Raw genomic sequence first — 56,242 nt, forward strand, 5'->3', positions numbered from 1 at the left:
AGAAGCCGCCGAGGGCGAGGCCGCCGAGCAGTGCGGAGGTCCAGGATCCGGCGTGTTCGGGGAGCAGGGAAACGGTTCCCAGGAGCAGCGCCGCCGCGGCGGCCAGGGGCAGGGTCAGCGGGTCGGGCAGCCGGTGGACGCGGCGGTCGACGACGGCGAGGAGCACGGCGACCGGGGCGAGCAGCAGCCAGACCGCGAGTTCGGGCCTGAGCCCGGCGCCGGCCGCCAGCGCGGCGCAGGCGAGTGCGGTGACGACAGGGGCGAGGATGCCGGGGGCGTAGCGGCCGGTGTCCGGAACCGGGGAGCCGGTCGCCTCCGCAGCCGCGCCACGGCCCCCGTCGCCCTCACGGCCGCCCTCGCCGTCGTGGCCCCCGTCACGCTCGCCGTCGTGATCGCCCGGTGCCACCGGCCGGGAGAGCGGGACGACCGCCACGGCGCAGGCCGTGCACCGCGTCGAACCGAGCCAGCCGCGGGCGGGCCCGGTGAGCGGGTGCCCCGAGGGGCAGGTGTCGTGCCAGGGCTCCTCCGGCTCGACGGAGAACCGGTACGCGGCACGCGGGATCAGCAGCCCGGTGGCGGCGCCCCACAGGGCGGCGACGGCGATCAGCGTTGCGTCCACACCAGGACCTTAATCGGGCGGCACGACAAGGGGCTTGGGCCCTGGGGCCCACTGGCGGCCGTTCGGGACCCACGATCCGGCGCCGGGGGCTACGGTCGGTGCCCATGAGGAAATGGCGCGATGGCGACGCAATGCTCACGGTCGGCGCGGACACCGGGGAGCGTGAGGTTCCGCTGCGGATAGCGGCCTCCTACCGGGCCCGTACCCGGGGGCTGCTCGGGCGGGACGGGATCGACGGGGCGCTGATGCTCACGCCCTGCGGGAGTGTGCACACCTTCCGGATGCGGTTCACCATCGATGTGGCGTACCTGGACCGGAAGTTCAACGTGCTGGCGGTCCGCACGATGAAGCCCGGCCGGCTCGGGCTGCCGCGGCTGCGTGCCCGGCATGTGATGGAGTCGGAGGCCGGGGCGATGGAGCGCTGGGGGCTGCGGCCGGGCGCACGGGTCGAGGTCCACGTGACGGCCGGGAGTGACGCGTAGCCGCCTCCCCCGCATCGCGGCAGCCGCGGGGCACGGTGTGACGAGGGGCGGCGGTCGCCGCGCGACGGGGCCGCCGCCGTCAGCGGCACGACGCCCCGGTACCGCGGGCGAGGTCGGGGAACTCCGCGCGGGCTTCGCTCATCGCGGCGCCCGGCCCGTCACCCGCGCGTCCACGGGCGGGAGCGGGTGTATGTGGCCCATCAGGTCTGGCGTGACGCGTGCCCGCGCGCCTACGGGCGGGAGCGGGTCACAAACGCGCGTGGCGGGTGCCGAGCCCGCGGCCGACCAGCGGGCCGACGGTGCGGATCAGCTTCAGCTGGGTGGAGCGCAGGACCCGCACGGTGAGGTCGTCGGGCCAGCCGGTCGTCGTGGCCCACCCGTATCCGGAGCCGACCACCTCACTGGCGAAGGCGAGTTCGGTGGCCAGCAGCGCACGCGCCCAGTCCATCGGCTCCAGGGCCTGCCGCGCGGCCAGCGCACCGCGGATCCGGATGCCCCGGTGGTACAGGTCCTCGGTGCCGGCGAAGCCCATGGCGACGGCGAATTCCTCCGTGCAGCGGGCCGGACCGGTCCATTCGAGCAGGCCCTGCTGGAGAAGCTGGGACTCCTCCTCGGTCAGCGTGAGCTGCTCCGCCGTCTGCACGTGTTGCCGTCACCTTCTGGTAGCTGTCCGGCCCGGCACCATGGGGGAGCGCCGGGCCGGACCCTGATCCGTTACCAAGGTGACGCTAACCGCCCAGGTCGCGGGCGTCTTGGGCCCCAGGACCCACTGGCCGGCGGGCTCCGTGAGCGGGGCGGCGCGCCGGGTCAGACGCTGAGCACCGCGTTCCCGAACACCCGCCACGGGGAGTGCCCCACCGAGTCCAGGACCGCCAACTGCGGGTGCCCGGCGGCGATTTCCTCGCGTACGGCGACGACGTCGGGCCACTCGTCGAGATACGCCGCGCCGTCGATGACGACGCCGTCCCAGTCGGTGGCGGCCGTCGTGCCCCGCCGGTCGACGACGAAGCCGATGCACAGGACGGATGCCCGCCCGATGGTCCGCCGTATGGCGCTCACGACCCTGTCCTGCTCGACCGGCGGCAGTTCGCCCAGGCCGAACTCGACGGCCACCGCCCCGCTCCTGGCGCGGCGGATGCGTACGAGAACGTCCATGGAGCCGCCGACCCAGAGCCGGAACCCGATCTCGGCGAGCCTTTGCAGTCCGGCAATGGACAGCAACTGCTCCCGGGTGACGGGGGAACGGGCCCCGGCCGACACCGAGTCCTGGCTGACCAGGACGGTGCGCCCGGTTGCCGGATGGGCCAGGCGCAGCCCTTCCGCTTCGAGGTCGCCCAGGAGTGTCTGAGCGTCCAGCCGGGTCCAGCCCAGGTGGTACGAGTAGAAGAAGCCGGCACTCATCGACGCCTCACCCCATCACAGCGTGAACATGAATATTCGCGTGCGCAAATTCGACAGTAGGGGTCGATGCCCGGTCGGACAAGTACCACCGGAGATCGATTTGCCTATGGGTATGGCCCGGAGGTGGTCGTGCGGACATCCGGACACAGAGCTGGACAGCGGCGGTGTCGTGGTCGGCGACCACCGGCAGGTACGAGCGTATTGAGCCGCGGCGGTTCCGGCGTGGGCCCACGGGCCCAAGAGCGGCCCCCATCGGAACCTTCGCCCCCGTCATGCCGAACCGGCGCGCCCCTCCGCCCGGTACGCCCCCGTTCAGGGCACGGGAGTTGGGCCCGGCTTTGGGACCGGGGGCCCGCGCCACCGCCGATTTCCGGCCGTACGCTCACGGTCAACAGGCAACACACGTGTGGCCGGAGAGAGGTTGAACCGTGAGTGGTGGCGGCGGCTGGGGGGACAGGAGCGCGGGCCACATATCGGCGGGACACCGCGGTCCGGACGGGTCCGGCACCCTGTATCAGCGGGAACAGAGCGGCTGGTTCTTCGCGTTGACGCGGAGCTGGGCCACGGGTGCGCTGGTCTATATCGCCGCCGGGTTCATGACCAACCGGGTGCTGGTCGAGCTGCTGGGCAGCGAAGCACGCCTGGAGTCGTTCGGCTGGCGCCTCGCCCTCATGCACGTACCGAGCCTCGTCGTCACCCTGCTGACGGTTCTGGCCGCGGCCCGCATCCTCCCCGACGAGCACCGCGAGAACCGGATCGTCTATCTCCTCGGTGCCCTGGCGGTCCCGCTGGCCGGCCTCGTGTACGGCTTCGCCGTCTCGTGGAACGTCGTGGACATCGAGGGTGTCCTGATGCCGGTCGTCTCCCTGGCCACGGGCGCGGCGGCGGGTGTCGCCGTCGACCGGCTGCTGGAGGAGCGCGCCACCCAGCCCCCTCCCCCGCCGCAGTACTCGTACAACTGGCGGGACGGCGGGGCCACCGCCATGGAGTACCTCGGGGTGGTCGTCCTCGTCGTCACGCTGATCGGCGCGATGGCGATGGCCGGGGTCGGCGGGAGGATCGGCGAACGCATCCGGTGCGCGATCAGCTCGCTCGCCGGTGGTGGCGGCTCCTGCTCCACGGGCGGCGGGGAGCCCGAGGCGAAGCCGAAGACCGACGCCGACTACGAGCCCAAGATGTGCCAGGTCTCCAGCATCTCGGACACGGCCGGCGGCAAGGTCAAGATCGGCTGGTTCGAGTGGGGCGAGGAGTACGGCTTCCAGCAGAAGGTCTCCCGCGCCAACTCCGATGTGAACGGTGACGGCAAGGTCGACGAGAACGACAAGCAGGTCACCATGACGTTCACCGACGCTGCCTCGGCGGGCGCCACCGCCAGCACCCCGGGCGTGAAGCTCGGCAGCCTCGGCAAGGCGGACATCGACATCGGCGGCGGCATCAAGATCACCAACGGTGACACCTGGATCTTCAAGAGCGAGGAAGAGGCTCAGAAGATGCGGGACGACATCGAGGAAATGAAGATGTGGGAGACCGCCACCAAGCACAGCGGCGGGTACGGCGGCGGCTGGTACTCCGGTATGAAGTGGGCCGAGAAGAAGGAAGACATCGAGAAGAAGATCGGCGACAAGAAGATCTCCTACTCGACCGTCGGACTCAACGCGTACGCGGACGGCGGCCTCTCCATCAAGTCGGGCGACGAGACGGAGCTCGGTGCCAAGCTGGGCGGCAAGGCCAAGTTCTCCCCCGAGGTCACCATCACCAAGGACGACGTGAACGGGAACGAGTCGTCCACGTACACCGCCAAGCTCGAACTCGAAGGCAAGGTCAGCGGAAACGCGGGGCCGCTGAAGGGCACGCTGGGCGGCAAGGAGAACCACACCGGCGCCATCACCGTCACCCGCGACCAGAAGACCGGGAAGATCGTCCGGATCGACATGACCCAGACCGTGGACAAGGGCTCCACGTCCGGCAAGGTCGAGGTCGGCGGCGACAACGGCGAGAAGGGCAAGGACAAGCGCGGCGGCAAGGGCAGCGTCGGCGACTCCTCGGGCGACTCCGGCATCGACGTCCAGACGAACTCGATCATCTTCGGCAAGGACACCGACAAGGCCACCGAGGACAAGCGGGCCATCGCCGAGCAGTGGCTGGACGGCTCGGGCAACAACACCGCCCCGTTCGAGTACATGTTCGGCGACCGCGCCATGGACAAGCGGCCCGAGGGAAGCGACCCCTTCGAGCAGATGATGTTCGAGGACGGCCTGTCCAGCACGATGCGCTACCTCGGCGAGACGGACGCCCAGGAGTTCGGCTTCGAGGTCTCCCTCGGGATGAGCCTCGGCTTCTCCCTCTCCGACGAGCACAAGAAGGAGACGCTGACGGACGCGCGGTTCCTCGGAGCCCCGCAGGGCGACAATCGCACGTATCTTCCGTACAGCTACTGCGCGAAGTGAGCACGGCGGACCGACCGCACGACGAAGAGGCGATGAGACCACCGATGACGGCCACGAACACGTCCCCGTTGAAGAAGTCCCGGCCGTTCGGCGCGGCGACAGCGGCCGCCGCGGCCGTCATCGCCCTGACCACCCTGCTCACCGGCTGCGGCAGCGACGACGCCGCGTCGGTCCCGGACGGCTGGGGCACGCTGGACACCAAGGCGCTCTCCGTCGGTTACCCCAAGAACAAGGGGTACGCCGAGCAGCCCGCGGACCGGCGCAGCAAGAGCAACGCCGCCGTGGCGCTCAAGCAGGAGTCCGGGGTGCGCACCGGCATGGTCTCGGTCCAGCTGAACTTCGCCACCGGCGTCAGCACCGCGGGCGAGGCGGCGGCCGCGGCGGGCGCCGGCCTGGGCCTCGGCTCCACCCGCAAGGCGACCGAGGACATCCGGCTCGTCGGCGCGGAGAGCGCCCGTGAGGCCCGCAGGATCGACTACGAGTTCACCGCGGACGGCAAGGAGGACACCCCGACGGTCGGAACCCCGATGACGGGCGTCGTGGTCGCGGGCGTCGACTCCAAGGGAGTGCCGTTCGCCGTCCGGATCAACGCGGTGAAGGACCAGTTGAGCACCGGAGACCTGGACGCATTCGTCAAGTCCATCACCGTCAAGTAGCGCCGCCGGGCACGCCTCCCATGGACTTCCTGCCCGGCGGCACCGCCACCTTCCTGCTCCTGTTCGGCCTGTTCCTGGCCGCGTTCGCGGCCCGCTCGGCCCTGCGGACGGCCCAGGTGCTCCGCCTGATCCGGCACGGCCTCCTCGCCGGGGGCCGCTGCGCGCAACGTCGCACGGCCGACCGCGGCCCGGACACGGAGCGCGGCTACGCGACGGAGTACGTGTTCGCCTTCCGAACCCCGCAGGGCCACGAGGTCGAGTTCACCGACGCCTCCCCCACCCTGTCCGGAATCGGCCCCGGGGCGCCGGTCCGGGTCCGCTACGACCCGTCGGACCCGGCGCGCCGCGCCACGGTAGCGGGCCCGGGAACCTGGTGGCCTCTGCTGAAGCCGGCCCTGTTCACCCTCGTACTCACCCTGTTCGCGGCGGGCCTGCTGCTGGGGTTCGCGGCGACGGGTGGATGGACCTGACGGCACCGGCACCTCGGGTACGGGGCGGAGTCGGCCGGTACGTGTACGCCACGGCGCCTCGGTACCTGTACGGCCACGGGGGCGCGGTACGTGTGCGGCGACGGAGCCGAAGGGGCGGCCGAAACGGCGAGGGCCCGGCACCGCGACCCTGGGGTTCCAGTGGTCGCGGTGCCGGGCCCCGCGCACGTCGCGCGTTGCGGTGGGGGTCAGGAAGCGCTGCCGCGCGGGAAGGAGACCTCCACGCGCCGGTTCTTCTTCCTGCCCTCTTCGTCGCTGTTGCTGGCGATCGGGTACTGCTCGCCGTATCCGCGGATCTCGAACGAGATCGTGGCCCCGAGCTCCTTCGACAGGACCCCGTGTACGGCGTCGGCGCGCTGCTTGGAGAGCACGTCGCCGTGGGCCGAGGAGCCGAGGTCGTCGGTGAAGCCGAAGACACGGACCTTGGTCGCGTTCTGCTTCTTGATCTCCGCCGCGATGGCGGCGATACGCGAGTTGGCCGCCGGACTCAGCTTCGCGCTGTCCTTGCCGAAGAGCACTTCGGCCTGGAGCGCGAACTTGATGTTGGCGTTGCTGTCCTCACGGCGCTCCTCGCCGCCCATGTCCTCGACCACCTGCACGATGTCGAGAACCTTGCCGGGCGCCAGCGTCCCGCCCTCCGGCATCTTGAGGTCGGGGTCGTTGGCGTCGAGCTGCACCGGGGGCTGGGACGTCGCCTCCGTCCCCGGCGGCACACTGGGACCGTCGTCACTGAACGCGGTGGACGCGCCGAACACCGTGGTTCCGGCCAGGAGCAGGCCCACCACCAGGACGCGCCCGGCGTGACGCCCTGACGCGGACCGTCGCATGGTCGTCATATCGGCGCTCACCCAGAGATCTTCAGCGACGTGGTGGCGAAGGTGGGCAGGGAGAAGTCCACCTCGGTCGTCGTCTCCGGGGGTGCCGGGAACTGCATGAAGATCGGAGCCGACTCCCCCGGTGACAACGGGGCGATCGCCGTGGTGCACAGGCACCGCGCGTCCGTGTCCCTGAGAACGTAGTAGCGCTTCTTGCCGACCTTGTCGACCAAGGTGGCACCGGCCACCGAGTTCGGATTCTTCGCGACGACCGAACTCTCCTGCCCTCCCCAGCTTGCGCTGTTACGGGTCCCGTCGCCGCCGTTCGTGATCTCCGCCTGCACGGTGACGAAACCGCCCGCATCGCGCGTGACCTGCTGGACGACGAGTTTGAGCCCGCCTTCCCCTCGCGCCTCGGCCAGCTTGGCATTCGGGTCCACGTTTTCCCCGGCAGCGGTGTCTTCCTGCTGCTTTCCCTTGCCCTCCGCAGAGGGCGTGGCCGGGGTGGAGGGCGAAGAGCCTCCGCCCTGCGCCTCTCCACCGCTGTCCTCACCGCAACCGGTGAGAGCAAGGGCGATGGTCGCCGTCATCGCGACGGCGGCCATCATCCTTCTGGCCGTCGTGGTACGCCGAATACTCATGGTCCGATTCCTCTACTCGTCGTTCGCTGTCACTTGTCGACCAACCGCACGTCAAAGAGAATCTTGCTGATCTCGGACCAGGGCCGATTGACACCAAACGGCTCGATCTTGACCACCCCGGCTTTGCCGCACGAGAAGACGTACAGATCCTGGGTACCGTCGTCGTTGAAGTCGAAGGACTGCCAGTCACAGCGGAACTCGATGACGGCCGTGGCCTTGGCCTTGGCGAAGGTGCGCTTCGTACCCGGGATGACCGACGAGTCCACCGCTTTGCGACCCTTGACCTCGACGGTGATTCTGCCGAACCTGGGGACGATTTCGGGCGGTTCGCATGCCACGACATCCGCGTCATTGTCCGATGCGAAGCTCTGGGCCGCGCCGCACGGCACGGGGAAGGGAGCCGCCAAAAATGTGTCGAGCATTTTCTCGGGGAGCGAGGCCATGAACCCCCCGTAGAAATCCGCGCGGGCGGCTTGAGCCGCGGCGAGCGCGGCGGAGTCCGCCGCGCCCTGGGATCCATTGCGCAAGGCCGATGCCTTGCCGACAGCGAAGAAGGCGAACACGAGGAAGAGCAGGCCCGCCACCATCACGATGTAGATGGGGAAGGCCTGCCCTCGGTCCGACCGGTGGTGTCCGGTCACTTCGACGTGATGGAGGTGACCAGTCCGTCGATCCGAGTCGAGATCTTCCCGCCGATGCCCGAGGCCGCGATCGCCCCGATGATCGCCACGACCACCAGGATGATGCCCAGGTACTCGAACGCCGTCTGACCCCGGTCCTTCGCCGCGTAGCGCTTCTGGATGCTGCTGACGGCGGTGTTGGCCCAGCCGTTGACGCGGATGGCGGTCTTCAGGGTGATGTCCGACATGGTGTTCCCCTCCTGATTCGGCCGACCGATTGCCGGCCGACTCGCACGTTCCTGGCATGTCGCGCCCGACTCCGGCTTCCTCCTGGCCGGTGCCGCTTGCGACATGAGAAACATAGAGGGGAGCTCCCTGCTCACCAGAGGGTCCCAGGGCCCATTCCCGGGCCCAAAGCGCGCTCTGGGCCCCCGCGTTGCCGTCCCGCTCAGCCATGGCCGCCCGCCCCTCGCGAGCCGCTGCCCGTCGCAGGTGCCGTGCCCAGCCAGCGGGCGATCGCCTCGCTGCGGCTGCCGCTGTGAAGTTTCGTGAAGATGCGGTTGATGTGGTTCTTCACGGTCTTCTCGCTGATGAAGCAGGTGGCGGCGATCTGCTGGTTGCTCATTCCGGACGCAATCAGCTCCATGACCTCCACCTCCCTCGAACTCAGCCCGTGGTGTTGCCTGTTGAGAGCCGCGCCGGGCCCCCTGGTCATGGAAGACTGTCCCACAACAGGTTGCAGTTGCGAAAGACCTTCCGGTTCTCGGACCTGTCGTGGCGCCACCGTGAGTGGTGGCGATGCTGTGAAGCCGGGCTGCGCCTCGTAGCCGGGGGGCGGGTACGGCACGCCGACGGTCAGGGCGGTGCCCAGGCCCTCCGGGAGCGTTCCGCGCCCGGGGTCCACGCCGTTGCGCATATGGGCGAGCAGGGCGTTCGCGGCGGTGGCCGTGAAGTTGGCCCGGCCGTGCTTCGTGTCGCGTACCGCCTGGACCAGCTGGTCCGCCGTGAACTCGCCGTGCACCAGATAGCCGCCCGCGCCCAGGCGCAGGGCCTCGTGGACGATCTCGCTCTCACGGCTGTAGGTCAGCATCATCACGGGCGCGATCCGCACCAGGTGCGGCAGGGCCGAGATGCCGTCGACCCCGGGCATCCGGACGTCCAGCAGGACGACGTCCGGGCGGTGCCGCAGGGCCAGCTCGTAGGCCTGGCGGCCGTCCGCCGCCTCCGCGACGACCTCGATGTCGGCGCGGCCGGAGAGCAGTACGCCCAGGCCGGCCCGGACCACGGGGTTGTCGTCCGCCACCACCACCCTGAGCTGGGCGGGGGCCTGGGGACCGGGTGTCGTCGGGAAGGGGACGGGCAGGACCTCGGGTGCCGCGGTCTGCTGAGGAACGGGGAACCCTGAGGAGCTGTGTTCCGTGGTGCGCGGTGCGATGTGCGGCGAGGTGTGCGGGGAGGCATGGTTCTGTGCCACCCAGTTCTGACTCGACGCGCGGGGGACGTCGTCCGGCATTCTGCGACCTCCTCTCAGGAGCTACGGGTGGGGGGTGGATGGAGGGACGGTAGGGGTGGTGCCAAGAGCGGCGAGGGGTATTTCCAGGCGCACCTCGGTGCCCTGGGAAGCCTCTCCCCTGCCGATCCGGATGCGGGCGCCGATGGAAGCGGCGCGTTCGACCATGCCGACGAGGCCGAAGTGTCCGGCCCGGCGGAGGGAGTCGAGGGTGGTGCCCGCGGGCAGGCCGCGTCCGTCGTCGTAGACGCTGACGCGCAGGACGTCGCCCTTCACGCCCGCGAGAACGATCAGGTAGGTGGGGCCCGCGTGGCGGTGGGCGTTCTCCATGGCTTCGGAGGCGACCGTGAGCAGCTGCCGGGCGACCGCCTGCGGGACGGGCGGTACGGGGATGTGCTCCTGGATCCGGCGGAAGGTCGCGGCGAGGCCGTGGCGGTCGCTGAAGTCGGCCGCGCGGGCGCGGAGTTCGTCGACGACGTCCACGCCGCCGTCCAGGCCGGACTCGCGGCGGAGGTCGGTGAGCAGTTCGCGGGACTCGGCCGCGGCCCGGCGGGCGGCACGGGCGACGAGTTCGGCCTGTCGCCTGACGGTGGGCGGGTCCATCCGGTCGGCGGATCCGGCGAGGCCGTCGGCGGCCAGGGCGAGACCGTGCAGGGTCTTGGCGACGGAGTCGTGCATCTCGCGGGCGAGGCGGGTGCGCTCCCCTTCGACGGCCTCGTTCACAGCGAGGCGGGCGCGGGTCTCGGTCAGGGCCTGGCTGGCTGTGCCGAAGCGCAGCAGCAGATTGCGCAGGGTGACGCCGACGGCCCCGGCGATCACGCAGAAGCCGGGAAGCAGGAGGTTGGTCGCGTCGCCGCCTTCGAGCTTCGGGACGGTGTTGTAGACGCCGAAGACGATGACGACCTGGACGGCGGCGAAGACCGCGGCTCCCCGCCAGCCGTAGACGAGGCCGGCGAGGAGCGGGGTGCAGACGGTGACGTAGGCGAGCGTGGACTCGGGGGTGGCGGTGATCAGCAGCAGTGCGCCGAAGAACACGTCGATCCCGAGCAGCCAGGGGTGGCGCAGGAGGCGCGGGCCGAAGCGTTCCCAGTCGCGGAACAGGAGGTAGCTGCCCATGAACGTGATGAGGATCGCCGCCCCGATGAACCAGGTGGCGAGGCCGCGCGCGGTGTGGCTGATGGCGAACGGGGTGGCTATGGCGATCATCGCCAGCCGGAAGCCGAAGACCTGACGGCACATCGCCTGCAGGGCGTTGACCTGGATGGCGAGCGCGGGGCGCGCCTGCGGGTCGGTGGCGGCCATGGTCATGTCCGCGGTGAGTCCGTGCTGGATACCGCTGAGCTGAAACGTCATGGGCCTGCCACCTCCCGTCTGTCCCCGTGATCGCCGTCGTCGGTCATCGTCAGCCGCCCGTCAGCGCGCCGAAGTCGACGTTGGCGCCGTAGACGAAGCCCACGGTCAGCAGGAGGAGCGTGCCGGGCAGAAGAAAGGAGGTGACGGCGAAGGTCGCCTTCGGCACCGCTTTCGCCGCCTTGCGGCGGGCGTTCTGGGCGTCGGTGCGGCGCATGTCGTTGGCGATCTGGATCAGCGTCTCGACGATCGGGGCACCGAGCTCCTCGCCCTGCTGGAGCGTGGTGACGAACATCGCGACCTGTTCCGAGTCGTTGCGCCTGCGCAGTTCGTCGAATGCCTGGCGACGGCTGACACCCATGTCCATCTGACGCAGGGTGATGCGGAGTTCGTCGGCCCAGGGGCCTTCGTACTTCTCGGCGACGCGGGCGAGCGCCTGGCGGAAGCCGAGACCCGCCGAGACGACGACGGCCAGGACGTCGAGGAAGTCGGGAAGGGTGCGCTCGATGTGTTCGCGGCGGACCCGGATGGCGGACCAGATGCCCGCCTCCACCCAGAAGAGACCGAAGGCGATCATGAAGATGGCGAGGAAGAGCTGCCCCCGCAGGAGCATCGAGAACGCACCGAGGACGCCGAGCGCCCCGTAGACGGCGCGCCGGGCGGCGTACCGGTCGATGGTGAGACCGCCGGGGTTACCGGCCAGGTCGATCTGACGGCGCTTCTTGGTGACCGCCTTGGGTCCCATCATCCGCAGCACCATGGGGGCCCAGCGGATGCCGAGCCGGTCGACGCCGGAGCCCACCGCGCTGGTGCGGGTGGCGCCGGATTCCAGGGCGATGGCGAGGTCGCCGGGCAGTTTGGCATCGGCCCGGTACATCCGGATGCCGTGGATGGCTCCGTACACCGCGAGTCCGACGACGAGCGGGAGCAACAAGTCCATGTCTGGTTCTTCTCTCAGGCCGTCAGACGTCGATACGGGACAGGCGCCGGATCACGATGAATCCGATCGCGTACAGGACGATGGAGATGACGACGGCGATCTGGCCGATGAGGGCTCCGGTCATCCGGTCGAGGGCGCCGGGCATCACGGCGTTCATCAGCAGCATGGCGCCGATCCCGAAGCCGGGTACGGCGTACGCGGTGACGGTGACCTGGGACAGCTGGGTCTTGACCTCGCGCCGGGTCTCCTTGCGTTCCTCCAGGGTCTCGGTGAGGTTGCGCAGGGAGCTGACGACCGTACCGCCGGCCCGGTTGGAGAGGACCAGTGTGGTCACCAGGACGACGAGTTCGCGTGAGGGCAGCCGGTCGGTCACCTCGCTGAGCGCGTCCTCCAGGGGTTCACCGACGGCGAGGCGGCGGGCGACGCGGGCCAGCTCCTCCCCGGCCGGGTTCTCCAGTTCGTCGGCGGCCATGGACAGCGCGGTCCGCAGGGCCAGGCCCGCCTGGGTGGCGTTGGCGAGGATGCGGGACAGCTCGGGGAGCTGGTTGATGAAGCGTTCGGTGCGCTTGACCCGCTGCCAGTTCAGGAAGGCGTTGGTGCCCCACAGGCCGATCAGGGCGGCCACCGGGCCGAAGAACGCGGCAAGCATCGAGGAGGCGATCATCCACAGCCCGGCCATCGCCAGGAGCGCGTACACGAAGAACTCGCCCGGTGTGAGCTCCATGCCGGTCGCGCCGAGCTTCAGTTCCAGCTTCCGGCCCAGAGCGGTTTTGCGCAGCTTGCGGTCGAGCGTGCGGAACCGGCGACGACGGCCCGTCTCGGGAAGGTGACCGACGTGGGAGAGCCGGTCGACCAGTTCGTCGCGGTCGGCCTTGCCGCCGGAGTAGGCGTGCAGGCCCATGACGCCGAGCACGCCGCACAGCAGGGTGACGCCGATCGTGATCAGGGGGAGATTCACATTGTCCATGGCTCGGTACCTAATTGGCCTCTCGGGTGGCGAGCTGTTCGGCGGATGCGGCGACACCGAACGCCTGGGGGATGGGCTGGCTGGCCATGTAGAGGCGGTCGGCGATCCGGCGGGGCAGGGGGAGGTACTGGAAGTCCCCGAGGATCCGCCCTTCGGCATCCATCGGCCGGGCGTTGAACTTGGCCACGGTGACGATGCGGTACGGGTCCCGGCCGTGCGAGTCCAGGGCCGCGATCTCGGTGACCTTTCGCGTTCCGTCGGCGTGCCGGGTCAGCTGGACGATGACGTCGACGGCGCTGTTGATCTGGTCGTGCAGCGCCTCGAAAGGGATCTTGATCTCCGACATGGAGGCCAGGGTCTGCAGACGCATCAGCGCGTCCTCGGCGTTGTTGGCGTGGACGGTGGCGAGCGATCCGTCGTGACCGGTGGACATCGCCTGGAGCATGTCAAGCGATTCGCCGCCTCGGACCTCACCGACGACGATGCGGTCGGGGCGCATACGCAGGGAGTTGCGCACCAGGTCGCGGATGGTGATCTGGCCCTTGCCCTCCACGTTCGCCGGTCGGGACTCCAGCCGGATCACATGGCTCTGCTGGAGCTGGAGTTCGGCGGAGTCCTCGATCGTCACGATGCGCTCGCTGTTCGGGATCAGCCCGGACAGCGCGTTGAGCAGCGTCGTCTTTCCGGTGCCGGTGGCGCCGGAGACGATGATGTTGAGCTTGGCCTGTACGAGACCGGCGAGCAGGATCAGCATCTGCTCGTCCAGCGAGCCGAAGCCGATCATCTCCTGGAGGGTGAAGGACCTCGGGAACCGCCGGATGGTGAGCGTCGCGCCGGTCAGGGACAGCGGCGGGATGATCACGTTGACACGCTCACCGCTGGGCAGTCGCGCGTCGACCATGGGGTTCGACTCGTCCACCCGGCGGTTGACGGTCGACACGATGCGCTCGATGGTCTGCATCAGCTGCTCGTGCGAGCCGAAGCGCATCGGAAGCTGTTCGACCTTGCCGCTGCGCTCCACGAAGATCTGGTCCGGCCCGTTCACCATGATCTCGGTGATGGAGGCGTCTTCGAGGAGCGGTTCCAGGATGCCGAGTCCGAGGGCCTCGTCGACCACGCGGCGGATCAGCTGCGAGCGCTCCATGGTCGAGAGGACCGGACCCTCGCGGCTGATGATGTGCCCGAGGACGCGCTCCAGGCGGGCCCGCCGCTCGGCGGCGGCCAGCGAGGACATCTCCGCGAGGTCGATCTCCTCCAGCAGCTTGGCCCGGTAGGTGGCCACCATGTGGCCGTCCTCCCGTGCCCCGCCTTGCTCCTCCGGGGCGGTCATGCGTGCCCGCAGGCTCATGTGCGTAACTCCTCGGTCTCACTGTCCGGTCGAACCTGCGGGTGGTCGGTCCCGCAGGCGGTCGTTCCCTCGGGGGCGAGCGGGCGGGGGGCCCGGCTCGCGGACGCTAGCCGCGGGGCATGGTGGAACTCCGTTCGGCCTTGCCCCACTTGCCCTTCATCCCTGGAACCACGTTGGGGACCTCGATCTTGATGGTGACCGTCACATCGCCGGCGCCTTCGCTCTCGTCGTACGTGAAACCGTCCTCCGCGAGCCAGTCGCTCATCGCGTCCCTGGCGGCCGTACGGGCGTTGCCCGTGGGGAAGTCCTTGGACGCCGTCCTGGCCGCCGCACGGGCCGCCGTACCGGCCTGAGCGGTCGTGTACGCGGCGAGGCCGGCCTGGATGGCGAGGAGGGCGACGAGGAGGAGGAGTGGGAGGAAGCCCAGGTACTCGATGGCGACCTGGCCCCGGTCGGCACGGCGGGGGCAGGGCCGACGGCTGTCGGTGTTCCTGCCACCGGAGTGCTTCACACGTGTGGTTACGGTCATCGCTCAGCCCTCCAGCGCCGAGCCGGCGTGGCCCGTGATCTTCACGTCCAGGTCGAACAGGCCCGGAACCAGGACAGGGACCTTGAGTTTGACGTCGGCCTTGTACAGCTCACGGCTGGACCTGCACGTGATCTTGACGCTGTCCTTCCAGGCATCCGGCAGGTGCGCCTTCGCCCCCTTCTTGCACGCCCGGCTCTGTGCGTACTCCGCACCGCTGCCCTTGCGTGCGCCCACGTCCGCCGCGTTCCCCGCGAGGCTCCAGGTGTAACCGATCAGCGCGCACTCCCAGAGCACGAGCATGATCAGGATGATGAACGGGGTCATCCCCAGGAACTCGATCGCGGTCTGCCCGCGGTCGCGGTCACGGCCTCGCACGAAACGGCCGTGTACGAAACGGCCGCGTACGCGGAAGCGGTGGGCGGCCGTGCGCCTCAGGCCGCTCCGTGAGCGCGTGAGCCCGTCCGGGGAGCGCGTGAGCCCGTCCCGGGAGCTGTGGGCGTCACGCCTCCCCCGTATCTCGGTGTCCGGTGCCCGGTTGGTAGTCATCGGTCAACGTGTCCCCTCGGTCTTCCCGTGGCCCTGGTCGTCCCCGTCGCGCCGTCGGCGCGGCCGTCCGATCGAGCCACGGTCGTTTTTGAATGCGACGCCGCTCTTCTTCTTGCTCGCGCTGACCTTGACGATGCCCAGTTCTCCGGCGAGTCCCCAGAGTGCTTGCTTGACGGTGCTCTTGGCATCCAGTTCGTGCAGGCGACCGGCGTCCACCGATGCCTGGAGTTCCTTGAAGTTCGCGGGCACCGCCGCGTTCGCCACCTGGGTTCCGGTGATCTTCTGGATCAGGGGTGGCTGGATCTCGGTGTTGCGGGTGAAGCGGTTGACGAGGGTGATGGTCTCCTCCGCCTTGCGGATCTGGAGCCGTTCCCACATCCGTACGATGCGCTTGGCGCCGCGCACCGCGATGACGTCCGGGGTCGTCACCAGCAGGGCCACGTCCGCCATCTCGATGGCCGCCGCGTTGGCCCCGTTCATCTGGCCGCCGCAGTCGATGACCACGATCTCGTAGCGGGTGCGCAGCGCGCTGACGATCTGGCGGGCGGACCGGTCGCTGACCTCCTCGCCCCGTTCCCCCTCGCCGGGTGCCAGCAGCAGGGCCAGGCCCGTCGAGTGGGAGAACACCGCGTCGGCCAGGACCCGCGGCGAGATCTCCGTGATCAGCGCCAGGTCGACGAGCGAACGCCGGAACTGCACATCGAGGTACGAGGCGACATCACCGGTCTGGAGGTCCATGTCGACCAGGGCCACCGTGTTGCCGGACGCCTGGGCCGCCAGGGCGAGTTGGATCGCCGTGACGGTGGCGCCCACCCCGCCCTTGGCGCCGGTCACGGTCAGGACCATGCCCCCGGGACCGGTGAACACGTCATTGCTCGCCGTGAGGTGGCGCCGGACGCCGGCCGACCACTGGGACGCGGCCTGGACCCGGTTGGCCAGTTCCTCGTAGCTCAGCGGCAGCGTGACGAGCCCGCGGGCTCCGGAGTCCATGGCGTCGGCGAACAGGCCGGGGTTGGCATCCGCGGTGATCAGGACGACCCCGACGGACGGGAACCGCATCGACACTTCCCGGATGAGCTCCAGGGCCGGTACCGGGCCGATCCGCTCATGGACCAGCACGACCTCGGGCAGCTCGTCGAGGGACTCGCCCGCGAGCCTGGCCAGGGTGTCGATCAGCTGGGTCGAGTCGCCGACCGGCGCGGCCGGTTCCGCGTCGGGCAGCTGGCTGAGCAGTGTGGTGACCGATCTGGCCGCGTCGAGGTCACCGACGGCCGGGAGGATTCTGGTGGTCATCCCATCCTCACTTGTCCTTGTCGAGCGTGTAGGTGCGGTCCCCCGGGCGGATGGTGCCGTCGCTGCCGGGCGCGACGAGGGCGAGCCGCACGTGCTCCGCGAAGGACTCGGCGTAGGCCACACGCTGGGTGTCCAGCGTGTTCAGGGCGAAGGTGATCGGCACGGCCTCGGTGCTCTGGGTGCTCCGCTGGTCCCCGCGGGGCTCCAGAGCGGTCAGCTTGCCCACGTCCAGCACCTTGGCGTTGGAGACGATGACCTTGGACTGGGAGACGTCGTCCTGGTCCTCACCGGCGAACGTGGCGTAGATGTTGACGGTGGCACCGGGCGTGATCTTGCCCGCGACACCGGTCGCCGCGTCGATCATGATGGCGATCTCCTGCTCACCGGCACGGAGTTCGGGCTTGCGGGCCATCATGTCCGACTGGAGCAGCGAGCCCTTGCGGAGCTGGGTGACGGCGATCTTCGATTCGACTTCCCGCAGGTTGGTCACGGCGTTCTCCGAGAGCCAGCGCTTGGGCATCTTGATCTTCTCGAACTGACCGTCGTTCAGGGCCGTATAGGGGGCCACGTCGGATTTCAGCTGATAGGCGGTCACCTCGGGGCCGACCTTCGAGTTGACGTCGCTGATCACCGAGAGCACGCCGGCGAAAGCACCGAAGGCACACAGGACCGACAGGAGCAGGAGTATCACGCCGCGGCGCTGGCGGGAGTTCATGGGCCGGACAACCTCGTTCGAATCGGATGCGTGGGGCAGCGGACAGAGAGGGATGCGCGGAAAGCGGAAGGACGAGTGCGGACGCGAAGTGCGGTGTTGCAGGAGCACAACGCGCGTAGTGCGGTGATTCGGCGTACGAAGTGCGAGGTTCGCGGAGATGACGGTGAGCCGGGGGGACGGGCGGGTGCGGGAGCGGGAAGTGGAGCGGTGCGAGCCGGTCAGTGCTCACTGGTGCGGGTGGAGCTGGGTGAGCCGGAGGAGACTCGGTGAAGCGGGTGAGCCGGAGGAGGCTCGGTGGTACGGGGTGGTGCTCGGTGAGCCGGAGGAGGCTCGGTGGTACGGGGTGGTGCTCGGTGAGCCGGAGGAGGCTCGGCGGTACGGGGCGGTACGGGGCGGTGCTCGGTGGTGCGGGTGGTGCTCGGTCGTACGGGTCGTACTTGGTGGTGCGGGTACTACGCGTGGTTCAGGTGGTGCGGGTGAAGCTCAGTGGTGCGGGGTGACGGGCGGCGCTATGACACGGCCGGCACCTTCACCTCGTGGGGCAGGACACCGGTGGAGTGTGTGCGGTTCTCCGAGGCGGCGAGCGGGGAGGAACAGAAGCCGCAACGATCGCCGATGAGTTCCATTTCGCACCAGTGACACTTTTCCCTCCGTACGGAGGAGATCAGTTGATACAGGACGGAGATGTCCGGGAGGTAAGCCGCGAACTCCACCAGCTTTCCCGTACCCCACCAGCGGGAGGATTCGCTGGGAAGGCTCGCGTCATGAATGGCCTGGACCTTCCAGGCGGGTGCCAGGGTCTCCTGGACCCAGTCCGACTGCGACTGCCCCTTGGCCACCAAAAGATGCGTACCGAATTCCGGTCCGGCCAGAGGTTCCGCCTGCGGCCCGACCTTGATGAGCTGGGACTCGGGCCCTGCGAGCGCGGCGAACTGCGAGCCGGGCACCCAGGACTTCGCGTGGCTCTTCAGGCTGACGGGGAACCGGTCCAGCTTGGCCACCGAGTGCAGCAGCGCACCCGCGTAGATGTAGTGCGACAGCAGCCGGGCGGCGGAGGCGACCACCCCGGGACTGAGGTCGCTCACGGACAGCTGGCGCAACTGGCGTACCAGTACGGCGACTCCGAGCGGCGGCAGGTCCACCTTGACCAGCGCGATCCGGTCGCTCTCCAGGATCGAACGGATGCCGTGCAGCCGTCGTTCATGGGCGGGTTGGATGCTGGACGGATACAACACGATCACATACCCGTGCTGTTCGAGCAGCAGATGCGTGTCACCGATCGCGAGCTCCATGGTCTGGGCCTCGGGGGCCTGGAGCAGCGCCGCGGTCGGTGTCTGCTGATCGGTGGGCGGCAGCACCAGATCTGCGCTTGTCACTGCTATTGCGGTCGGCACGCTCTTCCCCGTTCAGCTCCGGCCGTCGTGGTGTCGTCGGCCGCAATCGCTCCTGCCCGGTGCTCCTGCTCCAGCACTTTAGCCACGTCTTACCAGGCAGAGAACACTTATCGGGGACCGATACGACAACATACGAACACCGCCCGACCGACGCCCAGGTACTAAATAGGACGAAATCGAGACTGGTTAACTCCTGTACCACTGCGGAGGGTTACGGCAGCGGCCTGCAGTCGACGGCCCGTCACTTCATCGGCGCACGTCAGGACGGCCCCGGGGGTCGTTCCGGTTCATTTCGACTGCGCAGGTTCGTCACGGTCCGAAGATCTCGCGCGAAGTCACCCGCGAGGGGACAACAGGGTGGCCACAGCGACATCTTCGCGTAAAGAAATGGCGGTCCGGGGGCCGCACGAAGGACCCCTCGAAGGGGTTGTCGAACACCCGTCGGAGGTACCCATCACTGCCAGAGGTCTTGACAACTTGATTGGTCTGGACCAGTTTATCGGCCAGCGGTGGCCACCGTTCCTCGGCTCCACATTCCCCGTACACCCCCTGTACGTCCCGCACCCCCGCACGGCACCCGCCGGCCCCCACCGGCACCCCCCGCATATCCCCGACTCCCCCCGGAGGCAGCAGTGGAACGCTCCGTAGGCAGCAGGCGCAGAAGGCGTCACACCCGGCCCGTACTCGGCGGCGCCATGGCCGTCGTCGCGGCCGGGGCCCTGACCGTCACCGGACTCGTCAGCAGCGCCCAGGCGGCCGACGTCAACGTCGCCAAGAACGCAGGATTCGAGTCCGGGCTCGCCAACTGGACCTGTAGCGGAGGAACCGGCACCACCGTCTCCTCCCCCGTGCACGGCGGTACGTCCGCGCTCAAGGCCACCCCGGCCGGCCAGGACAACGCCAAGTGCTCCCAGACGGTGGCCGTCAAGCCCAACTCCACGTACACGCTCAGCTCCTGGGTCCAGGGCGGATACGCCTACCTCGGCGCCGGCGGCACCGGCACGACGGACGTCTCCACCTGGTCGCCAGGCTCCACCGGCTGGACCCAGCTCTCCACCAGCTTCAAGACCGGCGCCTCCACCACCTCGGTGACCGTCTACACCCACGGCTGGTACGGGCAGGCTTCCTACCTCGTCGACGACATCTCGGTGACCGGCCCCGACGGGGGCGGCGGCACCGACCCCGGCCCGTCGATCCCCGCCTCGCCCGCCGGTCTCGCCGCGGGCACGGCGACGTCCTCCTCGGTGGCCCTCTCCTGGAACGCCGTCTCCGGCGCCACCGGGTACACCGTGTACAAGGACGGCGCGAAGGCCACCACGTCCACCGGGGCCTCGGCGACCCTCACCGGCCTGGCCGCCGACACGGCGTACCAGTTCTCGGTGAGCGCCACCAACGCCGCCGGTGAGTCGGTCAAGTCCGCCGCGATCAGCGCCCGTACGGCGAAGGAGAACACGGGGCCCGGCCCGGTGACCTCGGTGCCCAAGCACGCGGTGACCGGCTACTGGCAGAACTTCAACAACGGCGCCACCGTCCAGAAGCTCAGCGACGTCCCCGCCAACTACGACATCATCGCGGTCTCCTTCGCGGATGCCACGACGACGCCGGGCGCTGTCACCTTCAACCTGGACTCCGCCGGACTGAACGGCTACACGGTCGCCCAGTTCAAGGCCGACATCAAGGCCAAGCAGGCCGCCGGGAAGAACGTCATCATCTCGGTCGGCGGCGAGAAGGGCTCCGTCGCGGTCAACAGCGACGCCTCCGCCACGGCCTTCGCGAACTCGGTCTACGCGCTCATCCAGGAGTACGGCTTCAACGGGGTCGACATCGACCTGGAGAACGGCCTCAACTCCACGTACATGACGAAGGCGCTGCGCTCGCTGTCCTCGAAGGCGGGCTCCGGCCTCGTCATCACGATGGCGCCGCAGACCATCGACATGCAGTCGACGTCCGGTGAGTACTTCAAGACGGCGCTCAACATCAAGGACATCCTGACCGTCGTCAACATGCAGTACTACAACAGCGGTTCGATGCTGGGCTGCGACGGCAAGGTCTACTCGCAGGGCTCGGTGGACTTCCTCACCGCGCTCGCCTGCATCCAGCTGGAGGGCGGCCTCGACGCCTCGCAGGTCGGCCTCGGTGTCCCCGCCTCCACCCGGGGCGCGGGCAGCGGCTACGTCGCCCCGTCCGTCGTGAACGCGGCCCTGGACTGCCTGACCAAGGGCACCGGCTGCGGCTCCTTCAAGCCGGCCAAGACCTACCCGGCACTGCGCGGCGCGATGACCTGGTCCACGAACTGGGACGCCACGGCGGGCAACGCCTGGTCCAACGCGGTCGGCCCGCACGTCCACGGCCTGCCGTAACCCCCGGACTCCGCGAGGTCGTCCCGACTCCCCGAGGTCATCCCTGACCAGCAGCGCCGCCGCTCCCCCGGCGGCGCTGCTGCATGTTCCGGGCCGGGCGTTCCGGGGGCGGGCCGAGCGTTTCCGGGTGGGACCGGCCGCTTCCGGGCCGAGCGATCCCGGGCCGAGCGTTTCCGGGCCGGACGTCCGGCCGGTCCGAACACGAGCCCGTTCCGGCCCGGCCCGGCCCGGTCCGGACGAGAGGCCCTAGATCACCAGGCTGAGCAGCGCCGCGACCGCGAAGCCCGCCACCGACAGGACCGTCTCCAGGACCGTCCAGGACTTCAGGGTGTCGCGCTCGGAGATGCCGAAGTACTTGGCGACCATCCAGAAGCCGCCGTCGTTGACGTGCGAGGCGAAGATCGAGCCGGCGGAGATCGCCATGATGATGAGCGCGAGGTGGGCCTGGGACATGTCCTGGCCCTCGACCAGCGGGACGACGATGCCCGCCGTGGTGACGATCGCGACCGTCGCCGAACCCTGGGCGACGCGCAGCGCCACGGAGATCAGCCAGGCGAGCAGGATGACCGGCAGGCCGACGTCGTTGAAGGTGTCGGCGAGGGCGTCCGCGATGCCGCTGCCCTTGAGGACGGCGCCGAAGATGCCGCCCGCACCGACGACGAGCAGGATGTTGCCGACCGGCTTGAGCGAGGACGTGGAGACCGATTCCAGGGACTTGCGGGACCAGCCGCGCCGGATGCCCAGCAGGTAGTACGCCAGGAGCAGCGCGATCGTCAGGGCGACGAAGGGGTTGCCGAAGAACTCGATGACCGAGCGGAGCGTGGAGGGGTCCAGGGCGATGGAGGAGAACGTCGCGGCGAGGATCAGGATCAGCGGGGTACCGATGATCGCGAGGACCGTGCCGAGCGCGACGGGCTGCTCGCGCGGGGTGGCCCCGGCGGCCCGCTGCTCGGCGGCGACGGCCGCCTTGGCCTCCTCGGCGGCCTCGACCATGTCCTGCGGGACCGCGACGAAGATCCGCTTGCCGATCCAGGCGGCGTAGCCCCACGCGGCGAGCACGGACGGGATGCCGACGACGGCGCCCATCAGGATGACCCAGCCCAGGGAGACGTTGAAGAGACCGGCGGCGGCCACCGGGCCGGGGTGCGGCGGCAGGAACGCGTGGGTCATCGACAGTCCGGCGAGCAGCGGCATCGCGTACAGCAGGATCGATTTGCCGGAGCGCTTGGCGGCGGCGTACACGATCGGCGCCAGCACGAAGATGCCGACGTCGAAGAAGACCGGGATACCGAAGATGAGGCCGGTGAGGCCCATGGCGAGCGGGGCCCGCTTCTCGCCGAAGAGGTTCAGCAGGCGGGTGCTCAGCACCTCTGCCCCGCCGGAGACTTCGAGGATCGCGCCGAGCATCGTACCGAGTCCGATGATGATCGCGACATGGCCGAGGATGCCGCCCATGCCCGATTCGATGACCGAGACGGCGGCGGATTTCTGGACGGTGCCGAAGAGTTCGGTGACGGAGAGACCGGCACCCAGGCCGACGGCTATGGAGACGGCGAGCAGCGCGACGAACGGCTGGAGCCGGGCCTTGATGATCAGGAAGAGGAGGAGGGCGATGCCGAGGGCGGCGACGGTCAGCAGACCGGCGGTGCCGTCGATCAGGAGGAGCAGTCCACCGGTGTGGGGTGGTGTCTCGACCGGCGGTGGGGTGGCGGCGAGCAGCATGGCGACTCCGTGGGAGCGAGGGGGGGTTCGGGGCAGGGGGGAGCGCGGCACGGCGCCACCGCGGTGCGGGGCGCCGTGCCGGGCGGCGTGCTGGAGCGGTACTGCGGGTGGGGCAAGTCGATCAGCCGAGGACCGCGAGGGCGTCGATCTCGATGAGCAGGCCCTTGGGGAGGCCGACGTAGACCGTCGTACGGGCCGAGGCGGGCGCCTTGAGGCCCTGCTCCTCGAAGTACGCGTTGTAGATCTCGTTCATCTCGGCGAAGTGGGCGACGTCCGTGAGGTACACGCGCGTCATCATCACGTCGTCCCAGGTGGCGCCGCCCTCTTCGAGGATGGCCTTGACGTTGGCGAAGGTCTGGAGGGTCTGCTCGCGCAGCGTCGGACCGACCACCGTGGCGGGCTTGCCCTCCTCGGCGGGCAGGAAGCCGACCTGGCCGGCGACCTGGAGGATGTTGCCCTTCTTCACGCCGTGCGAGAACTTCGCGGGCGGGGCGGCGTGGGTGCTGGGCGTGAGGGAGATCTTCTCGGTCATGACTGATCAGGCTTTCTTGTGTGGGGTGGTGCCGGAGTACTCCCGGCTGATGGCGTCGGCGGTGCGGCGCACCAGCGGGAGCAGGGTGAGGAGTTCCTCGGCCGTGACGACCACATTGGGCGCCGACACGGACATCGCCGCGACGACCCGGCCGTCCGCGCCGCGGATCGGAGCGCCGATGCAGTTGATGGACTCCTCGTGGCCACCGAGGTCGGTGGCCCAGCCCTGTTCGCGGACGACGGCGAGCTCCTTGAGGAACGCACCGGCGTGGGGGACGGAACGGGACGTGTACATGGGGTAGTCGAGCGTCTCGGCGATCGCGCGCCGCTCGGGCTCGGTCAGGTCGGCGAGCAGCAGCTTGGCGACGGCCGCGACGGTGATCGCGACGGGCTTGCCGATCCGTGAGTACATCCGGACCGGGTAGCGGCTCTCGACCTTGTCGATGTAGAGGACCTCGTGTTCCTCGTACACCGCGAGATGGACGGTGTGCCCGCACCGGTCGTTGAGGTCGACGAGGTGGGGGTGGGCGATCTCCCGTACGTCGAGGTTCTCGACGGCTTCCTGGGCGAGCGCGAAGAGCCGGGCGCCGAGGCGGTAGCGCTGGTCCTGCTGGCGGTAGACGAGCCCGTGCTCGTGGAGCGTACGGAGCAGGCGCAGCGCCGTGGACTTGTGGACGCCGAGCCGCTCGGCGACCTGGCCGAGGTCGGCGGGGCCCTGGGCGAGCAGCGGCAGGATGCTCAGCGCCCGGTCGACGGTCTGGCTCATGTCGTACGTACCTCCTGATCGTCCCCCGTCCACCCGGGGCCGAGACGAAGTCTCCCCCAGGCGTCGTCGTCGAGGGCGGCGAGGCGGTCGGCGCGGTCGCGGGGCGGCGGGTCGGTGAGGTCCCCGGGGACGGTGAGGACGGCGGCGGCCATCAGGTGGCCGTGCCGGACGCGGTCGCGCACGGGCAGGTCGCGCAGGGTCGCGGAGAGGAATCCGGCGGCGAAGGCGTCACCGGCCCCGACGGGGGCGACGACATCGACGCGGAGGGCGGGGACGTCGGTGACGGTGTCCGTCCGCTCTCCGGCGTTGGCCGCCCTGACCGTGTCGGCCGCGTCGGCTGTGTCGGCCGGGGTGCCGGGTCCGGAGAAGGGTCCCGAGAAGACCGTCGCCCCGTCCGCGCCGCGCTTGATCACCAGTACCGCCGGTTCCGGCAGGGCCGCGCGGATGGCCTCGGCGCCCTTCAGCCCCCAGGCCTCCTCCGCCTCGTCCTCCCCGACGAAGACCAGGTCGGAGCGCCGGGCGAGGTCGAGCAGGACGCCCGGCCCGGCCTCGCTGCCCCGCCACAGACCCGGTCGGTGGTTCACGTCGAAGGAGATCAGCGGGCGGTCGGGCCGGGGTGCGGTCAGATCGTGGAGCAGGGCCAGGCAGTCCGCCGAGAGCGCCGCCGTGATGCCGGACAGATGCAGGACGCGGCCCGCGAACAGCTTCTCGTACGGGACGTTGTGCGGGGACATCGCGGAGGCGGCGGAACCGGCCCGGTAGTACGCCACTTCGTGGGTGTCGGTGGCCCGGTCCGTGGCCGTGCGGAAGTAGATGCCGGTGGGGCGGTCCGGGTCGCGGCGGACGGCGGAGGTGTCGACCCCGTACGCGGCGATGGCGCCGACGAGATGGTCGCCGAAGCCGTCGGCGCCGACCCGGCCGACCCAGGCCGCCCGGTGTCCGGCGGCGGCGAGCGCGCAGGCGACGTTGGACTCGGCGCCGCCGATCCCGCGGCCGAAGGAGGGGACATCGGCGAGGCGGCCGGGCCGGGAGGGCAGGAACGTCACCATGGACTCGCCCAGACACACGACCTCGGTGGTCGTGGCGGCGCTGGGCGTCCCTGCTGCGGGTCCGGGCACTCTGGGCTCCTCGCTGATCGGGCGTGCGGCGCCGGTTCTCACCATTGACCCGGCATCGGCTCGGATGTTAGACAGCATTGAGCGATATGCGCAATGGGTGTTGCATATGGTGCAACGAACACTTCGAGGAGTCTCCCTTGGCAGCCGACCGCCCCACCCGTCACACCGTGTCCGATCTTGCCGGGGAACGCGTCGATCACCGCTTCAAGTCGCTGCCGCCCGACGCGGAGGGCCTGACCGTCGGCGCCCTGGCCGCCGAGCGCCGCAACCTCTTCACCGGTGGCTTCACCACCCCGGTGCTCGCCCTGTCCGCCGAGTCGGTCGAGCACAACCTCGCCCTCCTGGAGACGTACGCCGAGCGCCACGGCCTCCTGTTCGCCCCGCACGGCAAGACGTCCATGTCGCCGCAGCTCTTCGCCGACCAGCTGGAGCGCGGCGCGTGGGGCATCACCGCGGCCGTCCCGCACCAGGCGCGGGTCTACCGGGCGTACGGAATCCAGCGGATCTTCCTGGCCAACGAGGTCGTCGACGCGGTGGCGCTGCACTGGCTGGCCGGTGAGCTGGCGGCCGACCCGGAGTTCCGCTTCGTCTGTTACGTCGACTCGGTGCGCGGCGTCGAGCTGATGGACGAGGCCCTGAGCGCCGCGGGCGCCGTGCGCCCGGTCGATGTCGTCGTGGAGCTGGGCGCGGGCGAGGGCGCGCGCACCGGCGCCCGGACCGGGGCGGACTGCGCGGCGGTCGCCGACGCGGTGGCCGCCACCGGGACCCTGCGCCTGGTGGGCGTCGCCGGGTACGAGGGCGAGGTGCCCGAGGCGTCACCTGAGCGCGTACGGGAGTGGCTGCGGCGGCTCGTCGCGCTGGCGGGCGACTTCGACCGGGCGGGCCGTTTCACCGGCTGCGACGAGATCATGATCAGCGCGGGGGGCAGCGCCTGGTTCGACGCGGTGGCGGACGTCTTCGCCGAGATCCCCGAACTGAGCGTGCCCGTACTGAAGTTGCTCCGCTCGGGCGCCTATGTCTCGCACGACGACGGCCACTACAAGCGCCTCACCCCCTTCAACCGGGTCCCCGGGGAGGGCGCGCTACAGCCCGCCTTCCGGATCTGGGCACAGGTCGTGTCCCGCCCGACCGGCGAACAGGCGTTCCTCAACGCGGGCAAGCGCGACGCGGCGTACGACCTCGACCTGCCCGAAGCGCAGGTCGTCCGCTCCGGCCGGGACGGCTCGGTACGGCCCGCGACGGGCATCACCGTCACCGGCCTCTCCGACCAGCACACCTGGGTACGTACGGAGCCGGGGGCGGAGCTGGAGGTGGGCGACTGGGTCGGGATGGGCCTGTCGCACCCGTGCACCAGCTTCGACAAGTGGCAGCTGATTCCGCTGGTCACGGCGGACGGCACGGTCACGGACTACATCCGCACGTTCTTCTGAGCCCACCCGGGGCGCTCTCCCTACGGGGGGGCGCCCCCTCGGACAAGGCCCCCGCCCCCAGGCGGGCCCAGCCCGCCGGGCCCGCCTGCCCGTCCCGCCCGTCCTGCCCGTCCCGCCCGTCCCGCCCGTCCCCGAAAGGTGACACCCCCATGGACCTGGTCATCCGCGACGCGCTGGTCGTCGACGGCACCGCCGCCCCCGCCCACCGCGCCGACGTAGCCGTCGACGGCGGCCGGATCACCGAGATCCACGCCGAGGGCGCCCCCGGCCCGCGCCCCACCGCCACCCGCACCCTCGACGCCGACGGTCTCGCCCTCTCCCCCGGCTTCATCGACATGCACGCCCACAGCGACCTGGCACTGCTGCGGGACCCGGACCACAGCGCGAAGGCGGCGCAGGGCGTCACCCTCGAAGTGCTGGGCCAGGACGGCCTGTCGTACGCCCCCGTCGACGACCGCACGCTCGCCGAGGTACGTCGCTCCATCAGTGGGTGGAACGGCGGGGCCCCCGAGGACACGGGCGTCGACTTCGACTGGCGCACGGTCGGCGGCTATCTGGACCGGCTCGACAACAACTTCGGCGGCCAGGGCATCGCGGTCAACGCCGCCTACCTCGTCCCGCAGGGCACGGTCCGGATGTACGCCGTGGGGTGGGACGACCGGCCCGCCACCGAGGCCGAGCTGAACCGGATGAGGGAGCTGGTCGCCCAGGGCATGGCCGAGGGCGCGGTCGGCATGTCCTCGGGGCTGACGTACACCCCCGGGATGTACGCGGACGACGCCGAACTCACCGAGCTGTGCCGGGTGGTGGCCCGGTACGACGGCTACTACTGCCCGCACCACCGCTCGTACGGCGCGGGCGCGCTGGCGGCGTACGAGGAGATGGTGCAGCTCACCCGTAACGCGGGCTGCGCCCTCCATCTCGCCCACGCCACCATGAACTTCGGCGTGAACAAGGGGAAGGCGCCGGATCTGCTGACCCTGCTCGACGGCGCCCTGGCCGCGGGCGCCGACATCTCCCTGGACACCTACCCGTACACTCCCGGCTGCACGACGCTCGTCGCGTTGCTGCCGAGCTGGGCGAGCGAGGGCGGCCCGGAGTCGGTCCTCACGCGTCTCGCGGACGGGGCGACGGCGGAGAAGATACGGCACCACCTGGAGGTGCTGGGCTCGGACGGCTGCCACGGGGTGCCGATCGAGTGGGACACCATCGAGATCTCGGGCGTCGGCGCACCGGGGCTGGCCGATTATGTCGGCCGTACGGTGGCGGAGTCGGCCCGGCTGCGCGGCGAGGCCCCCTGGCTGACCGCGCGGCGGCTGCTGACGGAGGACCGGCTCGGCACGACGATCCTCCAGCATGTCGGACACGAGGAGAACGTCCAGCAGATCATGCGCCACCGGGTGCACACCGGGGGCAGCGACGGCATCCTCCAGGGGGAGAAGCCGCACCCGCGCGCGTACGGCACGTTCCCGCAGTATCTCGGCCGCTACGTCCGCGAGCTGGGCATCCTGTCGCTGGAGGAGTGCGTCGCCCATCTGACGTCCCGCCCGGCCGCCCGGCTGCGGCTGGCGGACCGCGGCCTCGTCCGCGAGGGCTACCGCGCCGACCTGGTCCTGTTCGACCCGGCGACCGTGGCGGCGGGATCGACGTTCGAGGAGCCGCGCACCTTGCCGGTGGGCATCCCGCACGTACTGATCGACGGCCGCTTCGTCATCGAGGACGGCCGGCGGACCTCGGTCCTGGCGGGACGGTCGATACGGGGCGCGGGGAGCGTACGGCGCTGAGGAACGGGGCGAACGGGAGCGTACGGGGCTGAGGAACCGGGCGGGTCAGGTTCCGGCCGCCCGCTCGCGGGCCCAGGCCAGGTCCTCCTCGGTCGGGGCGTCGTCCTGGGTGAGCCTGCGCCGCCAGTAGCCGCTGAACTCCACCGACTCCTTGGGCAGCCGCCGCTCCTCGACCAGATGGCGGCGCAGCGCCCGGACCTCCCCCGCCTCCCCCGCGATCCACGCGGCGCCCGCCCCGTCGCCGGGGAGCCGTGCCGCGCGGACCGCCCCGAGCAGCGAACCGCCCCGGTCGCGGTGCACCCAGTGCACGCCCACCCCGGCGGCGGACGGCAGCTCCTGCTCCTCGGCCGCGTCCGCGACCTCGATGTACGCCAGGGCCCGCGCCCCGGCCGGCAGCGCTTCGAGCAGCGTGCCGATCGCCGGGAGCGCGGTCTCGTCACCGGCGAGCAGCAGCCAGTCGGACGCGGGCAGCGGGCGGGCGTACATCGAGGAGGGCCCGACCATGCCGAGCACATCGCCGGGGCGGGCGGCCGAGACCCAGCGGGTGGCGGGGCCGGTGTCGCCGTGGAGCACGAAGTCGACGGTCATCGCGTTGCGTCCGCGGTCGTAGGAGCGGACGGTGAAGCCGCGCATCCAGGGGCGTTCGCTCTCGGGGATCGCCAGGTACGCCTCGTACCAGCGCATCCCGTAGGTGTCGTCGGCGTCCTGCCGGGGCAGCCGGGGCACCCGCTGCCCCTCGCGCGGGAGGCAGAGCTTCATCTGCTGGTCGGGGCGGTCCTCCATGAGGACCGGCAGGTCCTCCCCGGTGAAGGTGACGCGCGCCGTCCTGGGGGTGACCCGACGGACGTCCGTGACCTGTACATATGTGACCGACAGCGCCTGACTCATCGGGCCGGGCCCCTCTCCCACTGATACCTTACGAGGTAAAGAATTACCCGGCCGAAGTTACTTTATGGCGTAAGGAGTCGCAAGTGGTGGTCTTTGCCGGGCAGGGTGACGCCCGCCGTTCCCTCTCCCTGCTGTGGCGCGGGGACGCTCCGGCACAGCCGCACGGCGGGCCGGGACCCAAGCCCCGGCTGAGCGTGGACGCGATCGTCGCCGCCGCCGTCACGGTCGCCGACACGGAGGGCATGGCCGCACTCTCGATGCGCGCGGTGGGCGACCGGCTCGGCCGGACGGCGATGGCGCTCTACACCTACGTCCCGGGCAAGAGCGAACTGCTGGACCTCATGTACGACGCGGTACACGCCGAACTCCCCGCGCACTACCCGGAGTCGGCCGACTGGCGGGCCTCGCTCACCGCCTGGGCGCGGGACCTGCTGGAGTTCTGCGTCCGCCACCCCTGGGTGCTCCAGGTCTCCCGGGCCCGTCCGGTGCTGGGCCCGCACGAGTACGCGGGCCTGGACACGCTCGTCCGGCTGCTCCAGGGGACCGGGCTCGATGCCCGGGTCCTGCGGCGGCTGGTGGGGACGCTGTTCCACTTCGTGCGCGGCGCGGCGGGGACGGTGGCCGATTCCCGGCAGGCGGCGGCGGTGACCGGCAGTTCGGACGAGGAGTGGTGGGCGGCCCGCGCGGCGGTGCTCGGCGAGATCGCCCCGGACTTCGCGCACCGCTTCCCCGCCGTGAGCCGGCTGGAGCGCGAGGGCACGCCGGACGCGCCGTCGGCCGACGACCCGGTGCCGTATCCGGAGCGGGAGGCGCGCGAGACGTTCCGGGTGGGCCTGGAGGTGCTGCTGGACGGCATCGGCGCACGCGTCACCGCACACGAAGCACACGAAGCCGACAACGCGAACGCCGCACGGGCCTGAGTCACGGCCCGTGCGGCGTCCGCGGTGTCTAACGTGCGATTACGGGAGTGACAGGGTTACGGCTTGGGCAGGGCGCAGCCGGCCCGGTTCAGGTCGATCTTGCTACCCGCGCCTATGCACGGGACCATGTTGTACGTCTGCTGGGCGTAGTTGATGCCTTCGCGGACGGTCACGTTGCCGCTCTCGTCGACCTCGCACGGGTTGTTGTCCGTGCACTGCTGACCGTCCTCATTGCCCGTGTTGTTGACGGCGACCACCTTGCCGGTCGCGTTGTTGATCACCGGGGAGCCGGACGTACCGCCGATGGTCTGGCAGGCGGAGGTGTAGCGGACCGAGTCCTTCCAGGTCCACTGGCCCTCCTTCAGGCGGTAGGCGAAGCCGTCGACGTTGCAGCCGTACGTGCGCTTCCAGTACCCGGAGACGACGGTGATCGCGGCGCCCGCCGTCGGGTGGGCGGTCTCCAGCTCCAGCGCCTTGATGCCGTAGCTGCTCTCGATCTGGGCGTAGGTCCTGGTGAGCTGGTACAGCGAGATGTCCGTGTCGGTCATCGTGCCGTAGGCGATCTTGCTGGCCCGCAGGGTGCCGACGCCGCTGCCCGCGGCGTTGAGCAGGGTGAACGAGCGGGTGGACGGCTGGTTGAGCACGACCTGGCCGGGGCCCGGGAAGCCGGACTCCATGCAGTGCCCGTTGGAGAGCACGAGGGCGGGGTCGGTGGGCTGCGAGCCGGGTGCGCGGACCACGGAGCCGGAACAGTTGCTCAACGCCACGGTCCCGGCGAAGTTGACCGCCTTGGGCTTGGCCGTGGCATGCGCGTCGCCCGAAACCTTCGCTTCGGCCTTGACTCCGGGCGGCGCCGGGGACGCCGCGACAGCGGGCGCGACCCCCGCTCCCAGGAGCAGGACAGCGAGGAATGCACCGACGAGAGGCTTCTTCATGGGGGGTCCCCTCCAGTGATGTCAGTGACCGGAAATCTTCCGGTTTTTGACATGCGCATGTTGGCGTACATGCGGGGACGCCACAAGGGGCGAATTCAAGCCGTCCGTACGGCACTACGGCGGGCCGCCGACCGCGCACCGCGTACCGGGCCCGGCCCGGCCGCCGAATCGCCCCCGTACCCCGGCCCGTTCGCGCGGTCGTCCCCGACCTCGGACCGGTCGGCCGGCTCGGGCTCCTCGCCGCCCCGGCGGATGTGGTCCCGCCCCCAGGAACCGAGCGGGCCCAGCGCCTCGTTCAGCGTGAAGCCGAGCGGAGTCAGCGAATACTCGACGCGGGGCGGCACTTCGGCGTGCACCTCGCGGTGCACGATGCCGTCGTCCACCAGCTCCTTCAGATGGGAGCTGAGCACCTTCTCCGTCACCCCGGGCACCTGCCTGCGCAGCTCACCGAAACGGCAGGTGCCCTCGTTGAGCGCCCAGAGGATCAGCACTTTCCACTTGCCGCCGATCACATCCATGGCCGCGTCGATCCCGCAGACGAACGGCCCGGGCCGTCGTACGAATCCCATCGTCCCCCTCCCACCAGGTCACTGACCGCGAGGTAACCACCCACTCCGAAGTGGGTACTTGAGCCTCCCGAAGCTTTCGATCAGCCTAGTCTTCATGCCCGACAACACCTCTGAAAAGACCCGGATCAGCCTTCTCGGGCTCGGTGCCATGGGCACCGCGCTCGCCCGTACCTGGCTCGCCGCCGGGCACCCCCTGACCCTCTGAAACCGCAGCCCGGGCCGGTCCGCCGCACTCGCCGCCGACGGAGCGCGGGTGGCCGCGACAGCCGCCGAGGCCGTGGCCGAGAACGGTCTCGTCGTGCTCTGCCTGCTGGACGACGCCTCGGTCGGCGACGCACTGGCCGACGCCGATCTCACCGGCAAGGACCTCGTCGACCTCACCACCACCACCCCGGCCGAGGCGCGGGAACGCGCGCAGTGGGCGGCCGGGCGCGGCGCCCGCTTCCTGGACGGCGGGATCATGGCGGTCCCGTCGATGATCGGCGCGCCGGGCTCCGGCGGCTATGTCCTCTACAGCGGGTCCCGCGAGCTGTTCGAGGACCGCAAGGACGTACTGGCCGTGCCCGCCGGTACGAAGTACGTGGGGGCGGACGCCGGATTCGCCGCCCTGTACGACGTGGCGCTGCTGAGTGCGATGTACGGGATGTTCGCCGGGATCTCGCACGCCTTCGCGCTGGTGCGTGAGGAGGAGATCGAGGCCGGGGAGTTCGGCTCGCTGCTGGCGGACTGGCTCATCGCCATGGCCCCGCACGCCCGTTCGTTCGCCGCCGGTCCGGACGGCGGCGACCCCGCGGACCAGGACACGACCAGTCCCGCGGTGGTGGCCGCGGGCCATGCCACGCTGCTGCGCACCGCCGTGGAGCAGGGCGTCGGCACCGGTCCGCTGACCGCGTTCATGGCCGCCCCGGGAGAGGGCGCGGCCGGCTGAACCGGCGCACGGAGCCCGGCCGCCCGAGGGACCCGCCCCGCAGCCGGGTTGCGGAGCGGCCGGAAATGGCCCGGCACCGCCCCGGCTGCGTACCGTCGTCGTATGACACTCGACCTCGACGCGTACTTCGCCCGCATCGGCTGGAAAGGGGAACCCCGCCCCACCGTGGAGGTGCTGCGCTCCGTGCACCGCGCCCACATGCTGGGCATCCCGTTCGAGAACCTGGAACCGGTCCTCGGCTCCGCGCCCTCCCTGGCGCTCGCCGATCTGGAGGCCAAGCTCGTCCTCGGCGGGCGCGGCGGGTACTGCTACGAGCACAACACCCTGCTCTCGGCCGTGTTGAAGAGGCTCGGCTTCACGGTGACGCTGCTCGCCGCCCGGGTGCTGCTGGGGGCCGCCCCCGGTGACATCCGGCCCCGGACGCACATGCTGATGCGGGTGGACGTGCCGGGCGGGGACACTCCCTGGCTGGCCGACGTCGGCTTCGGAGCCGTGAGCGCACTGCTGGAGCCGATCCCGCTGGTGGCGGACGCGGAGCTGTTCGACGGCCCGCGCCACCACCGGCTCGTGCACACCCCGCACGACGGGCCGCTGGAGCTGTGGGAGCTGCAGACGGAGAAGGGCGGCGCCTGGGAGCCGCAGTACGCCTTCACGCTGGAGCCGTTCGAGGCGCCGGACTTCGACGTGATCAACTGGCACATCGCGACCAACCCCCGCTCGCCGTTCCAGCAGGCGGTGTACGCCCAGCTCACGCGGCCGGGCTCCCATCTGGCCCTGTCGGGTCTCGATCTGGTCGAGACGGCCGACGACGGCACGGTCACGGAGCGGCAGCTGCCGGATTCGGCCGAGGCGCTCCGCGTCCTGCGGGACGACTTCGGCATCCGCGTCCCGGAGGGGACCCGGCTCCCGGAGTGACGGGCCGGGTCCGGACTCGGTCCCGCGGCGGCTCCCGCGGCGATCACGTGGCCCATCTCACCCGCCCCCGCCCGCCGCGCCCGCATTCCAAGCCCGTGCGCCGTCCCGGCCAGGGTTCCCACGGTCCGGGCGGGGGGACACATTCCGTTGGAAGCCGGGCCGCTCCGGCGGCTCCCCCGTCAGGAGCAGCGGGCGGGCAATCTCCGCGCACCGCGTGAAACACGGTCGTAAGCTCGCAGACATGCAGGTCATCCAGTCCACGAAGCTCGCCAACGTCTGTTACGAAATCCGGGGCCCCGTGCTGGAGGAGGCGATGCGGCTGGAAGCGGCCGGTCAGCGCATCCTCAAGCTCAACACCGGCAACCCTGCCGCGTTCGGGTTCGAGTGCCCGCCCGAGATCCTCGAAGACATCCTGCGCAACCTCTCCGGGGCGCACGGCTACGGCGACGCGAAGGGCCTGCTGTCCGCGCGCCGTGCGGTGATGCAGCACTACCAGACCAAGGGGATCGACCTCGACGTCGAGGACATCTACCTCGGCAACGGTGTCTCCGAGCTGATCCAGATGTCGATGCAGGCGCTGCTCGACGACGGCGACGAGGTGCTCGTACCCGCTCCGGACTATCCGCTGTGGACCGCCTCGGTCTCGCTGGCGGGCGGGACGGCCGTGCACTACCGCTGCGACGAGCAGTCCGACTGGATGCCCGACCTGGCCGACATCGAGCGGAAGATCACCGACCGCACCAAGGCCATGGTGATCATCAACCCGAACAACCCGACCGGCGCGGTGTACGACGACGAGATGCTGCGCGCGCTGACGGAGATCGCCCGGCGGCACCATCTGATCGTCTGCTCCGACGAGATCTACGACCGGATCCTGTACGACGGCGCCACCCACACGCCGACCGCGGCGATCGCCCCCGATCTGATGGTGCTGACCTTCAACGGTCTCTCCAAGAACTACCGGGTGGCCGGTTACCGCTCCGGCTGGATGGCCGTCTGCGGGCCGAAGGCGCACGCCACCTCGTACATCGAGGGGCTGACGATCCTCGCCAATATGCGGCTGTGCGCCAACATGCCCTCGCAGCACGCGGTGGCCACCGCGCTCGGCGGGCGGCAGTCGATCAACGACCTGGTGCTGCCCGGCGGGCGCATCCTGGAACAGCGCGACGTGGCGTACGACCTGCTGACGTCGATCCCCGGGGTGACCTGTGTGAAGCCGAAGGGGGCGCTGTATCTCTTCCCCCGGCTCGACCCCAAGGTCTACAAGATCAAGGACGACCGGCAGATGGTGCTCGATCTGCTGCGGGCCGAGAAGATCATGGTCGTGCAGGGTACGGGGTTCAACTGGCCGGAGCCCGATCACTTCCGGGTCGTCACCCTGCCGTCGGTCGAGGACCTGACCGACGCGGTGACCAGAATCGGCAGCTTCCTGGACGGCTACGGTCAGCCGTAGGGCAACTACTGTCGGATCGCACACAACTTTAGACTGAATCCAAGCTAGGATGGCTTCACAGCAATACGCAGGAGGCCATCCATGTACGAGCCGATCCGCACCAAATCGGTCCACACACCGGCCGACGACGCCGACTTCCCGCACCGCACCCGCGAGGAGGAGCTGGACATCCAGCTCGCCGGGCATCTGGGCGCACTGCTCGCGGTCACCGACGAGCTGGGGCTCGGTGCGGCGGGCGACCGCATCGCCGAGCAGGTGGCCCGGCTGCGCGGTGCGCCGCCCGCCCGGCACGCCGGCCTGACCAAAGCGCCCCCGGCCGCACTGCACCGCCGCGCCCACGCCCTCGCGGGCCGCGCGCTGGTGGTGGCCGCCGCCCGCGCCGACACGGCGGCGGCGATCCTCTCCGCGGAGCGCATGGACGCCCACACGGCGGCGGCCTCCGCCCGGTCCGGAGCGGCGCCCGACTCCGCGTCCGCACCCGACTCCGCGTCCGCCCCCGGCGTACCGTCCGACGCCACTTCGTCCGACACCGTCCCCGCCGCCTCGCGGCTGGTCGGGGCCCACTGACGGCCCCGGTCCACGGGCCGTCGAGGCGCGTGGACCGGGTGCCACCCACCGGCGGGAGTGCCGGTCAGTCGGCCTTGCGCACCCGCACGGTCGCCGACGCCGTCGAGCCGCTGTGCAGCGCGTCGCCCGCGTAGCCGACCGCGTACGTCACCTGGCCGTTCGCCCGCGGCAGGTCATTGATCCGGAACGTGCCGTCGGCCGCGACCGCCGCCGACGTCAGGATGCCGGTGCCCTTCTTGTCGGTGCGCTCCACGGACAGGGTGATCCCGGCCGGAAGGGCGCGGCCCTGCCCGGTCAGCTTGCCGGTGATCTCCAGGGCCTCACCCTTCACGCCCTCCGCCGGAGCGGTCAGCGCGAGCGTGGTCGGCGCCTTGGCCACGGCCACCGCGAGGGTGACGTCCTCCGCCGGGCGGTGGGTGAGGTCACCGGTGAAGGAGACGGTGTATGTGGCGTCGCCGACGAGCGAGGGCACGTCCAGGACGGTGAACGAGCCGTCCGCGTCGACCTCCACGGCGGCGAGCTTGCGGTCACCGTTCGCGTCTCGGCGCACCGCCGACACCTTCACCGGCTCGGCGGAGGCGGGGCCGTCCAGCTCCAACCGCCCCCGGATACCGAGGGGTTCACCGACGACGGCCTGCCCCGGGGTCGTACTGAGCGCCCCGGTGAAGCGGGAGTCGTGCTGGGCGGCCGGGGGCTGGATCACATGCAGCCAGTACTCGTTGCCGTAGAGATTGGTGGTGACCGCGAAGAGGCGCGCGCCGTCCTGCGACCAGCCGAGGCCGCGCGGGGCGATCCGGTCCCCCTCCAGCGCGCCGTCGAAGGCGAACTCCAGCGGCGTCGTACGGTCCGCCGGGTCGGCCGCCTGCACCAGCAGATCGGCCGTGCTCCCGGCGGCGGAGGCCCCCCGCGCGAGGTACGTGCCGTCGCCGCTGAAGGCGACGGCCGATGCCGTGGCGCCCTCGGGCAGCGGCTGGTACGGGACCGGCGCGTCGGACAGGTCGGCGGCGTCCAGGAGCCGGGTGCCCGCGGCGGCGTCGGCGACCGCGATCCGCTGCCCGTCGGCGGACTGCGCGACGTCCTTCAGGTCCAGCGCGCCCTTGCCCCCGCTGTCGGCGAACCGGCGCTCGGGCCCGCGCACGAGCGTGCTGCCGCTCGCGTCGAACGTGGTGAGGAAGGGGTTGGTGACGCCCGTGGTGCGCGGCTGCCCCATGACGAGGCGGCCGGGTTCCTGCGGGCCGCTCCACAGGCGCAGTCGGCCCAGGTCGTTCCAGCCGGTGCTGACGGCACCGCTGCCCTCGGCCATCCAGAGCCGGCTGTTGCGGTTGTCGCAGTCGCTGGTGGCCGCGGCCTCGGTGTACCACTGCCTGCCGCCGGCGAACGCCACGTCACGCGGGCACTCCACGTGGTAGTTGGCGTACGCCTGGCCGGTGCGGGTCCGGGTCTGTGTGTCGAAGGAGAGGATTCCGGTCGACTGGGAGACGTAGAGCGTGGCGCTGTCCGTGCTGAGCGCCATTCCGGAGGGCGAGGTGTCGGTGGCGAGCGTGCCGACCTTCTCCCCCGCGAAGTTGTACACCTGGACCTGGCCGACGTTGCGGGAGCGGGTGTCGTCGGTGAGGTAGACGCGCTCATGGACGGAGTCGACGACCATCGCCGAGTACGAGGAGACCGGGAGCTTCGCCACCCGGTCCTCGGCCGCCTGAGCGGCGGGTGCGGCCAGCGCGGTCAGGCCCGCGGTGCCGAGGGTCAGCGCGGTCAGGGTCGCCGCGGTACGTATGCGATGCCGGGACTGCTTCAACTTCGTTCCCCCACAGGCTCGGTAGGCCCCCACCTGACGAGCGGGACGCCTTGTGAAGAATGAGTCAACAGAAGTGAAGATCCCGTGCGCAAGGATATGGCGATGCCTGGACGTTCCCGGCGAAAAGGGGCGACCCCCGGAGCCATGAGGGGGGCTCCGGGGGCCGTACCGCGGCGGGCTGTTGGACCCCACAGGTCAGGGCGGATGTCGGAAGACCCGGCCGCGGGGGTCCGGGCGCGGGCGCACCTCGGTGGTGCGCCCGGTGGGCGGCGCCGCGCGGGCGCCGCCCCGGGACGGCGTCAGCCCAGGCGCTCGACCAGCGCGTGGTACTCGTCCCACAGTTCCTTGGGCGTGTGGTCACCGAAGGTGTTGAGGTGATCGGGGACCAACGCGGCCTCCTCGCGCCAGACCTTCTTGTCCACGGTGAGCAGGTAGTCCAGGTCGGACTCGGAGAGGTCCAGGCCCTCGGTGTCCAGGGAGCCCTTGGCGGGCAGGATGCCGATCGGGGACTCGACGCCCTCGGCCCGGCCCTCCAGCCGCTCGACGATCCACTTGAGGACGCGGCTGTTCTCGCCGAAGCCGGGCCACACGAACGTGCCCGCCTCGTTCTTGCGGAACCAGTTCACGTAGTAGATCTTCGGCAGCTTGGCCTGGTCCTTGCCGGCGCCGACCTTGACCCAGTGGTTCATGTAGTCGCCCATGTTGTAGCCGCAGAACGGCAGCATGGCGAACGGGTCGCGGCGCAGCTCGCCGACCTTGCCCTCGGCGGCGGCGGTCTTCTCGGAGGCGACGTTGGCCCCGAGGAAGACGCCGTGCTGCCAGTCGAAGGACTCGGTGACCAGCGGCACGGCCGAGGCGCGGCGGCCACCGAAGAGGATGGCCGAGATCGGCACGCCCTTGGGGTCCTCCCACTCGGGCGCGATGATCGGGCACTGGCCGGCGGGGACGGTGAAGCGGGCGTTGGGGTGCGCGGCGGGCGTGCCGGACTCGGGGGTCCAGTCGTTGCCCTTCCAGTCCGTGAGGTGCGCGGGCGCCTCCTCGGTCATGCCCTCCCACCACACGTCGCCGTCGTCGGTGAGCGCGACGTTGGTGAAGACGGAGTTGCCCCACATGGTCTTCATCGCGTTGGCGTTGGTGTGCTCGCCGGTGCCGGGCGCGACACCGAAGAACCCGGCCTCGGGGTTGATCGCGTAGAGCCGGCCGTCCTCACCGAACCGCATCCAGGCGATGTCGTCGCCGATGGTCTCGACGGTCCAGCCGGGGATCGTCGGCTCCAGCATGGCGAGGTTGGTCTTGCCGCAGGCGCTCGGGAAGGCGGCGGCGACGTACGTGGGGCCCTGGGACTCACCCTTCGGCGGCGTGAGCTTGAGGATCAGCATGTGCTCGGCGAGCCAGCCCTCGTCGCGGGCCATCACGGACGCGATGCGCAGGGCGTAGCACTTCTTGCCGAGCAGGGCGTTGCCGCCGTAGCCGGAGCCGTAGGACCAGATCTCGCGGTCCTCGGGGAAGTGCGAGATGTACTTGGTGGAGTTGCACGGCCACGGAACGTCCTCCTGGCCCTCCTCCAGGGGTGCGCCCAGCGTGTGGACGGCCTTGACGAAGAAGCCGTCGGTGCCGAGCTCGTCCAGGACGGCCTGTCCCATGCGGGTCATGGTGCGCATGGAGACGGCGACGTACGCGGAGTCGGTGATCTCGACGCCGATCGCGGAGAGCGGCGAGCCGACGGGGCCCATGCAGAACGGCACGACGTACATGGTGCGCCCGCGCATGGAGCCGCGGAAGACGCCCTGTTCACCGGTGAAGATCTCCCGCATCTCGGCGGGGGCCTTCCAGTGGTTGGTGGGGCCCGCGTCCTTCTCCAGTGCGGAGCAGATGAAGGTGCGGTCCTCGACACGGGCGACGTCGCTCGGGTCGGACGCGGCGTAGTACGAGTTCGGGCGCTTGGCCTCGTCGAGTTTCGTGAACGTGCCCTTGGCGACGAGCTCCCCGCACAGGCGCTCGTACTCGGCCTCGGAGCCGTCGCACCAGACCACCCGGTCCGGCTCGGTGAGGGCTGCGATCTCGTCGACCCAGGAGACGAGCTCCGGGTGGTTGGTGGGGACAGTGAGGGGAGCCGCGATGTCGCGCGCCACGATCGCTCCTTGTTGAGGGTGTCTGTTGTCAGTTGCCCCGTGGGGGCCGCGACCCGGATGCTTCGAACCTTTCGATTTCCCATGGCGCTCATCCGGTGCCGACCGCACTCATTTGATCATCCGACCGATTCGCCCATATGTCCAGGGGGCCGCACACGTGAGCATCGCCACTCATATCCGATACCTACGGTGGCGTAGGTAGCATGCGGATATGACTTCTGCCGCCGCTGCCGCTGCGCCCGAACCCGTCGCACTCGACCCCGTACCGGTGAAACCGCGGATGCGCGGCTGGCTGCACGCGGGGATGTTCCCCGCGGTCCTGATCGCCGGGGTCACCCTGATCGCCCTCACCGACAGCACCCGCGGCCGGATCGCGTGCACGGTGTACATCGTGAGCGCCTGTCTGCTGTTCGGTGTGAGCGCGATCTACCACCGCGGCACCTGGGGGCCGCGCGGCGAGGCGGTGCTCCGCAGGCTCGACCACGCCAACATCTTTCTGATCATCGCGGGCACCTATACCCCGCTGACCCTGCTCCTCCTCCCGGAGTCCACCGGTCGGCCGCTCCTTTGGGCGGTCTGGGCGGCAGCGGTGGCGGGAATCGCCTTCCGGGTGTTCTGGGTCGGCGCCCCGCGCTGGCTCTACACCCCCTGCTACATCGCGATGGGGTGGGCGGCGGTCTTCTTCCTGCCCGACTTCCTGCGCACCGGTGGAATCGCGGTGCTGGTCCTCGTCGTCGTCGGCGGGCTGCTCTACAGCGCGGGCGGCGTGATCTACGGCATCAAGCGCCCCAACCCGTCACCGCGCTGGTTCGGCTTCCACGAGGTCTTCCACTCGCTGACCCTGGCGGCGTTCGTCGTGCACTACGTCGGCATCTCGCTGGTCGCCTACCAGCACGGCTGAGCGGTCCACCCCGCGGGCGGACAAGCGAGGAAAGGGGCCGAACTCCGGTGGAGTTCGGCCCCTTTTCCGCGCCGGGCCTCAGCGGCCCACGCCCGTGTCGGGCCTCGACGGCCCCTCCCCCGTACCCGGTCTCAGCCGCCCAGCTTCCGCTCCAGCTCGGCCGCGTCCGTCGTCGGCGCGTCACAGACGAAATGCCGGCAGACATACGCGGTCGGCGCCCCGCCCACCTGCGGCCGGTCCACCAGCAGCGGGAACTCCGCACCGGCGTCCGGCCCCTCGCCCGCCGCGACGACCGCACCCGGCGCCCGGCCCAGCAGCGCCGTACGGTGCAGCTCACCGCCGACCGGACCGGCGACGGCCACCTCGCGCGGCCCGTCCAGCAGCGCCTCGGTGACCGCGAGCCCCCAGCCGATGAACCGGGGGGCGCGCGGCGCGAGCGCCTTCACCACCCCCAGGGCACCCTCGGCGGCGGTGCGGTGGGCCTCCGAGCCGGTGTACGCCGCGTAGGAGAGCAGGGCGCCCGCCGCCGCCGTCCAGCCGGCCGGAGTGGCGCTGTCGGTGGGGTCCTGCGGGCGGCGGATCAGCTGCTCGGCGTCGTGCGCGGTGTCGTACAGCTGGCCGCCCTCGCCGGTGAACTGCTCCAGCACGATGTCCAGCAGGAAGCCCGCGAACTCCAGCCAGGCCCCCTCACCGGTGACGGCGGCCAGCGCGAGGAAGCCCTCCGCCACATCGCCGTAGTCCTCCAGCACCCCGGCGTTGGTACCCGTACGCCCGTCCCTGGAGGTCCGCGACAGCCGGGCGACCTCGCCCAGATGGACCCGTACGAGCAGGTCGGCGGCCTCGGTGGCCCGCTCGATCAGATCGGGCCGCCCGAAGTACGCCCCGGTCTCCGCGAGCGCCGCGACGGCGAGCCCGTTCCAGGCGGCGACCACCTTGTCGTCCCGCCCCGGCCGCACCCGCTCCTCGCGCGCCGACAGCAGCCTGGCCCGTACCTCGGCGACCCGCGCGGGGTCCGCCCCGTCCCCGGCCCTCGGCAGCCGGAGGACGGAGGAACCCTCCTCGAAGGTCCCCTCCTCGGTCACGCCGAAGTGCGCGGCGGCGAAGGCGGCATCACTCTCCCCGAGCACCTCGCGCAGTTGCTCGGGCGTCCACACGTAGAACGCGCCCTCGACATGCCTGCCGCTCGCGTCCACGCTGTCGGCGTCCAGCGCGGAGGCGAAGCCGCCCTCGGCCGTCCGCAGCTCGCTCACCATGAAGTCGGCGGTCTCCAGGGCGATCCGGCGGGCCAGATCCGACCCGGTGGCGCGCCACAGATGGGCGTACACGCGGCACAGCAGCGCGTTGTCGTACAGCATCTTCTCGAAGTGCGGGACCACCCATTCCCGGTCCACGGAGTAGCGGGAGAAACCGCCGCCGAGCTGGTCGTAGATCCCGCCCCGGGCCATCGCCTCGCAGGTGTCGGCGGCCATCTGGAGCGCGCCCTCGGCCCCGGTGCGGGCATGGTGCCGCAGCAGGAACTCGATCGCCATGGACGGCGGGAACTTGGGCGCGCCGCCGAACCCGCCGTGCTTCTCGTCGTACTCCCGGGTCAGCCCGAGCAGCGCCTGCGCCGTGTCCGACTCGTCCGGCACGCCCTCGCCGCCATGGGCCAGGGAGCGCCCGGCCAGGTCCCGGACGATGCGCGCGGCCACCTCGGCGACCTCCTCGCGCCGGTCGGTCCACGCGGCGCTGACCCCTTCGAGCACCTGCCGGAAGGAGGGCGAGCCATGGCGGGGCTCGGGCGGGAAGTACGTACCGAAGTAGAAGGGTTCGGCGTCCCCGGTGAGGAAGACGGTCATCGGCCAGCCGCCCTGCCCGGTCGCCGCCTGCACCGCCTCCATATAGACGGCGTCGACGTCGGGCCGTTCCTCCCGGTCGACCTTCACCGGCACGAAGTGCTCATTCAGATAGGCCGCCACGGTCTCGTCCTCGAACGACTCGTGCGCCATCACATGGCACCAGTGACAGCTCGCGTAGCCGACGCTGAGAAGCACCGGCACGTTCCGCCTGCGTGCCTCCTCGAACGCTTCGGGCGACCAGGGCCACCAGTCGACGGGGTTGTCGGCGTGCTGGAGGAGGTACGGGGAGGTGGTCTGCGCAAGTCGGTTGGCCATGCGCCCAATCCTTGCGTACGTGGCCGGACGGTGCCCGCGCGCCACGGGCCGGACGCGAACCGATGGACCTCGCCGAGCCCGCGCAGGACACTTGGCGCGACAGGCCGGAGCTCTCGGAGGGGGACACACATGCGGGACAGCCATCGGGTGGAAGCCGAAAGGCTGTTGGTGCGCGCCGTGGAGGAGGAGGCCCGGCGCGCCGGCGGGCGGGCGGACTCCGGTGCGCTGATGGCGCGGGCGCGCACCGCGCTCGACACCATGGCGGCGAGCGCGGGCGAGGAGTACGCCGCGTACACGCGGGCGCTCGAAGCGGCGGAAGCGGAACGACAGCCGCTGTCGCAGCGTTTCAGCCGGGCGACACTCGGAACACCCCTGCTGGTGACGGGAGTCGCCGCCGCGGCGGCGTTCGGTGCGGACCTGGCGCTGGGCACGGCGGCCGGACTCGCCCTCGGCGCGGGCGCCGTCGTCGCGGTGGCCGGGACCGCCGCGACCGTGGCCAGGGTGACCGCGTCCCACCGGCCCGCCGCCCACCCCGGGGCCGGTGCGCCGGACCAGCCCGGCGGCCCCGAACAACTGCGGCTCGACTGGCTGGCGGCGCTGGAGATACGGGGCATCCGCCCGTACCTCGACCAGCAGCGGTGGATGCACGCCGCCACCGCCACCGCCCGCGCCCCGCACGTTTCCGGCCGCCGCCCGGACGGAGGCGGCACCGCCTCGTCCGGACGGGGGCTGCGCGGCCGGGACCGCAGCGCGGCCGCCCGTGAGCGTGCGCTCCTGGAGCAGTCCTTCGGCCACCTGCCCGCCGCCGAGGGCCCGTTCGCCGGGCGCCGCGCCGAGCTGGCCCGGATCGCCCAGTGGGTGCACGCGGCGCGCGCGTCGGCGGAGACCAGGCCGACCGTCGTCGTCCTGCACGGCGAGCCGGGCGCCGGGCGCACGACCCTCGCGGTACGCGCCGCGCACGCGCTCAAGGACCAGTTCCGGGGTGCCTGCGTCGTCGACCTGCGCGGCGATGTCGCCGGGGAGAGCCCGCTGCCCACCCGCGACGCGCTGCTGCACCTGCTCAACCGGCTGGGCGCGCCCCGCGAGCAGCTGCTGTTCCGGAACGGGTCCTCCGCCGGCCGGGCGGAGCAGGGAGCCGGGGAGCAGGGCGCCGGGAAACCGGGAGCCGGGGAGAGCGGCGGCGGGAAGAGCGGCGCGACCGACCAGCAGATGCGGCGGCTCGGCGAGCTGTACCACCAGCACCTCACCGGGATGCCCGTGACGATCATCCTGGACGACGCGACCGATGCCGGTCAGGTCCGCACGCTGATCCCCGAGCGCTCCGACAGCCTGGTGCTCGTCACCGCCCGCGAACCCCTCGACCTGCCCGCGGACACCCCCGCCTGGGTGCACCAGCTGCCGGTCGGCGGGCTCGACGCGGCGGGCGCCGAGGAGCTGCTGCGCGAGAGCGCCCAGGACGAGGAGGCCGGGCCGTACGACTACCCGTCCACCGACGCCGTCGTCGAGCTGTGCGGCGGGCTGCCGCTGGCGCTGCGGGTCGCGGGCTCCGCCCTCGGCGCCCGCACCCGCGCCGCGCTCGCCGCCGACCTGGGCGCCGACCCGGGCGCGCGGGGTCCGGCGGGGCCGGTGGAGCGGGCCCTGCGGCTGCGCTACGCCGATCAGTCCGAGCAGGCCAGGCGGCTGCTGCGGCGGCTCGCGCTGGCGGGGCGCGCGAGCCTCGGCGCGGCAGCGGCGGCGGCGCTGCTCGCCGCCGACGAGCGGGAGGCGGGGCGGCTGCTGACCGCACTGACGCGGGCCGGGCTGCTGACCCATGTACGCGGTTCGCGCTACCGGCTGCACGATCTCGTCCGGGCCTTCGCCCTGGCCCGGCTGCTGGACGAGGAGGAGCCGGCCGAGCGCACCGCCGCGCAGGAACGGCTCCTGACGAACTACGCGGAGCTCGCCGACGCCGTGATCCGGATGGTCGACGGCAAGATGTCCACCCGCGCCGGACAGTTCGGCCCGCACGGCTTCACGTCCCTGGACGCGGCCCTGCGCTGGCTGGACGAGGAGTCGAGCTTCATCACCTCGGCGCTGCGGCACGCGGAGGGGGTGGACCAGGGGGCCGTGCTCCATCTGCTGGGCGCGCTGTGCGACTACTGCCTGCTGCGCGGTGACCTCTACCGGCTGGGCGAGATCAGCGAGCTCACCCGGGCCGTCGACAAGGGCCTGCTGGAGCGGTCCGTCCAGTGGCGCACCGGCATCGCGGCCCGGCAGCTCGGCGAGCTGGACAAGGCCCGCACCACGCTCTCCTCGGTCGTCGGCCTCTACCGCGAGGCGCACCACGACGCCGGGGCGGCGCTGGCCCTGTGCTCGCTCGGGATCACGCTGCACCATCAGGGCAACCTCACGGAAGCCTCCGTACGGCTGCGCGAGGCGCTCGCCCTCCAGTCCTCCGACCAGCAGGCAGAGGACCGTGCCTGGACCCTGCACGCCCTGGCCGCCGTCGAACGCGACCGGGCCAACCTGTCCGAGGCGCTGACCCTGCTGGACACCGCGCTGGCCCTGCACCGGGAGGGCGAGTCCCTGCACGGCGAGGCGTGGACGCGGTTCCAGCTGGGCCAGGTCCGGCTGCGGACCGGCGAGGTGAGCGCGGCCGAGGAGGCCCTGAGCACCGCGCTGGAGCTGTACCGGCGCACCAGGGACGAGCGGGGAGAGGCCTGGGCCCTGACCCAGCTGGCCCGTGCCCGGCTGCTGGACGGCGACCCGGCCCGCGCGGTGGAGGAGCTGCGCGGCGCGCTGGCCCGCCACCGGGACAACGAGGACGCGCGCGGTGAGGCCTGGACGCGGTACTACCTGGGCCAGGCGCTGGAGGAGGGCGGCGACACCGATCAGGCGGTACGGGAGCTGGAGCGGGCGCGCACGATGTTCTCCCGGATGCGGGACGTGTACGGGCTGGCGTGCGCCCGGCACCACTCGGGCCGGGTCACCCGGGACCAGGGGGCGGCCCGGACCGGGAACCTGCGCAACTCCGGCTTCGCCCGTCAGCTCCTGATGGACGCGCGGGCGGACTTCCGGCGCATCGGGGTGGCGCACGGGGAGGCGTGGACCTGCCTGGAGCTGACTCTGGTGGACGCGGGCAACGGCCGGGCGGCCCAGGCGCTGGAGCTGTGCGGCGAGGCGGTCGGGCTGTTCGCCTCGTACGGGGACGAACGCGGCGGCGACTGGGCCCGCTTCCTGCGCTGCACGCTGCTGCCGTACGCCTCGCCGGGCGGCAGCGAGGTGGGTACGGCGGTGGCCCAGCAGGAACTGGCGGACCTGATCGCCGCCGGGCACCCCGCACGTGACAGCAAGCTGGCGGATTGCGCGCGGGCGTACGCGGGCGTGCTGGACCGGGGCGTCGACCTGGACGACGGCTGGCAGGCGTGGCGCCTGGGCCTGACGCCGAACCGCGACGCGCGGGAGGTCATGGGGGTCCGGGTGACGGCGGAGCCGTAGGACGGGCGCCACGGCGGCCGGGCGGCCCGGAACCGGCGGGTGCGCCGGTCACCGGCCGTTCCGGTGGTCGGGGCCGCCCGGATGCCGGGACACCGGCTTCCGGGCGGGTACGGCCGGCGGGCCCGGCCGACGACCGGCGCCGATGATCCGGGCCGCCGGGTCCGGCCGACAATCCGGGCCGCTGGGTCCGGCCGGTGACCGGCTCCAGGAGCGCTTGCGCGCGGTCCGTGTGGGCGGGCTACTTCCGCGGCCCCGCCGCGGCCTTCTCCCCCGCTGCGGCCTTCTCCCCCGCCTCGTCCGGAACGGCGTCCGGATCCGGTGCCTCGACGAAGTCGACCTTGCCCATGTGGCGGTTCATCGACTTCATCAGCAGCCACACGCCGACGGCGAGCGCCGCGAAGACGAGAAAGCCGAGAACGCCGGGAGTCACCTTGTTCTTGTCGAGCTCATCGGCGGCGAGCGGGACGAGGTGCGTCAGTGCCTGAGTCGCGTACATATCAGGCATTGTCGCGGATGCCCGCGAAGAGGTCGCTCTCGGGGAGGGAGGTATCGACGAGAGACTTCGCCAGCTCGTACTCCTCGGTCGGCCAGACCTCCCGCTGGATGTCCATCGGGACCCGGAACCAGCCGCCGTCCGGATCGATCTGCGTCGCGTGCGCGATCAGCGCCTTGTCCCGGATCTCGAAGAACTCGTCGCACGGAACATGCGTGGTCAGCGTGCGTTCGTCGCGCTCGAACTCCTTCCAGCGCTCCAGCCACTCGCCGTACGGGGACTCCAGCCCGCGGGCGAGAAGCGCCTCGTGGAGGGCGACGGTGCGCGGCCGGTTGAAGCCCTGGTTGTAGTAGAGCTTCTGCGGCTGCCAGGCCGGGCCGAACTCGGCCTCGGGGAACTTCTCCGTATCGGCGGCACCGTCGAACGCGATCATCGTGATCTTGTGGGTCATGATGTGGTCGGGGTGCGGGTAGCCGCCGTTCTCGTCGTACGTGGTGATGACCTGCGGCCGGAACGCGCGGATCTTCGACACGAGACGCCCCGCCGCCGTCTCGTCGTCCTCCAGCGCGAAGCAGCCCTCGGGCAGCGGCGGCAGCGGGTCGCCCTCGGGCAGCCCGGAGTCGACGAAGCCGAGCCACTCCTGCTCGACGCCCAGGATCTCCCGGGCCTCGTCCATCTCCTTCCGGCGCACTTCGTGGATGTTCTCCTCGATGTACGCGTCCCCCTGGAGCTTCGGATTGAGGATGGAGCCGCGCTCGCCCCCCGTGCAGGTCACGACCAGCACGTCCACCCCCTCGGACACATACTTGGCCATCGTTGCCGCGCCCTTGCTCGACTCGTCGTCGGGGTGGGCGTGAACGGCCATCAGACGCAGCTGCTCAGTCAAAGCTTCGATCCTCAGTGATTGGTCGCCATGTGCGGCTTCTATAGTGACCGAACCGGGGGCTGGAAAATTCCTCGATTCCCGGGAGCAGGAGGAACGATCATGACGGCGGTTCGTGAGGCCACGCCCGAGGGGCGCTACGGCCGGACCGAGGATCAGCGTGCGGACCGCAAGCTGAAGATCGTCGGGGCGGCGCTGGGCGTCGTCCTGCTCGGCGTGATCGCCTGGATCGGCTTCTCCTACGTCGGCGGCAAGGACATCAGCGCCGAGTTGATCAAGTCCAAGGTCGTCTCGGACACCCGGGCCGAGGCCCATCTCGAAGTGCGCAAGGACCGCGACAGCGGCGGCTACTGCACGCTGCGCGCGCTGAGCGAGGACGGCCGGGAGGTCGCCCGCAAGGACTTCCGCTTCGACCAGCCCTCCGACCGGATCGACGACGTCGTCGCGCTGCGCACGACGTCCAGGGCGACCGCGGTCGAGCTGATGGGCTGCACGGCGGGTGGCGACTCGTCGCACTGACGGTCACCGGCCGTCCGCGACCCGCTGCGACCTGCACCGTCCGACGCTGACCTGCGTGGACGCGCGATGGACGATTTACCTTCTCCCCCTTTTCCTGCGGAATTGTTAGGCTCGTGGTTTCGCCCACCCGTGGAAGCACATGCTTCTGGGTAGGGCGTTGCTTTGTATTCCCAGTACCGACGAGGAGCACCTGTGACCCAGACCAGCGAAAACGTCACCTGGCTCACGCAGGAGGCGTACAACCAGCTCAAGGCCGAGCTGGAGTACCTGTCTGGTCCCGCGCGCACGGAGATCTCCGTAAAGATCGCGGCGGCCCGTGAGGAGGGTGACCTCCGGGAGAACGGCGGGTACCACGCGGCCAAGGAGGAGCAGGGCAAGATGGAGCTGCGGGTGCGCCAGCTCACCCAGCTCCTGGAGCACGCGAAGGTCGGCGAGGCCCCCGCCGACGACGGCGTGGTCGAGCCCGGCATGGTCGTGACGATCGCCTTCGACGGCGACCCGGACGACACGATGACCTTCCTGCTCGCCTCGCGCGAGTACGCCAGCTCGGACATCGAGACGTACTCCCCGCAGTCCCCGCTCGGCACCGGCGTGAACGGCAAGCGGATGGGCGACGACGCGCAGTACGAGCTGCCGAACGGCAAGACCGCGACGGTGAAGATCCTCAGCGCGAAGCCGTACACCGGCTGAGCCGCCGCAGGACGATGGGGCGGGTCCCGGGGAAGATCTTCCCCGGGACCCGCCCCATCGTCCTGGCCTGACCGCTCACGCGTCGAAGTCGTACTCCAGGATGTACGCGGCCGAGTCGAGGGTCATCTCGTTCACCTCGACGGCACGCCCCGCCCCTGTGAACGCCGTGCGGCAGATCAGCACGACGGGCGACCCGGTCCCCAGCCCGAGCCGGGCGGCCTCCTCCTGCGAGGGCATCCGGGCCCTGACCTCCTCGCGGAAGTGGACGGGTCCGTGCCCCAGCTCGGCGAGGCGGGCATAGATCCCGCCGGGGCCGGTGTCCTCCCGGGTGATCGCGGAACGGGCGACGAGGTCGGCGGGCAGATACGAGACGGCGAGCAGGACAGGCTTCCCGTCCAGCACGAACCGCCGGCTCCGCGCCAGGACGGCAGCATCGGGCGCGATGTCCAGCACACCGGCGATGCGCTTCGGGGCTCTCTGCTCGGTAACCCGGATCTGGTCCACGACGAGATCGCGCTCACCGATGTCACCGGCCCAGACCGAGCGGCCGGAACCCCATTCCTCCCGGGCGACCCGGGTGATCCCCCGCCGCCGAAGCGGCCGGAACTCGCGGACAAAGACTCCCGCCCCCTTGCGGGACTCCGTCAAGCCTTCGTTCTGGAGCACACCGAGCGCCTGTCGCGCGGTCATCCGGGCCACTTCGTGCGTGGCCATCAGATCGTTCTCACCAGGCAGCCGATCACCCGGGCCGTAGGCGCCTGACTGGATCTCCTCCCGCAGCCCATCAGCGATGAGCTGGTACTTGGGGCGACGACCGCTACCACGCGTACCCATGACGCACCCTCCTTCCTGCTCCTGTCCAGAGATCCTATTCGGCTGACATTCAGCTGACATTCGACCGCTACCTGTCCATGTACACATCCCTAAGCACCGATTGACATCTCTAGAGACCTTGGGTTGACTGAGGGGATCTCTAGAGAGGATTCAGGCATCCTCGGGGAAAGGGGGGATGGTCATGCCGTCCTTCAACCGCACAGCTCACCCCGGCAAGGGCCCCGTGCCGTACATCACGGCCTGGGATTCCGAACACGCGATCCACCCGCGCGTCGTCACTCGCGGCGCGGGGATCGGCTACACGGACGAGACCCCGTACGACCGCGACGCGGACCGGATCCTGTGGAGCCGCATCTCTTCCAGCCCCGGCAGGGGCAGACCCGAATTCGGCCGGGTCCACTCCCTTCGGCAGCGGCGGGCCATGCGGAAGCTGCTGTGCCAGGTCTGCGGCCGACCCGCCGACCGCGACGAAAGCGGCGTGCTGTGGCTGCTCGGTGAGGACGCGGACGACCTCACCACCACGCATCCGCCCCTGTGCATGCCCTGCGCCGCACAGTCGGCGAGGAGCTGCCCGTACCTGCGTACGCGGTACACGGCTGTACGCGCCCAGGGCTGCACACCCATCGGCGTCCAAGGGGTGATCTACCGGTCGGGGCCCCCTTTCCCCGCGCCGGACACCCATGGCGGAGTCCTCTTCGGCGACTGGCGCATCCCGTGGACCCGCGCCACGCAACTCATCGTGCGGCTTGACCGGTGCACCCCGGTCGGGCTGGAGACACCCGCGCCCGCCGGGCCACGGTGAGTGGCGGGCGGGCACCGGACGTTTCGCGGCGACGGATTCAGATGGCCACTGAGCGGTACTTGCGTACGGACAGGGTCCGGAAGACCACCAGGATCAGCAGCGACCACAGCAGCGAGGCCCAGACCGGATGCACCATCGGCCAGGCGTCGGACGGTGACACGCCCGGGTTGCCGAAGAGCACCCGGCAGGCCTGGACGGTGGCGCTGAACGGGTTCCACTCGGCGATCGGCTGGAGCCAGCCCGCCATGTTCTCCGTGGGCACGAACGCGTTCGAGATGAATGTCACGGGAAAGAGCCAGATCAGCCCGCCCGACGTGGCGGCCTCGGGGGTGCGGACGGTGAGCCCGATCAGCGCCCCGATCCAGGAGAAGGCGTACCCCAGCAGCAGGAGCAGCCCGAAGGCTCCCAGCACCTTGCCAATGTTCTCGTGGGTGCGCCAGCCGACCAGCAGGGCGACGATCGCGAGGACCACCAGGGTGAGAGTCGTCTGGACCAGATCGGCGAGGGTACGGCCGGTGAGGACCGCGCCGCGGGCCATGGGCAGCGAGCGGAAGCGGTCGATGAGGCCCTTGTGCATGTCGTCGGCGATGCCCGCTCCGGCGCCCGCGGTCGCGAAGGTGACGGTCTGCGCGAAGATGCCCGCCATCAGGAAGTTGCGGTATTCGGTGGCGTTGGTGGAGCCGCCGATCACCATCGAACCGCCGAAGACGTAGCTGAACAGCACGACGAACATGATGGGCTGGATCAGCCCGAAAATGATCATCTCGGGGATGCGCGCCATGCGGATCAGATTGCGCCGGGCGATGACGAGCGAGTCCCGGACGGACTGGCCGATCCCGCCCTCCGGCCGGTGGTGTCCGGCCGGGCGGGGAGCGGCCTCGCTGAGGGCGTTCATGAGCCGGACTCCTTCCCGTTGTCGTTCTGCTCCAGCTCCGCGGCATGCCCGGTCAGCGAGATGAAGACGTCGTCGAGGGTGGGGCGGCGCAGACCGATGTCGTCGATCTCGACTCCCTGGGCGTCGAGGTCGCGGATGACCTCGGCGAGGAGCTTGGCCCCGCCCGTCACCGGGACGGTCAGCCGCCGGGACAGCTCGGCGACGGTGACCTCGCCCTTGCCCAGCGCGGTCAGCACGGCGCGGGCCGGTTCGATCTCCTGCGGCCGGTGCACGACGACCTCGACCCGCTCGCCGCCGATACGGGCCTTGAGCTGGTCGGACGTGCCGCGGGCGATGACCTTGCCGTGGTCGATGACACAGATGTCATGGGCGAGGTGGTCGGCCTCCTCCAGGTACTGCGTGGTCAGCAGCAGTGTCGTGCCGCCCGCCACCAGTTCCTGGATGACCTCCCACAACTGCTGGCGGTTGCGCGGGTCCAGGCCGGTCGTCGGCTCGTCCATGAACATCACGGGCGGGGACACGACGAGCGCCGCCGCGAGGTCGAGCCGGCGGCGCATACCGCCGGAGTACGTCTTGGTGGTGCGGTCCGCCGCGTCGGCGAGGTGGAACCGCTCCAGGAGCCGGCCCGCCCGGACCTTCGCGTCCCGTGCGCTCATCTGGTAGAGCTGCCCGACCATCTGAAGGTTCTCGCGGCCGGTCAGATATTCGTCAACCGCGGCGAACTGGCCGGAGAGCCCGATCGAGCGGCGTACCTCGTTGGGTTTGCGCAGTACGTCGATGCCCGCCACCAGGGCCCGGCCGCTGTCCGGCCGGAGCAGTGTGGTCAGAACCCGTACCGCGGTCGTCTTGCCCGCGCCGTTCGGCCCGAGCAGGCCGAGGACGGTGCCTTCCGGCACGTCGAAGCCGACGCCGTCCAGTGCTCGTACGTCACCGAAGGTCTTCACCAGGTCTTCGGCGTAGATAGCGCCCGGCATAGGGATTCCCCCAGTTGCTTATTCGGGTGACTTCCTGAGCACAGATCCTAGGTACGCCGCCCGCGGCCCGCCCGGTGAACGCCTGCGCCCGGCTCCGGCCACGCCCCTGGCGTCCGCCTCGGCCCGGACCCGGCCGCCGCCCCGGTCCCGGACCCGGTCAGCTCATCACGAGGTACCCGGCCCCGCGCAGCGTCGCCGCGACCTCCTCGCAGTGCTCCGGGCCCTTGGTCTCCAGGTGCAGTTCCACCTCGGCCTCGGTGAGCCCCAGCCGGGGATCGGTCCGCACATGGCTCACGTCCAGGACGTTGGCGTCGGCCAGGGACAGCGCGGCCAGCAGGGTGGCGAGCGCGCCGGGCCGGTCCGTGAGCCGCAGCCGCAGGCTCAGATAGCGCCCCGCGGCGGCCATCCCGTGCCGCAGGATGCGCTGCATCAGCAACGGGTCCACATTGCCGCCCGACAGCACCGCGACGACCGGCCCCCGGAACGCCTCCGGGTCGCTCAGCAGCGCCGCCACCGGACTCGCCCCGGCCGGCTCGACGACCAGCTTCGCCCGCTCCAGGCAGAGCAGCAGGGCGCTGGAGAGCTCGTCCTCGGTGACCGTACGGACCTCGTCGACCAGCTCCTCGATGATCCCGAACGGTACGTCGCCGGGGCGGCCGACCCTGATGCCGTCGGCCATCGTCTGCGGCGATTCGAGGGAGACCGGGTGGCCGGCGGCCAGCGACGGCGGGAAACTGGCCGCACCCGCCGCCTGCACCCCGACGATCCGCACGTCCGGGCGCACGGCCTTCACCGCGACGGCGATGCCCGCGACGAGCCCGCCGCCGCCGACGCCGACGACGATCGTGCGGACCTCCGGGCACTGCTCCAGGATCTCCAGGCCCACGGTGCCCTGTCCCGCGATGATGTCCGGGTGGTCGAAGGGGTGGATGAAGACCGCGCCCGTCTCCTGCGCGTACTCCTGGGCGGCGGCGAGCGTCTCGTCGACGACATGGCCGTGCAGCCGGACCTCGGCCCCGTACTCCCGGGTCGCGGCGACCTTCGGCAGCGGAGCGCCGACAGGCATGAAGACCGTCGAGCGCACACCCAGGAGGGAGGAGGCCAGTGCGACACCCTGCGCGTGGTTCCCGGCACTGGCCGCGACCACACCGGCCGCCCGCTCGACGGGACTGAGGCCCGAGATCCGCACGTACGCGCCGCGCAGCTTGAACGAACCGGTGCGCTGAAGGTTCTCGCACTTGAGGTGGACCGGCGCGCCCACCAGGCCGGTCAGATGGCGGCTGCCCTCCATGGCCGTCACCCTGGCCACACCGGACAGCATCTTCCGCGCCCCGCGGATGTCATCGAGGATCAGCGGTGGAAAGGGGCTCGGCGTACGGAAGGTCATGACAGCAAGTCTTGCAGTTCCGGCCGATCGCGGCCGAGCCGTCTCACGGCGGCCTGCGGTGATGTCCACAGGTTTGTGCAGCGCTGGTACGCGTTGCCCCGTGGCCGCGTACTCTGTCCCCCACCCATCCGACACCGCACGAAGAGAGCCCCCGGCCATGCCCCCTCAGGACATGACGACTGCTGCGTCTCCTTCCGGGGGCGCCGCCCCCGAACACCCGGGTCCCGACCACCTCCTCGATGCCCTCCAGCACCAGGTGGCCGTCTTCGCCCGCCGTGCCGAGCAGACCCGCCTCGGCGGTGTCGGCCAGGTCCGCAATTCCATGGACCGGGCGGCGTATCTGCTGCTGAACCGGCTGGACCGGGAAGGCCCGATGGGCGTCAAGGCACTGGCCGCGGGGATGGGGATCGACTCCTCGACCGTGACCCGCCAGGTCGCGCCGCTCGTCGACACCGGCCTGGTCAAGCGCACCTCGCACCCGGAGGACGGCCGGGCGGTCGTGCTCCAGCTGTCGCCGCGCGGCCAGGCCCGGCTGAACGAGGTCCGGGCCTCCCGACGGGAGCTGATGTCCCAGGTGACCGACGACTGGAGCACCGAGGAGCGCGACACCTTCTGCGCGCTGCTCACCCGGTTCAACGCGGCGCTGGCCGCACGCCAGGCCGCCCATCTGAGCCCGCAGGACAACTGACCGGCCGCCGGTTCGCGCACGGCCCTTGACCGGGGGGCCGTACGGGGTCTCCGATGGAGCATGCGAGAGCGGCGGGCGGACCGGGAACGCCGCCGCGCCCAGGAGTTCGAGGACTTCGCGGCGGGCGCGGCCGGACGTCTGCTGCACACGGCCACGCTGCTCACCGCCGAACCCGCCCATCCGCCCGGCGTCAACGTACGGGCCGAGCGGCTGCTGTTCGCGGCCCTGGCCCGTACGTACGCCGGCTGGGACCGGCTGCGCGGCGAGGACCCCTACGACCGCACCCGGCAGGACCTGGCCATCCGGTTCGCCCGCCGGGCCCGGCACCACCACCGCCCGCGCGGCGGCCTCCTGGAACGGCTGACCCCGCAGGAACGCCTCGTCCTCGTCCTGCGCCTGTACGAAGGCGTGGCGGAGGAGCGGACCGCGGCGCTGCTCGGGCTTCCGGCGGACCGGGTGCGGGCGATCTGCACCCGGGCGGTCACGGCACTGTGGTCGGACCGGGAGGCCATCGCAGCCGCGATGGCCCGGTCCGCCGCGCGGGTGTCACCGCCGTCACGGGCCTCGCGGACCACACCATGAGCGGACCTCACCATGAGCCGGGTACCGCCATGAGCCGGGGAAAACGTCCGTACCGCAAGGTGGACGAGGTCCGCCGGTTGCTGGCGGGCCCGCATCCGCACGTGCCGTCCGGCCTCGTACCGCGTGCGGCGGAGAAGGGCGCCCGGCTGCTGCGGCGCCACCGCGCGGCGCGCCGGCTGGGGATGTGCCTGCTGGGCGTGGCCGTACTCGTGTTCGCCGTATGGGCCGGGGCGGAACAGCCGTGGATCGCACCGCCCGCCGGGACGTCACCACCCCTGCGGGGCTGGTGAATGGATCTACCCTGGAAGAAGCGGGCCGTCACATCGGCCGAGGAGGCTGTCATGACCAGGAAGATCGCCGACTGCCGCAAGTATCCGAGCGACTCGAACTGCTCGCTCACCATTTCCGGTGAGGAGGACGAAGTCGTACGGGCCGCCACCGAGCACGCCGTCTCGGTCCACGAACACACCGACGGCCCCGAACTGCGCGAGCAGGTCCGGGCCATGCTGGAGGACGAGAAGGCCACCGTCTGACCACCCGTGTGGGTGCCCGCCCGGTCACGGACGGGCACCCGTCGCACGCGGAGCCCCGCGGCAGGGTCAGCCGAGCGCCTGGGTCAGGTCGGCCAGCAGGTCGTCACCGTTCTCGATGCCCACCGAGAGGCGGACCAGGTCGGCCGGTACCTCCAGCGGGGAGCCCGCGGCGGAGGCGTGCGTCATCCGGCCCGGGTGCTCCAGGAGGGACTCGACGCCGCCGAGGGACTCACCGAGCGTGAAGAGCTTCGCCCGGTTGCAGACCTCGACGGCCGCTTCCTCGCCGCCCGTGACCCGGAACGACACCATGCCGCCGAACGCCTTCATCTGCTTGGCGGCGACCTCGTGCCCGGGGTGCTCCGGCAGCCCCGGGTAGAGGACCTGGGTCACCTTGGGGTGCCGGGTCAGCAGCTCGGTGACCTTGGTGGCGTTCTCGGTGTGCCGGTCCATACGGACCGCGAGGGTCTTGATGCCGCGCAGCACGAGCCAGGCGTCGAAGGGACCGGCGACGGCCCCCATCGCGTTCTGGTGGTACGCCAACTGCTCGGCCAGCTCGGGGTCGTTGACGATCAGCGCGCCACCGACGACGTCCGAGTGACCGCCCATGTACTTGGTGGTGGAGTGCACCACGACGTCCGCGCCGAGTGCCAGCGGCTGCTGGAGGTAGGGGCTGGCGAAGGTGTTGTCGACGACGAGGCGCGCCCCCGCCTGCCGGGCCACGCCCGCGACGGCCGCGATGTCGGTGATGCCGAGCAGCGGGTTGGACGGGGTCTCGACCCAGACCGCCTTGGTGCGCGGGGTGATCGCGGCCCGTACCGCCGCCACGTCCGAGGTGTCGGCGACCGAGAACTCCACGC

The 56,242-nt window shown here is 70.9% G+C and carries 53 protein-coding genes and 2 pseudogenes (1 of these 55 cut by a window edge); 21 read left to right on the forward strand and 34 right to left on the reverse strand.

Annotated elements, in window-relative coordinates:
* Positions 1-619, reverse strand: a 619-nt coding sequence (locus tag A6A29_RS01755; protein WP_241838291.1) for a prepilin peptidase, incomplete at its 3' end; no start/stop codon positions are given.
* Between the two features lie 104 nt (positions 620-723).
* On the opposite strand from A6A29_RS01755, the gene A6A29_RS01760 reads away from it, so the two are divergent.
* Positions 724-1,101: a DUF192 domain-containing protein gene (locus A6A29_RS01760; RefSeq protein ID WP_073718118.1), complete on the forward strand. Its 378-nt coding sequence runs from the start codon at positions 724-726 to the stop codon at positions 1,099-1,101.
* Positions 1,102-1,348: 247 nt separating this feature from the next.
* Here the strand turns inward: A6A29_RS01760 and A6A29_RS01765 are convergent, their stop codons facing one another.
* Positions 1,349-1,744, reverse strand: coding sequence for a hypothetical protein (locus A6A29_RS01765; RefSeq protein WP_073718119.1), 396 nt, complete (start codon positions 1,742-1,744; stop codon positions 1,349-1,351).
* Between the two features lie 164 nt (positions 1,745-1,908).
* Entirely contained in the window at positions 1,909-2,502 is a 594-nt protein-coding gene (locus tag A6A29_RS01770; protein WP_073718120.1) for a hypothetical protein, read from the reverse strand.
* Between the two features lie 428 nt (positions 2,503-2,930).
* Between A6A29_RS01770 and A6A29_RS01775 the strand changes: the two genes are divergently transcribed.
* From A6A29_RS01775 to A6A29_RS01785, 3 genes are read left to right on the forward strand one after another with little or no spacing between them, the layout of a single operon-like run.
* Positions 2,931-4,949 carry a hypothetical protein gene (locus A6A29_RS01775; protein WP_073718121.1) on the forward strand — a complete coding sequence of 673 codons (2,019 nt, stop codon included), beginning with the start codon at positions 2,931-2,933 and terminating at the stop codon, positions 4,947-4,949.
* A 44-nt stretch (positions 4,950-4,993) separates the two neighbouring features.
* Positions 4,994-5,605: a hypothetical protein gene (locus A6A29_RS01780; RefSeq protein ID WP_073718122.1), complete on the forward strand. Its 612-nt coding sequence runs from the start codon at positions 4,994-4,996 to the stop codon at positions 5,603-5,605.
* Positions 5,606-5,625: 20 nt separating this feature from the next.
* Positions 5,626-6,075 (forward strand): DUF3592 domain-containing protein, encoded by a 450-nt coding sequence (locus tag A6A29_RS01785; RefSeq protein ID WP_073718123.1) that lies wholly within the window; start codon positions 5,626-5,628, stop codon positions 6,073-6,075.
* A gap of 206 nt (positions 6,076-6,281) precedes the next feature.
* Here A6A29_RS01785 and A6A29_RS01790 read toward each other — a convergent pair whose 3' ends face one another.
* The 14 genes from A6A29_RS01790 to A6A29_RS01855 all read right to left on the reverse strand — a co-directional run bounded on the left by A6A29_RS01790 (position 6,282) and on the right by A6A29_RS01855 (position 18,743).
* On the reverse strand, positions 6,282-6,929 hold the full coding sequence (locus A6A29_RS01790) for an OmpA family protein (protein ID WP_073718124.1): 648 nt from the start codon (positions 6,927-6,929) through the stop codon (positions 6,282-6,284).
* Between the two features lie 8 nt (positions 6,930-6,937).
* Positions 6,938-7,549: a hypothetical protein gene (locus A6A29_RS01795; RefSeq protein ID WP_073718125.1), complete on the reverse strand. Its 612-nt coding sequence runs from the start codon at positions 7,547-7,549 to the stop codon at positions 6,938-6,940.
* A 29-nt stretch (positions 7,550-7,578) separates the two neighbouring features.
* Positions 7,579-8,190, reverse strand: a complete 612-nt coding sequence (locus A6A29_RS43690; RefSeq protein WP_274535782.1) for a pilus assembly protein TadG-related protein — start codon at positions 8,188-8,190, stop codon at positions 7,579-7,581.
* Positions 8,187-8,417, reverse strand: a complete 231-nt coding sequence (locus tag A6A29_RS43695; RefSeq protein ID WP_073718126.1) for a Flp family type IVb pilin — start codon at positions 8,415-8,417, stop codon at positions 8,187-8,189. Before A6A29_RS43695 ends, A6A29_RS43690 begins: the two co-directional genes overlap by 4 nt.
* A gap of 200 nt (positions 8,418-8,617) precedes the next feature.
* Positions 8,618-9,682 carry a response regulator transcription factor gene (locus tag A6A29_RS01810; RefSeq protein WP_073718127.1) on the reverse strand — a complete coding sequence of 355 codons (1,065 nt, stop codon included), beginning with the start codon at positions 9,680-9,682 and terminating at the stop codon, positions 8,618-8,620.
* 21 nt (positions 9,683-9,703) lie between these two features.
* On the reverse strand, positions 9,704-11,032 hold the full coding sequence (locus A6A29_RS01815; protein ID WP_073718128.1) for a sensor histidine kinase: 1,329 nt from the start codon (positions 11,030-11,032) through the stop codon (positions 9,704-9,706).
* A gap of 49 nt (positions 11,033-11,081) precedes the next feature.
* Complete coding sequence (locus A6A29_RS01820; RefSeq protein WP_073718129.1) at positions 11,082-11,969, reverse strand: DUF5936 domain-containing protein; 888 nt, start codon at positions 11,967-11,969, stop codon at positions 11,082-11,084.
* Positions 11,970-11,991: 22 nt separating this feature from the next.
* Complete coding sequence (locus tag A6A29_RS01825; protein WP_073718130.1) at positions 11,992-12,936, reverse strand: type II secretion system F family protein; 945 nt, start codon at positions 12,934-12,936, stop codon at positions 11,992-11,994.
* Positions 12,937-12,946: 10 nt separating this feature from the next.
* Positions 12,947-14,284 carry a CpaF family protein gene (locus A6A29_RS01830; protein WP_073718131.1) on the reverse strand — a complete coding sequence of 446 codons (1,338 nt, stop codon included), beginning with the start codon at positions 14,282-14,284 and terminating at the stop codon, positions 12,947-12,949.
* 106 nt (positions 14,285-14,390) lie between these two features.
* Complete coding sequence (locus A6A29_RS01835; protein WP_079182533.1) at positions 14,391-14,813, reverse strand: TadE/TadG family type IV pilus assembly protein; 423 nt, start codon at positions 14,811-14,813, stop codon at positions 14,391-14,393.
* 3 nt (positions 14,814-14,816) lie between these two features.
* Positions 14,817-15,359 (reverse strand): TadE/TadG family type IV pilus assembly protein, encoded by a 543-nt coding sequence (locus A6A29_RS01840; protein WP_079182534.1) that lies wholly within the window; start codon positions 15,357-15,359, stop codon positions 14,817-14,819.
* 3 nt (positions 15,360-15,362) lie between these two features.
* Positions 15,363-16,652, reverse strand: coding sequence for an AAA family ATPase (locus A6A29_RS01845; protein ID WP_073718132.1), 1,290 nt, complete (start codon positions 16,650-16,652; stop codon positions 15,363-15,365).
* A 7-nt stretch (positions 16,653-16,659) separates the two neighbouring features.
* The gene (gene cpaB, locus A6A29_RS01850; protein ID WP_073718133.1) at positions 16,660-17,367 is read right to left on the reverse strand and encodes a Flp pilus assembly protein CpaB; all 708 of its coding nucleotides are present in this window, start codon (positions 17,365-17,367) and stop codon (positions 16,660-16,662) included.
* 509 nt (positions 17,368-17,876) lie between these two features.
* Complete coding sequence (locus A6A29_RS01855; RefSeq protein WP_198952971.1) at positions 17,877-18,743, reverse strand: hypothetical protein; 867 nt, start codon at positions 18,741-18,743, stop codon at positions 17,877-17,879.
* 650 nt (positions 18,744-19,393) lie between these two features.
* On the opposite strand from A6A29_RS01855, the gene A6A29_RS01860 reads away from it, so the two are divergent.
* Positions 19,394-21,121, forward strand: a complete 1,728-nt coding sequence (locus tag A6A29_RS01860) for a chitinase (protein ID WP_338012850.1) — start codon at positions 19,394-19,396, stop codon at positions 21,119-21,121.
* Positions 21,122-21,367: 246 nt separating this feature from the next.
* On the opposite strand, the gene A6A29_RS01865 is transcribed toward A6A29_RS01860, so the two are convergent.
* The 4 genes from A6A29_RS01865 to A6A29_RS01880 all read right to left on the reverse strand — a co-directional run bounded on the left by A6A29_RS01865 (position 21,368) and on the right by A6A29_RS01880 (position 25,258).
* On the reverse strand, positions 21,368-22,843 hold the full coding sequence (locus A6A29_RS01865; RefSeq protein ID WP_073718136.1) for a GntP family permease: 1,476 nt from the start codon (positions 22,841-22,843) through the stop codon (positions 21,368-21,370).
* A 121-nt stretch (positions 22,844-22,964) separates the two neighbouring features.
* A complete protein-coding gene (locus A6A29_RS01870) occupies positions 22,965-23,375 on the reverse strand; it encodes a RidA family protein (protein ID WP_073718137.1) in 411 nt (136 codons plus the stop codon).
* A gap of 6 nt (positions 23,376-23,381) precedes the next feature.
* A complete protein-coding gene (locus A6A29_RS01875) occupies positions 23,382-24,140 on the reverse strand; it encodes an IclR family transcriptional regulator (RefSeq protein WP_073718138.1) in 759 nt (252 codons plus the stop codon).
* A complete protein-coding gene (locus A6A29_RS01880; RefSeq protein ID WP_198952972.1) occupies positions 24,137-25,258 on the reverse strand; it encodes a sugar kinase in 1,122 nt (373 codons plus the stop codon). The genes A6A29_RS01875 and A6A29_RS01880 overlap by 4 nt, the downstream gene beginning before the upstream one ends.
* 137 nt (positions 25,259-25,395) lie before the next feature.
* Here A6A29_RS01880 and A6A29_RS01885 point away from each other — a divergent pair, with 137 nt between their 5' ends.
* Together A6A29_RS01885 and A6A29_RS01890 are read left to right on the forward strand one after the other, a co-directional pair.
* On the forward strand, positions 25,396-26,688 hold the full coding sequence (locus A6A29_RS01885) for an alanine racemase (RefSeq protein ID WP_073718140.1): 1,293 nt from the start codon (positions 25,396-25,398) through the stop codon (positions 26,686-26,688).
* A 149-nt stretch (positions 26,689-26,837) separates the two neighbouring features.
* On the forward strand, positions 26,838-28,472 hold the full coding sequence (locus A6A29_RS01890; protein ID WP_073718141.1) for an N-acyl-D-amino-acid deacylase family protein: 1,635 nt from the start codon (positions 26,838-26,840) through the stop codon (positions 28,470-28,472).
* A 45-nt stretch (positions 28,473-28,517) separates the two neighbouring features.
* Here the strand turns inward: A6A29_RS01890 and A6A29_RS01895 are convergent, their stop codons facing one another.
* Entirely contained in the window at positions 28,518-29,360 is an 843-nt protein-coding gene (locus A6A29_RS01895; RefSeq protein ID WP_073718142.1) for a siderophore-interacting protein, read from the reverse strand.
* Between the two features lie 83 nt (positions 29,361-29,443).
* Between A6A29_RS01895 and A6A29_RS01900 the strand changes: the two genes are divergently transcribed.
* Positions 29,444-30,280 (forward strand): TetR/AcrR family transcriptional regulator C-terminal domain-containing protein, encoded by an 837-nt coding sequence (locus A6A29_RS01900; protein ID WP_073718143.1) that lies wholly within the window; start codon positions 29,444-29,446, stop codon positions 30,278-30,280.
* A 56-nt stretch (positions 30,281-30,336) separates the two neighbouring features.
* On the opposite strand, the gene A6A29_RS01905 is transcribed toward A6A29_RS01900, so the two are convergent.
* The gene (locus tag A6A29_RS01905) at positions 30,337-31,215 is read right to left on the reverse strand and encodes a S1 family peptidase (RefSeq protein ID WP_073718144.1); all 879 of its coding nucleotides are present in this window, start codon (positions 31,213-31,215) and stop codon (positions 30,337-30,339) included.
* A 95-nt stretch (positions 31,216-31,310) separates the two neighbouring features.
* Complete coding sequence (locus tag A6A29_RS01910) at positions 31,311-31,784, reverse strand: winged helix-turn-helix transcriptional regulator (protein WP_073718145.1); 474 nt, start codon at positions 31,782-31,784, stop codon at positions 31,311-31,313.
* 94 nt (positions 31,785-31,878) lie between these two features.
* Here A6A29_RS01910 and A6A29_RS01915 point away from each other — a divergent pair.
* The 4 genes and pseudogenes from A6A29_RS01915 to A6A29_RS01930 all read left to right on the forward strand — a co-directional run.
* Positions 31,879-32,712, forward strand: a pseudogene (locus tag A6A29_RS01915) (NAD(P)-dependent oxidoreductase).
* A 102-nt stretch (positions 32,713-32,814) separates the two neighbouring features.
* Complete coding sequence (locus tag A6A29_RS01920) at positions 32,815-33,627, forward strand: arylamine N-acetyltransferase family protein (protein WP_073718146.1); 813 nt, start codon at positions 32,815-32,817, stop codon at positions 33,625-33,627.
* A gap of 241 nt (positions 33,628-33,868) precedes the next feature.
* On the forward strand, positions 33,869-35,080 hold the full coding sequence (locus tag A6A29_RS01925; RefSeq protein WP_073718147.1) for a pyridoxal phosphate-dependent aminotransferase: 1,212 nt from the start codon (positions 33,869-33,871) through the stop codon (positions 35,078-35,080).
* Positions 35,081-35,161: 81 nt separating this feature from the next.
* Positions 35,162-35,524, forward strand: a pseudogene (locus tag A6A29_RS01930) (SCO4983 family protein); the annotation flags it as partial.
* Positions 35,525-35,711: 187 nt separating this feature from the next.
* Here A6A29_RS01930 and A6A29_RS01935 read toward each other — a convergent pair.
* Together A6A29_RS01935 and A6A29_RS01940 are read right to left on the reverse strand one after the other, a co-directional pair.
* Positions 35,712-37,442, reverse strand: coding sequence for an Ig-like domain repeat protein (locus tag A6A29_RS01935; protein WP_241838292.1), 1,731 nt, complete (start codon positions 37,440-37,442; stop codon positions 35,712-35,714).
* A gap of 299 nt (positions 37,443-37,741) precedes the next feature.
* Entirely contained in the window at positions 37,742-39,574 is a 1,833-nt protein-coding gene (locus tag A6A29_RS01940) for a phosphoenolpyruvate carboxykinase (GTP) (protein ID WP_073718148.1), read from the reverse strand.
* Between the two features lie 211 nt (positions 39,575-39,785).
* Between A6A29_RS01940 and trhA the strand changes: the two genes are divergently transcribed.
* Positions 39,786-40,475: a PAQR family membrane homeostasis protein TrhA gene (gene trhA, locus A6A29_RS01945; RefSeq protein ID WP_073718149.1), complete on the forward strand. Its 690-nt coding sequence runs from the start codon at positions 39,786-39,788 to the stop codon at positions 40,473-40,475.
* Positions 40,476-40,606: 131 nt separating this feature from the next.
* Here trhA and A6A29_RS01950 read toward each other — a convergent pair whose 3' ends face one another.
* A complete protein-coding gene (locus A6A29_RS01950) occupies positions 40,607-42,628 on the reverse strand; it encodes a thioredoxin domain-containing protein (protein ID WP_073718150.1) in 2,022 nt (673 codons plus the stop codon).
* Positions 42,629-42,757: 129 nt separating this feature from the next.
* On the opposite strand from A6A29_RS01950, the gene A6A29_RS01955 reads away from it, so the two are divergent.
* Positions 42,758-46,105 (forward strand): tetratricopeptide repeat protein, encoded by a 3,348-nt coding sequence (locus tag A6A29_RS01955; protein ID WP_073718151.1) that lies wholly within the window; start codon positions 42,758-42,760, stop codon positions 46,103-46,105.
* Positions 46,106-46,343: 238 nt separating this feature from the next.
* Here A6A29_RS01955 and A6A29_RS01960 read toward each other — a convergent pair whose 3' ends face one another.
* Positions 46,344-46,601 carry a hypothetical protein gene (locus tag A6A29_RS01960; RefSeq protein ID WP_073718152.1) on the reverse strand — a complete coding sequence of 86 codons (258 nt, stop codon included), beginning with the start codon at positions 46,599-46,601 and terminating at the stop codon, positions 46,344-46,346.
* Between the two features lies 1 nt (position 46,602).
* Complete coding sequence (mca, locus tag A6A29_RS01965; protein ID WP_073718153.1) at positions 46,603-47,484, reverse strand: mycothiol conjugate amidase Mca; 882 nt, start codon at positions 47,482-47,484, stop codon at positions 46,603-46,605.
* Positions 47,485-47,583: 99 nt separating this feature from the next.
* Between mca and A6A29_RS01970 the strand changes: the two genes are divergently transcribed.
* On the forward strand, positions 47,584-48,000 hold the full coding sequence (locus A6A29_RS01970; protein WP_073718154.1) for a DUF4307 domain-containing protein: 417 nt from the start codon (positions 47,584-47,586) through the stop codon (positions 47,998-48,000).
* A gap of 192 nt (positions 48,001-48,192) precedes the next feature.
* The gene (gene greA, locus A6A29_RS01975) at positions 48,193-48,690 is read left to right on the forward strand and encodes a transcription elongation factor GreA (RefSeq protein WP_073718155.1); all 498 of its coding nucleotides are present in this window, start codon (positions 48,193-48,195) and stop codon (positions 48,688-48,690) included.
* Between the two features lie 75 nt (positions 48,691-48,765).
* Here greA and A6A29_RS01980 read toward each other — a convergent pair whose 3' ends face one another.
* A complete protein-coding gene (locus A6A29_RS01980; RefSeq protein ID WP_073718156.1) occupies positions 48,766-49,524 on the reverse strand; it encodes a GntR family transcriptional regulator in 759 nt (252 codons plus the stop codon).
* Positions 49,525-49,705: 181 nt separating this feature from the next.
* Here A6A29_RS01980 and A6A29_RS01985 point away from each other — a divergent pair, with 181 nt between their 5' ends.
* Positions 49,706-50,326: a hypothetical protein gene (locus A6A29_RS01985; protein WP_073718941.1), complete on the forward strand. Its 621-nt coding sequence runs from the start codon at positions 49,706-49,708 to the stop codon at positions 50,324-50,326.
* A 37-nt stretch (positions 50,327-50,363) separates the two neighbouring features.
* Here A6A29_RS01985 and A6A29_RS01990 read toward each other — a convergent pair whose 3' ends face one another.
* The 3 genes from A6A29_RS01990 to ilvA all read right to left on the reverse strand — a co-directional run bounded on the left by A6A29_RS01990 (position 50,364) and on the right by ilvA (position 53,582).
* Entirely contained in the window at positions 50,364-51,221 is an 858-nt protein-coding gene (locus tag A6A29_RS01990; protein WP_073718157.1) for an ABC transporter permease, read from the reverse strand.
* Complete coding sequence (locus A6A29_RS01995) at positions 51,218-52,195, reverse strand: ATP-binding cassette domain-containing protein (protein ID WP_073718158.1); 978 nt, start codon at positions 52,193-52,195, stop codon at positions 51,218-51,220. Before A6A29_RS01995 ends, A6A29_RS01990 begins: the two co-directional genes overlap by 4 nt.
* Before the next feature lie 157 nt (positions 52,196-52,352).
* A complete protein-coding gene (gene ilvA, locus A6A29_RS02000) occupies positions 52,353-53,582 on the reverse strand; it encodes a threonine ammonia-lyase (RefSeq protein ID WP_073718159.1) in 1,230 nt (409 codons plus the stop codon).
* A gap of 157 nt (positions 53,583-53,739) precedes the next feature.
* On the opposite strand from ilvA, the gene A6A29_RS02005 reads away from it, so the two are divergent.
* The 4 genes from A6A29_RS02005 to A6A29_RS02020 are packed head-to-tail and all read left to right on the forward strand — an operon-like array spanning position 53,740 to position 55,385.
* A complete protein-coding gene (locus A6A29_RS02005) occupies positions 53,740-54,270 on the forward strand; it encodes a MarR family winged helix-turn-helix transcriptional regulator (protein WP_073718160.1) in 531 nt (176 codons plus the stop codon).
* 60 nt (positions 54,271-54,330) lie between these two features.
* Complete coding sequence (locus A6A29_RS02010; protein ID WP_073718161.1) at positions 54,331-54,852, forward strand: sigma factor-like helix-turn-helix DNA-binding protein; 522 nt, start codon at positions 54,331-54,333, stop codon at positions 54,850-54,852.
* The gene (locus A6A29_RS02015) at positions 54,849-55,142 is read left to right on the forward strand and encodes a hypothetical protein (RefSeq protein WP_241838293.1); all 294 of its coding nucleotides are present in this window, start codon (positions 54,849-54,851) and stop codon (positions 55,140-55,142) included. Before A6A29_RS02010 ends, A6A29_RS02015 begins: the two co-directional genes overlap by 4 nt.
* 51 nt (positions 55,143-55,193) lie before the next feature.
* The gene (locus A6A29_RS02020; protein WP_073718942.1) at positions 55,194-55,385 is read left to right on the forward strand and encodes a DUF1059 domain-containing protein; all 192 of its coding nucleotides are present in this window, start codon (positions 55,194-55,196) and stop codon (positions 55,383-55,385) included.
* Between the two features lie 66 nt (positions 55,386-55,451).
* Here A6A29_RS02020 and A6A29_RS02025 read toward each other — a convergent pair whose 3' ends face one another.
* Positions 55,452-56,242 carry the 3' portion of a cystathionine gamma-synthase gene (locus A6A29_RS02025; RefSeq protein WP_073718163.1) on the reverse strand. 355 nt of this gene lie beyond the right edge of the window, so only the last 791 of its 1,146 coding nucleotides appear in the window; the start codon falls outside the window, past its right edge; its stop codon occupies positions 55,452-55,454.

The sequence above is a fragment of the Streptomyces sp. TSRI0281 genome (genome assembly GCF_001905125.1).
Lineage (GTDB): Bacteria > Actinomycetota > Actinomycetes > Streptomycetales > Streptomycetaceae > Streptomyces.

Excerpts from the sequence above, each read along its gene's own strand:
- A6A29_RS02020 (WP_073718942.1), top strand. The coding sequence starts at position 55,194 with ATGACCAGGAAGATCGCCGACTGCCGCAAGTATCCGAGCGACTCGAAC.
- A6A29_RS01990 (WP_073718157.1), bottom strand. The coding sequence starts at position 51,221 with ATGAACGCCCTCAGCGAGGCCGCTCCCCGCCCGGCCGGACACCACCGG.
- A6A29_RS01790 (WP_073718124.1), bottom strand. The coding sequence starts at position 6,929 with ATGACGACCATGCGACGGTCCGCGTCAGGGCGTCACGCCGGGCGCGTC.
- A6A29_RS01960 (WP_073718152.1), bottom strand. The coding sequence starts at position 46,601 with ATGTACGCGACTCAGGCACTGACGCACCTCGTCCCGCTCGCCGCCGAT.
- A6A29_RS01865 (WP_073718136.1), bottom strand. The coding sequence starts at position 22,843 with ATGCTGCTCGCCGCCACCCCACCGCCGGTCGAGACACCACCCCACACC.
- A6A29_RS01875 (WP_073718138.1), bottom strand. The coding sequence starts at position 24,140 with ATGAGCCAGACCGTCGACCGGGCGCTGAGCATCCTGCCGCTGCTCGCC.
- A6A29_RS01815 (WP_073718128.1), bottom strand. The coding sequence starts at position 11,032 with ATGACGTTTCAGCTCAGCGGTATCCAGCACGGACTCACCGCGGACATG.
- A6A29_RS01770 (WP_073718120.1), bottom strand. The coding sequence starts at position 2,502 with ATGAGTGCCGGCTTCTTCTACTCGTACCACCTGGGCTGGACCCGGCTG.
- A6A29_RS01825 (WP_073718130.1), bottom strand. The coding sequence starts at position 12,936 with ATGGACAATGTGAATCTCCCCCTGATCACGATCGGCGTCACCCTGCTG.
- A6A29_RS01920 (WP_073718146.1), top strand. The coding sequence starts at position 32,815 with ATGACACTCGACCTCGACGCGTACTTCGCCCGCATCGGCTGGAAAGGG.
- A6A29_RS01925 (WP_073718147.1), top strand. The coding sequence starts at position 33,869 with ATGCAGGTCATCCAGTCCACGAAGCTCGCCAACGTCTGTTACGAAATC.
- A6A29_RS01895 (WP_073718142.1), bottom strand. The coding sequence starts at position 29,360 with ATGAGTCAGGCGCTGTCGGTCACATATGTACAGGTCACGGACGTCCGT.
- A6A29_RS01980 (WP_073718156.1), bottom strand. The coding sequence starts at position 49,524 with ATGGGTACGCGTGGTAGCGGTCGTCGCCCCAAGTACCAGCTCATCGCT.
- A6A29_RS02015 (WP_241838293.1), top strand. The coding sequence starts at position 54,849 with ATGAGCGGACCTCACCATGAGCCGGGTACCGCCATGAGCCGGGGAAAA.
- A6A29_RS01785 (WP_073718123.1), top strand. The coding sequence starts at position 5,626 with ATGGACTTCCTGCCCGGCGGCACCGCCACCTTCCTGCTCCTGTTCGGC.
- A6A29_RS01820 (WP_073718129.1), bottom strand. The coding sequence starts at position 11,969 with ATGGACTTGTTGCTCCCGCTCGTCGTCGGACTCGCGGTGTACGGAGCC.
- A6A29_RS01830 (WP_073718131.1), bottom strand. The coding sequence starts at position 14,284 with ATGAGCCTGCGGGCACGCATGACCGCCCCGGAGGAGCAAGGCGGGGCA.
- ilvA (WP_073718159.1), bottom strand. The coding sequence starts at position 53,582 with ATGACCTTCCGTACGCCGAGCCCCTTTCCACCGCTGATCCTCGATGAC.
- A6A29_RS01950 (WP_073718150.1), bottom strand. The coding sequence starts at position 42,628 with ATGGCCAACCGACTTGCGCAGACCACCTCCCCGTACCTCCTCCAGCAC.
- A6A29_RS01835 (WP_079182533.1), bottom strand. The coding sequence starts at position 14,813 with ATGACCGTAACCACACGTGTGAAGCACTCCGGTGGCAGGAACACCGAC.
- A6A29_RS01870 (WP_073718137.1), bottom strand. The coding sequence starts at position 23,375 with ATGACCGAGAAGATCTCCCTCACGCCCAGCACCCACGCCGCCCCGCCC.
- A6A29_RS01985 (WP_073718941.1), top strand. The coding sequence starts at position 49,706 with ATGCCGTCCTTCAACCGCACAGCTCACCCCGGCAAGGGCCCCGTGCCG.
- A6A29_RS01970 (WP_073718154.1), top strand. The coding sequence starts at position 47,584 with ATGACGGCGGTTCGTGAGGCCACGCCCGAGGGGCGCTACGGCCGGACC.
- A6A29_RS01910 (WP_073718145.1), bottom strand. The coding sequence starts at position 31,784 with ATGGGATTCGTACGACGGCCCGGGCCGTTCGTCTGCGGGATCGACGCG.
- trhA (WP_073718149.1), top strand. The coding sequence starts at position 39,786 with ATGACTTCTGCCGCCGCTGCCGCTGCGCCCGAACCCGTCGCACTCGAC.
- cpaB (WP_073718133.1), bottom strand. The coding sequence starts at position 17,367 with ATGAACTCCCGCCAGCGCCGCGGCGTGATACTCCTGCTCCTGTCGGTC.
- A6A29_RS01995 (WP_073718158.1), bottom strand. The coding sequence starts at position 52,195 with ATGCCGGGCGCTATCTACGCCGAAGACCTGGTGAAGACCTTCGGTGAC.
- A6A29_RS01840 (WP_079182534.1), bottom strand. The coding sequence starts at position 15,359 with ATGACTACCAACCGGGCACCGGACACCGAGATACGGGGGAGGCGTGAC.
- A6A29_RS02005 (WP_073718160.1), top strand. The coding sequence starts at position 53,740 with ATGCCCCCTCAGGACATGACGACTGCTGCGTCTCCTTCCGGGGGCGCC.
- A6A29_RS01905 (WP_073718144.1), bottom strand. The coding sequence starts at position 31,215 with ATGAAGAAGCCTCTCGTCGGTGCATTCCTCGCTGTCCTGCTCCTGGGA.
- A6A29_RS02010 (WP_073718161.1), top strand. The coding sequence starts at position 54,331 with ATGCGAGAGCGGCGGGCGGACCGGGAACGCCGCCGCGCCCAGGAGTTC.
- A6A29_RS43695 (WP_073718126.1), bottom strand. The coding sequence starts at position 8,417 with ATGTCGGACATCACCCTGAAGACCGCCATCCGCGTCAACGGCTGGGCC.
- A6A29_RS01760 (WP_073718118.1), top strand. The coding sequence starts at position 724 with ATGAGGAAATGGCGCGATGGCGACGCAATGCTCACGGTCGGCGCGGAC.
- A6A29_RS01890 (WP_073718141.1), top strand. The coding sequence starts at position 26,838 with ATGGACCTGGTCATCCGCGACGCGCTGGTCGTCGACGGCACCGCCGCC.
- A6A29_RS01795 (WP_073718125.1), bottom strand. The coding sequence starts at position 7,549 with ATGAGTATTCGGCGTACCACGACGGCCAGAAGGATGATGGCCGCCGTC.
- A6A29_RS01780 (WP_073718122.1), top strand. The coding sequence starts at position 4,994 with ATGACGGCCACGAACACGTCCCCGTTGAAGAAGTCCCGGCCGTTCGGC.
- A6A29_RS01955 (WP_073718151.1), top strand. The coding sequence starts at position 42,758 with ATGCGGGACAGCCATCGGGTGGAAGCCGAAAGGCTGTTGGTGCGCGCC.
- A6A29_RS01810 (WP_073718127.1), bottom strand. The coding sequence starts at position 9,682 with ATGCCGGACGACGTCCCCCGCGCGTCGAGTCAGAACTGGGTGGCACAG.
- A6A29_RS01845 (WP_073718132.1), bottom strand. The coding sequence starts at position 16,652 with ATGACCACCAGAATCCTCCCGGCCGTCGGTGACCTCGACGCGGCCAGA.